The organism is Arthrobacter sp. Bi26 (genome assembly GCF_918697925.1).
In the GTDB taxonomy this organism is placed as follows: Bacteria; Actinomycetota; Actinomycetes; order Actinomycetales; family Micrococcaceae; genus Arthrobacter.
Genome location: NZ_CAKKMF010000015.1, coordinates 1 through 55204, shown reverse-complemented (window position 1 = coordinate 55204; position 55204 = coordinate 1). Strand labels below are relative to the sequence as shown.

The window sequence follows — 55204 nt, the reverse complement described above, 5'->3', positions numbered from 1 at the left end:
CGCGACTCGGTGTGGGACCACTACCGCCGCTACTACCGTCCCGACGAGCTCGTGGTCACCGCGGCCGGCGGGCTGGACCACGACGTCGTCTGCGGGCTCGTGGTGGATGCCCTCCACTCTGCCGGCTGGAACCTTGAGGCCGCTGCCGCGCCCGTGCAGCGCCGCTCCACCGAGCGCGCTGCGATCACCGGCACGGCCGGCCTGCATGTGGTCAAGCGCCCGGTGGAGCAGGCCAACATCATCATGGGTTGCCCCTCGCTTGTCGCCACGGACGACCGCCGCTTTGTCATGAGTGTGCTCAACGCCGTCCTCGGCGGCGGCATGTCCTCCCGGCTCTTCCAGGAGGTCCGGGAAAAGCGCGGCCTCGTCTACTCGACGTACTCGTTCGCGTCCTCCTACGCCGACGCCGGCTACTTCGGCATGTACGCCGGATGCACGCCGTCGAAGGTCCGGCAGGTCGTTGAGCTGCTCGGGGCCGAACTGGACAAGCTGGCTGCGGACGGCATCTCCGACGAGGAGCTCCGGAAGGCCGTGGGTCAGCTGTGCGGCGGAATCGTGCTGGCGCTGGAGGACACCGGTTCCCGGATGTCCCGGCTGGGCCGCGCGGAACTGGTCTCCGGCGAGTACCAGGACATCGATGAAACCCTCCGCCAGATCAAGGCCGTCACGGCAGCGGAGGTCCAGGAGCTCGCCCGTGAGCTCGCGGCCGCCCCGCGAACCGTCACGGTGGTCGGCCCGTTTGAGGAAACCGAGACGTTTGGGCTCTAGGTAATTCCGGGCCGATAGCTGCACTGTGGGCCCTGTATAGCGCGACTGGGCACGGCCGGTCGGGGCGCGGCCGGTCTTTACACCACAGCAGGCGCGGCGTCATGATGGTGGCGGGGTCACTCGGGAGGAACTCCATATGGGAGAAACTGTGGACCGGCCACTGCCAGGCAGTGCATGCGAGGCGCTTGAGGCGTTCCTGGGCCATTGGACGGGGACCACGCACTGGGAGGCAACCGCGTGGGGTCCGGCGCGCAGCGCGGACACCGAGATCATCTTTTCCCGGGCGGCTGCCGGGCTTGCCGTCACCCAGAGCTACCGGCATACGGATGCGGACGGGACCCGTTCCGAAGGCCACGGTGTCTTCACGTCGGATCCGGACCACCCCGACACCTTCTGGTACCACGTCAACAGCCTGGGGCTGCCGCCCGAGGCGCCGGCGCGCGCCAGCGTGGATGGCGGCACGTTGACTGTGGAACGGCGCAGTGACCGCGGCACCGCGCGGCACACCTTCCGGGTGGAGGACGGCGAACTGACGCACGCTGCCGGTCTCCGCCTGGGCAGGGCGAGCGACTTCACCCCCTTCATGACCACTGTGTGCCGCCGCGTCGCTGAGGGCGCGTCCATCCCGGCGTGAAGCCCCGGGCTCCGGCGCCGGGCTCGGCGCCGGATTTTAGGGTGGGTTATTCCGGGCCGGTTCGCGGCCGGGGGTTCTCCGGTCCGCGCCTTCAGGATGCGGCCTCGAGGATCCGGGTCTTGGGAGCCCCCTGAAGGGCCGGGGCGGCGTCGTCGGAGTTCCAGACCTTCGCCCGAAGATTGGCTAACAGGGCTTCTGCCTGACCGCGCTGCTCGAAATCCAGCTCGACCACCACATAGAGCGGGTCGTCCACCGGGCGGCTGATGCGGTAGGCAGTGACTCCGGATGCTGCGCGGTTCACCGGGTCGCGGTCGAAAGCCGCTTTCCACATCCCGAAATCCTTGACCTGATGCTCGATCTGCAAGGTAAACATGGCACTCTCCTGACTGGTGTTTGCCGCCCGCGGGGGATATGCCACACTCTAGGACCGGTCAGGCCCGCGCGACACCCCAGAAAAGCCTGGGCGTGCTGCGCCTACCCGCCGGCGAACGGCGGCAGCACGTCCACGACGTCGGCCGGCTTGAGCGCCGCGGCGTGGTCCCGCACGGCAACTTCGTTGAGCAGGAAGCTGGAGCGGGACAGGATGCGGGCCAGCGGCGGCGTACCGGCGGGCGGTTCGGGGCGCTCGACGGCGAGGATCGCCTCGAGCAGCGAAGCGAGGGTGTCGCCGTCGGCGAGGTCGTAGCGTTCCTCATCCACGCCGGCGGCAGCGCGCGCCGCAGCGAAGTAGCGTACGTTCACGAAAAAATCAGCCTCCGATGGCGCTCATGCTGCGGTCCGGCTGGACGAAGTCGGGGGAGCCGAGGCCCACGTGGTCCATGCCGTGGGCCTTGGGCTTGATCCACATGGCATCCTGCCAGCGTTCGGCGAGCTGTTCGTCGCTTGCGCCCTCGCGCAGCAGGCCAAGCAGGTCCACTTCCTCGCGTGAGAACAGGCAGCTCATGATCTTGCCCTCGGCGGTGATGCGCGTGCGGCGGCAGTCGGAACAGAACGGCTCCGTGACGGAGGCGATGATGCCCACGGTGCCGAGCACGGGGCCGGTGGCCTGGTCGGTGCCGGGAACACGGGCCCTGACCTCGAACCGTTCCGCCGGGGCGCCGTCGCGGTCCCGCGGGTCGGATCTGAGCACGTAGTCGGCGGAGAGAAGTTCGCGGATCTCCGCGGCGGTGATCATGTTCCGTCGGGTCCAGCCGTGGTCCGCGTCCAGCGGCATCTGCTCGATGAAGCGCAGTTCATAGCCGCGGTCCAGTGCCCAGGCCAGCAGGGCCGGGGACTCGGTGTCGTTGATCCCCCGCATGAGCACAGCGTTGAGCTTGACCGGGCCCAGGCCTGCAGCCCAGGCGGCGTCGACGCCGGCGAGGACCTTGTTCAGGAAGGGGCGGCGGGTCAGCTTCGCAAAAGTTTCCTCGTGCAGGGAATCCAGTGAGACGTTGATCCTGGAGAGTCCCGCAGCCTTGAGTCCGGCGGCCTTCTTGTCCAGGCCGACGCCGTTGGTGGTCATTGAGATCGGCAGCCCGGGGTGGGCCTGGCGGAGCGCGCCGATGATCTCCAGCAGGTCCGCGCGCACCAGGGGCTCGCCGCCGGTCAGCCGCAATTCACGTACGCCGAGCATGTCGACGCCGATCCGCACGATCCGGACGATTTCCTCCGCGGACATCACCGCCTGCTTGGACAACCACTCCAGGCCCTCGGCCGGCATGCAATAGGTGCAGCGCAGATTGCACTTGTCCGTCAGTGAGAGGCGCATGTCCGTGGCGCGGCGGCCGTAGCGATCCACCAGCCCGGCAGGCAGGCCCTCCGGGCGCCCGGACAGTGAGGTTGCAGGAGGCATCCCCGCTCCGGGACTGCCTGCCGCGCGGGGCTGGGGCATACCCAGTTGAACTGTCATAGAGTCAGGCTACGCCACCTCGCGGCCCACGTCACAGCCGCATGACGGCACGAATCTTACGTGTTCGGGAAGGATGTCCTGCGGGGATCCGGAGCCCTGCCCGCGGCGCGGCCGCGAACCTATGCTTGAAGCGTGAACAACACCCAGCCGGCCCCGGACGCAACGGAACACCGACGCATCCTCCTCGTCGAAGACGAGCCGACCATCGCCGGAGTGGTTCGCGACTACCTCGTCCAGGCGGGATTCCAGGTGGTCCTCGCCGCCGATGGGTTCACGGCCCTGGGCCTCGCAGCCGAACGCCGCCCGGACCTGGTGCTGCTGGACCGGATGCTGCCGGGCCTGGACGGCGTGGAAGTCTGCCGGCGGCTCCGTGCGGCACACAGTGTCCCGGTCATCATGCTCACGGCGCTGGGGACGGAGGATGACCGCATCCTTGGCCTGGAAGCCGGCGCGGACGACTACGTCACCAAGCCGTTCTCGCCCCGTGAGCTCGTGCTGCGGGTCCGCTCGGTCCTGCGCCGGAGCATTCCCGAATTCAGCCCGGAGCCCTCCGTCGAAGTGGGCGGCTTCGACCTCAGCCCGGCTGCGCGCACGGTTTCCCGCCATGGCAGGCCCTTGGCGCTGACGGCCCGGGAGTTCGATCTGCTGGCCTTCATGCTCCGCCGTCCCCGGCAGGTCTTCAGCCGAGAGGAACTCATGAAGGCCGTCTGGGGCTGGGACTACGGGGACCTGTCCACGGTGACGGTCCACGTGCGGAGGCTGCGGGAGAAGATCGAGGACGACCCCACCCGCCCCTCCGTGCTGAAAACGGTGTGGGGCGTGGGCTACCGGCTGGACCCCAGCGACGAGGAAGAGTCCGCCCGTGCAGACCTCTGAGCTCCTGATCATCATCGGCTGGGCCGTGGCATGGGGAGCCGTGATCGGGGCCGCCTCATTGCTCATCCTGAAATCGCTGCGCAGGGCATCCTTCGCGGTCCAGATCTGCGTGGTGGTGCTCGCCGCCGTGGCGGTCCTGACGGCCGGAATGGTCAGCGCCTTCAACGCCATGTTCATCTCGGCACGGGACCTCGAGGTCATGTGGTACGTCCTGGCCGTAGCCTCGGCGGTTGCCGTTTCGATCGCCCTCGTGCTGGGATCAAGGGTCTCCCGGAACGCCAAGGCGCTGGCCGACGCCGCCCGGAGCATCGGCCGCGGGGAGAGCCCCGGGATCCAATCCCCGGTGATGAGCCACGAACTTGCCGCCCTCGCCGCCGAGCTCGAATCCAGCAGCCGAATGCTGGAGGCATCCCGGCAGCGTGAGGCCGCCGTCGAGAACGCCCGCCGCGAGCTGGTCAGCTGGATTTCCCACGACCTGCGGACGCCGCTGGCGAGCATGCGGGCCATGACCGAGGCCCTGGAGGACGGCATGGCGGCGGACGTTCCCGCCTATTACCGCAAGATCATCGCCCAGACCGACGTCATGGCCGGCATGGTCAACGACCTCCTGGAGCTGTCGAAAATCCACGCCGGAACCATGCGGCTCAAGGCCGAGCCGTTGGACCTGTACGACCTCGCCAGCGACGCCATTGCCGATCTCGCCGCGCTGGCGCAGCAGCACGGCATAACGCTCGACGGCGGCGGCCGGCGGGAGAGCCTGGCCCTGGCCGACGGCCCGTCGATGGGGCGCGCCATCCGGAATGTGGTGCTTAACGCGATCGTCCACAGCGCCCCAGGTTCCCGCGTCACCGTGGAAGTCGGCCGGCAGGGGGACCGGGCCGTGGTCGCGGTCACCGACGGCTGCGGCGGGATCCCCGAGGAAGACCTGCCGCATGTGTTCGAGACCGGCTGGCAGAAGGATCCGGCCCGGAAGCGGCCCGGCCGTTGGGCCGCCGGGGACGACGGTGCTGTGGGGGACGGCGCTGTGGTGGATGGTGTTGTGGTGGACGGTGCTGTGGGGGACGGTGCCGCGATAGGCGGCGACCTGGTGCCCGGGCCGGCTGAGCCGGCAGGCGCCATGCGCTACAGCGGCGCCGGGCTTGGCCTGAGCATTGTCGCCGGAATAGTCAGTGCCCATCAGGGCACCGTCACCGTGGAAAACGTCGACGGCGGATGCCGGTTCTCGCTGCTGCTCCCGGGCCAGGGATCTGCCGGCCAAGAGTCAGCTGCGGCCGCACCAGCTGCCGGCGTGGCACCTGCACCGAGAGCCGCTACTGAGGGAGCAAAGGACGGGAGTCCGCGCGACGCGGCGGACGAACAACTCCGGGCGGGACGGGCACAGTGAGCAGCGGCGTTGGCTTTGACGGGCAGGGGCAGGAAATGGACGGAACAGTCGCCGGCAGGGAACAGCAACAAGGGGGAACGCAGGGGCAGCCAGGACCGACCGGGCAACCGCAAGCCCAACAGCCGCGCACCCGGGACCGGCGGGCGCGGGACCTGTGGGCCGCCGGGGCCGGACTGGTGGCCGTGGGGACCGCGGTGGTGCTCGGTGAGCTCGCGGCCAGCCTGGTGAGCCCCACGGTTTCTCCCGTGACGGCCGTGGGAGGTGCCGTAATCGATACCGTCCCGCCGGGCGTCAAAGAGTGGGTTATCTCCGTGTTCGGCACGGCGGACAAGGTGGCACTCCTGGTCGGCATGTCGCTGGTCATCGCCGCACTCGCGGCCCTGTCCGGCGTCCTTGAAGTGCGGCGCCGTTTCGCCGGAGTGATTCTCATCGCGGTGTTCGGCGCGGTGGGCCTCGTGGCCGTGGTGAGCCGGGCCGACCTGACCGCCAACGCCATCCCCGTCCCGGTGCTCGTGGCACTGGTGGGAATCGCACTGTTGCGGTGGCTCATCCGGAAACTGTTGGAGTGGAAACCCGACGGGGACGGAACCCCGGCGGCGGAGCCGGCCTCATTGGAAACCCCAGCCGCCTCGCAGCATGAGGACGCTGCAGCCAATGACGCCGGGCCCGCGCGGCGCCGTTTCCTGCTGGCCCTTGGCGGGACCGCCGGGGTTGCCGCCGTCGCCGGTGTGCTCGCCTCCACCCTCAGGGGAGCGGCCGCCGTCGTCAGTGATGTGCGCAGCAAGCTGGTCCTCCCGGGACCCGCCGCTCCCGCGCCGCCCGTACCGGCGGGAGCCGAGATCAGGCTCCGCGGCCTGAGCCCGCTCGTGACGCCGAACAGGGAGTTCTACAGGATCGACACTGCCCTGCGCGTCCCGCTGGTTGACCCGGAGGCATGGACCCTGAAGGTCACGGGCCTGGTGGAACGCGAAGTCGAGCTCGACTTCGCCACTCTCCTGGCCAAACCTATGACGGAACGCCACGTGACCATCGCCTGCGTCTCCAACCAGGTGGGCGGGGACCTGATCGGCAACGCCCGCTGGCTCGGCTGGCCCGTGCGCGAACTGCTTGCCATGGCCGGCCCCAAGGCCGGGGCGGACATGGTGCTCTCCCGCAGCACGGACGGCTGGACAGCCGGGACTCCGCTCGAGGCCCTCACGGACAGCCGCGACGCCCTGCTGGTGGTGGGAATGAACGGTGAACCGCTCCCGCTGGAACATGGATTCCCCGTCCGGCTGATCGTGCCCGGGCTGTACGGCTACGTCTCGGCCACGAAATGGGTCACCGAGCTGAAAGTGACCCGTTACGCTGACGACGTTGCCTACTGGACGCCCCGCGGCTGGAGCGCGCGCGGGCCCATCAAGACCTCGTCCCGGATTGACGTGCCGCGAGACGGGACCAGCGTGACGGCCGGGACGGTGGTGTTCGGGGGAGTCGCGTGGGCCCAGCACACGGGCATTGGGAAGGTGGAGCTGCGGGTCAACCGCGGCGACTGGCGCCAGGCCGAGCTGGCCCCGGGAATCTCCAAGGACACGTGGTACCAGTGGAAGCTGGGTCTGCCGCTGACGCCGGGACAATACGAGATCCAGGTCCGGGCCACCACCCTCGACGGCGTACCGCAAGTCGAGGAGTCGGCCCCCGTCGCGCCGAGCGGAGCCACCGGCTACCACACGGTTAGAGTGGATGTGAAGTCCTAGCGAGCCGAGTAAAGGTCAGGAAACGCATGCACCGCACCGAGACAAGGCACGTCAGCGTTCAAGCGCACCGGGACAAGGTGCGCGCACTGCTCGCCCCGCTCCGCACCGAGGAACGGGTGGAACGGCTCCCGCTGCTCGAGGCCTTGGGCCGGGGACTTGCCGCCGACATCCTGGCGCCGCTGGATCTTCCCCCCTTTGCCAACTCGCAGATGGACGGCTTCGCGATCCGCAGCGCCGACGTGCCCCACGGCGGCACCGAACTGCGCGTCGTCGCGCCCGTCCCGGCCGGTGCCGCACCGGCAGAACTGGCCGCCGGCACGGCCGCCCCAATCATGACCGGCGCGATGATGCCGGCCGGGGCCGACGCCGTCGTACCCATTGAGCAGGCCGTGCCCGATTCCTTCCCCGCGCCCGGGGAGCCCGCCACGGTCCACCTGCCCGCCGCGGCTGCCGGAACGTTTGTGCGCGGTGCCGGCAGCGACATCCGCTCCGGTGAGCTCGCCCTCGGGGCGGGGACCTTCCTTGGCCCCGGCCAGCTGGGACTGCTGGCGGCACTGGGCTACACGGATGTGCCCGTCCGTCCCTTCCTGCGGGTTCTCCTGGTCACCACCGGCGACGAAGTCGTGGAACCGGGCAATCCGCTGGGACCGGGCAAGATCTTTGACTCCAACGGCACCCTGCTCGAGTCCTCCATGCGCCAAGCCGGGCTTCAGGTCACACGGACCGGGGTTTCCACGGACCGACCGGATGAGCTCGCCGCGTTGCTGCGCCGGCATGTGCCCGCCGTGGACCTGATCGTCACAACAGGCGGCGTCAGCAAAGGTGCCTATGAGGTGGTCCGGCAGGCGATGGCCGGACACGACGTCGAGTTCGGCGCCGTGGCGATGCAGCCCGGCGGTCCGCAGGGGATCGGCACTTTCGACGGTGTCCCCGTGCTGGGGTTCCCCGGTAATCCGGTGAGCTGCCTCGTGTCCTTTGAAATGTTCCTGCGCCCGGTTCTCACGGAGCTTTTCGGCGCTCCGGCGCTCCGGCCCGCGGTCCGCGCGCGCCTCGCCGAACCGCTGACCTCCCCGCCGGGCAAGCACCAGGTCCGGCGCGGCACACTGGCCCCGGACGGCACCGTCCGGTTGGAGGGCGGTGCGGGCTCACACCTGGTCCACGCCCTGGCCCGTTCCAATGCCCTGGTCCATGTTCCCGAGGGGACAGCGGCGCTCGCAGCGGGCGACGAAGTGGAAGTATGGATCCTGTGAATGAAGCAGAAAACCCTGAAGCGGATGCCGCACCAGCGGACCACCCCACGTCGGATATCACCCGCCTGACCCACCTCCGCCACGACGGCACTGCCCAGATGGTGGATGTGTCCAACAAGGCAGAGTCCACGCGGGAGGCCACGGCCACCGCGACTGTCCGCAGCACGGCCGAGGTCCTTGCCCTCCTCGGCGGCGGCGAGCTCCCGAAGGGCGACGCCCTGGCCGTTGCCCGCATCGCCGGGATTATGGCGGCCAAGAAGACGCCGGACCTGATCCCGCTGTGCCACCCGCTGCCCATCGCCAAGGTCACCGTTGACTTTGAGCTCGACACCGACTCCGTGACGGTGTTTGCCACGGTCAAGACCCGCGGCGTCACCGGGGTCGAGATGGAAGCGCTGACCGCGGCGTCGGTCGCGGCACTGAGCGTGTACGACATGATCAAGGCCGTGGACAAGCACGCGGTCCTGACCGATATCAAAGTGCTCGCCAAAAGCGGCGGCAAGAGCGGGGACTGGACCCTATGAACATGCCCGAACCGCACCGCCACGGCGAAGCCACCGGCCGGAAGGCCGGCGTCGTGATCGCCTCCACCCGGGCGGCCGCCGGTGTCTATGAGGACCTCACGGGTCCTGTGATCATCGATTGGCTTACCGAACACGGCTTTGAGCCGTTTCCTGCCATGGTGGTGCCTGACGGGGCGCCGGTGGGGGCCGCGCTCCGCGCCCTGCTGAGCCAGCAGCCGGCCGTCATCATCACCAGCGGCGGCACAGGACTGAGCCCCACTGACGCAACACCTGAGCAGACCCTGCCCCTGCTGGACCGGGAAATCCCCGGCATCATGGAAGGCATCCGCAGCGCCGGGGCGGCCAAGACGCCGATGGCCATGCTCAGCCGGGGCCACGCGGGCGCGGCCGGACAGACGTTCATCGTGAACCTCCCCGGATCGCCGAAGGGCGTGATGGACGGCCTGGGCGTGCTCGATCCCATTCTTGGACATCTTTGCGACCAGCTGGAAGGCAGTCATGGGCACTGAAACTGGATTTGAAATCGTGCACGCCGTGCTGAGTGCCGAGCCGATTTCCGTGGAGCAGGCCATCGCGGCGGTCGAGTCGGACACCGCAGGGGCGGTGGTCAGCTTCAGCGGCGTCGTCCGCAACCACGACGGCGGCAAGCAGGTTTCCCGGCTCAGCTACAGCGCCCACCCGACGGCGCACCAAGTGATGGCTGACGTCGTCGCCGCGCTCGTGGCGGAGCACTCGGTCCCGGCCGGCAACCAGGCGCTCGACGGATCCCCGGCTGCCGGTGCCGCCGGCGCCGACGAACGGCGGCACCAGCCGGTGCGGATCTGGGCGGCCCACAGGATCGGCATGCTGGAGATCGGCGATCCGGCCCTGGTCTGCGCCGTCTCCGCAGCCCACCGCGGCCAGGCCTTCGAGGTCTGTGCCGAACTCGTGGACCGGATCAAGGCCCAAGTGCCGATCTGGAAAGAACAGTTTTTCGCCGACGGCACGGTGGAATGGGTCGGCGCGGGGGAGTAAGCGCGCGGTGGGGGTTCCCGCTCAGCCGAGGGTGGTGACCGGCAGCAAGTTAGCTCGCAATCAGGAGGAAAGGACCCTGCGCCGGGCCTCGGCCCGGCCCACCCCCAGTTCATTGAGGAGCGCAGCCGCAGGGTCATGTTCGTCGCGGTCCAGCAGCGACAGCAGAAGATTCGCGGTGGTGATCTGTCGTGACTTCTGGTCAATGGTGTACCGAAGCATGCCTTCCATCACGGACCGGGCACCGGAGCTGAAGGGCGGCTTTTTTCCCCGGCCGGGCATAGTGACGGGTTCAAAGCCTTGGGCATCTATTCCGATTGACGCGAGTGCCGTGCGGTCAAGCGCCGCTGCAGCTGCCCTTGCCTGATCGAGTGTGACCCCAAGAATGCCGGCCGGACCGGGATCGTGAAGCGCCCCCAGCAGCAGATGATCAGTGCCCAGCCGCTTGTCGCCGCTGTAGCGGGCCTCTTCCATGGCAAAGCCAACGATCTTTCGGGTGTCGCCGGCAAATCGTTCGAACATCGTTGATCTCACTCTCGGTATTTTGCGTGGACGGACTGCCGCGAGACGCCCAGCGCGTCCCCGATCTGCTCCCAGGTCCAACCCTGTTCTCGAGCAGCTCTTACCTGCGCTGCCTCGACCTGTTCTGCCAGGCGATGAAGGGCGCCGACCGCCCGTAGACCCACGGCGGGGTCAAGTGAATGAATATGCGCGGACAGGTCGTCAGTCTCCATGCCTGTCAGTTTAGATTGACACGTCGGGCACGTCAATCCAGCCTGACAAGTGTGGGGATGGTGTGAACCGTCAGGTCGGCGGGCTTGTAACCCAAGGCCGCCGGTTCCGGAACGCAGCGGCCCCGGCGGTAGGGTTGATGGCATGACCGAACAACTCTCAGTCGCCGTGCTGGGCGCCAACGGGCGCATGGGTGCAGAGGCCGTGAAGGCCATCGAGGCCGCCGCGGACCTGACCCTCGTCGCGGCCCTTGGCCGCAACGACTCCCTCGACACGCTTGTCAGCTCCGGCGCACAGATCGTGGTGGACCTGACTGTCCCCAATAGCACCGAGGCGAACGTCCGGTTCGCCGTCGAACACGGCATGCACGCCGTGGTGGGCACCACCGGCTGGGATGCCGACCGGCTCGCGGGGCTGGAGGAGCTCCTCGCCGCCCGGCCCGGCGTCGGCGTGCTCATCGCCCCCAACTTCGCCCTCGGCTCGGTCCTGGCCTCCGCCTTCGCCGCCAAGGCTTCCAAGTACTTCGAGTCCGTTGAAATCATTGAACTGCACCACCCTGACAAGGTGGATGCCCCCTCCGGCACGGCTGTGCGCACGGCGCAGCTGATCTCGGCCGAGCGCGCGGCCGCTGGCGTGCCTTCCAGCCCGGACGCCACCGCCACGGAGCTCGATGGCGCCCGCGGCAGCGACGTCGACGGTGTCCGCGTCCACAGTGTCCGGCTCAGCGGCCTGGTCGCGCATCAGGAGGTCCTGATGGGCGGGCCGGGGGAGCAGCTGACCATCCGCCACGACTCCTTCGACCGCGCCTCCTTCATGCCCGGAGTGCTGCTGGGGATCCGCAACGTCGCCGCACACCCCGGTCTCACGGTGGGACTCGACGGCTACCTGGACCTGGGACACTGAGTCCGATGTCCGCCGCCTTGACAGCCCTGAAAGCCAACCGCACCAAGATCTGGGTGGGGGCCGTCACCCTGCTGCTTGTGTTCTACCTGGTGGTGTCACTTCAGCGTTCCGTGCTCCTGATGTCGGACCCCAGCCTCGTAGCGAAGGCGATCGGCGTCGCTTACCTGGTGCTGCCGGTCATCGGCGCCTGGGCACTGATCCGGGAGCTGCTGTTTGGCGCCCGCACCGAGAGGTTGGCGAAGATCCTCGAAGCCGAGGGTGGCCTGCCGGAGGACACTCTGCCCCGCACGCCCGCCGGCCGGATCATCCGCGAAGCCGCCGACCTCGAATTTGAGAAGTACCGCGCCGAGGCCGAAGCCGCCCCCGAGGACTGGCGTTCCTGGTTCCGGCTCAGCTGTGCCTACGATGCCGCCGGAGACCGCAAGCGGGCCCGCGCTTCGATGCGCGACGCCGTACGGATGTTCCGCGCCGGAGTGCAGAAGCCCTAGCCGAATTTAGCGCAAGCGCGTCGGCTGGCGGGCCAGGGCCGGCCGGTAGCTGCCCACCTGGTTGGCCGCATGGGTCACCCACTCCAGCGGCCCGCGCCACGCCAGTGACGCGAAGACCGCGCCAGTCACCAGCACCCCCACGGCCTGCGCCCAGTACACACCCTCCACGGTCCAGCCGGGCAGCAGCGGCTGATCGTGCAGGGCCGCCATGATGCACAGATGAGCTGTGTAGAGGCTCAACGTCATGGCCCCGGCTCCGCGCAGCGGGAGCAGCAGATCGAGTTCCAGCCAGTTGCCCAGCCGGCCCAGCAGAAGACACACGCCGATCACGGCGGCAGCTGTCCCCGAGGTGTGCAACAAATCCAGTGTGGTGCCGGCGTGCGGTGCACTGGTGGCCAGCCACCACGCTGAGCCTGACTGTTCGACGCCGGCAAGGTTGACCTGCAGCAGGCTCTCCAGCGGGTAGGCGGGATCGCCAATCTGCGCCTCGAGCGCCTGCCTGCCGCCCCAGTCCTCCATCATGACTATCCCCAGCCACTTGGAAATGACGGCCACCGCGGTTCCGGCGGCCAGCAGCAGGAACGGCACGGCTGCTTTGGACAGCGCCATCCGGCCGATCACCAGCCCCACGAGGAGATAGGCGATCCACTGCAGGACAGGGTAGTAGCCCGTGAGGAAGAGGTCGCCAAGCAGTCTTGCCGGTGTGGGCAGGTCCTCCCAGCTGGGGTTATGCCCCAGCCGCAGGGGCGGATCGGCGGACAGCAGCCAGGGCCGCAGCAGGTAGGCCAGGACAGGGGGTGCCAGGATCCAGAGGGCCGCGAGTGCGATCAGGCGTCTCACCCCGAGCCCGATGAAGGGCAGTACGCACACGAACAGGAGGGCATAGTGCACCAAAATTATGGCGATGTTGACTTCCAGCCCGCCCAGGGAGAGCCCGACGGCGCCGATCACGAGCGCCCGTAGGGCGATGCCCCGGCGGGCCGCCCAAAGCTCGGGGCCCTGGAGCGGCTGCTGCTTCCCGGTGGACAAGGCGAGGCCGACTCCGGCCAGCACCGCGAACAGTGCGGCTGCCCGTCCGGAAAACGCAAGCCCGATCCAGGTGGGCGTGAGCTGCGGGTCCGACTCAAAGGTCGCCAGCACGTGCGTGGCCATCATGGCCAGCAACGCCAGCCCGCGTGCGGCGTCAATGCCGGCCAGCCGGGCGCCGGAGGAGGGGCCCTTGACTGTCCGGGAAGCAGTGGTCGTTCCGCGCGCGGTCATCATCTGATCGTCTCATGTTCGGCCGGACCACAGCTCCAGCCCTTCTACGAAAGGGTCTTGTATTCGAATATATGTTCGAATACGATGGGCGCATGAACAACGCCTCAGAGTCTGCCTTCCTGAACCCGGAATTTGGGGACCGAGAATTCACAGGCCCAGATTTCCTAGGCCGGGAAGTTACAGGCCGACAATTTCCGGGCCCCGGCCCTTCGGGCCCTCGCCCGTCAGGCCCTGATCGGGCCAGCACCCCGCCCGGCGGACGGACCTGCGGTGGTGAGTCGGGGGCCGGTGTCCTCAAAGCTATGAGCCCCGGCGTCGTGGACTTCCTCTTCCGGCGCTTGGTCGCCGGCGAGCCGGCCGAGGACGTTCAGTGGGGCAGGGAAGGCACGGCGTTGGCTGTGCAACCGCCGGGAGCGGAGCTTGCCCGCCGGCTGGCCGAGACCGACATCGACGCCCTCACTCCAACAGAGTTGTTCCACTACGTGCGGGCGGCCCAGCGCCTTGCCGCTTGGGCGGAGGAACTTCGGGAAACCGCCGTCGGGCGTTACTGCTCGGCATCATCGGCACCCTCCGGCGGCGCCGCCGCGTCCACCTTACTGCCATCCAGGCCGCCTGTATGACCTGCCGTCCTGGCCGCCGGCGGGACCTGAGGGGCAAGGGCTGATCATCGAAAGAGGAGGTGCTTAGGATGGCAGGGTGACCACTGGCTCGATTACTGCGCTGACGCTGTCCGCCGTCCAATACGAGGCCCTGGAGGGCGGCATTGCCGCCAACGTGCCCGAACACATCCGGCTGATCGAAGACGCCGAGTCGCACGGAGCCCGGCTGGTAATCTTTCCCGAGCTCTCACTGACGGGTTACCGGCTGGACCTGCTGGAGGGGCCGGGGGAGTGGCTGAGTGCTGCAGACGGGAGGCTGGACGGCATCCGGGAAATCTGCCGGCGCACCGGAATAACCGCCGTGGTCGGAGCCGCGTTCCAGGAGGAGGACGGCACGCCGCGGTTGGCTTCCCTCGCAGTCCACCCTGGAGGCACCATCGAGACCAGTTTTAAGACGCACCTGCACGGTCCGGAGCAAGGTCTCTTCGTGGCCGGCAGCCACCCCGCCGTCCTTGAGATCGACGGCTGGAAGGTCGCCTTGGCAATCTGTTTCGACGCCGACCGCCCCGGCCACGCGGAATGGGCCGCGGAAGCCGGTGCGGACATCTATGCCGTCTCGGCTCTCTATACTGCCGGAGAAGACCACAGGCTGGGGCTGCACCTTGGCGCCCGCGCCATGGACAACCGGATGTTCTCCGTCCTGGCGAACCTGGCAGGCGCCACGCCGCTCGGAGCCTCCTGCGGTCTGAGCGGCTTTTGGGGCCCTGACGGGCTTCCGTTCCGGCAGGCGGCCGGCACCGGCACCGAGGTGTTGACCGCGAGCCTCCAGTACAGCGTCCTGGCGCGGTTTCGGCGGCACTGACTCCGGCCGGAGGGCCTAAACGTGACGTGTGGGCCGGCGACTTTGACGTTCGTCACACCATCGCCATTGTCCTAACATGCCGCGGACAAGGTAACGTTTTTCATATGGCTGACTCTGATATTCGCTCTTACACGTTCGGGACCCTCGTGACTGCCATGGTCACGCCATTCACAACGGACGGTGAGGTCGACTACCGGCAGTCGGCGGAACTGGCGAGCAAGCTCGTCGACGACGGCAATGATGCCCTCGTTATCTCCGGCACCACGGGGGAGACCTCCACGCTGGAAGACGACGAAAAAGAGAAGCTCTTCCGCGTCATCGTCGAGGCCGTCGGCGACCGCGCCAAAGTCATCGCCGGAACTGGAACCAACCACACCTCGCACTCGATCGAGATGGCCAAGCGCGCCGCCAAGGCCGGAGCACACGGCCAGCTGATCGTCACGCCGTATTACAACAAGCCAAGCCAGGCCGGCATTCAGGCGCACGTCGAGGCCGTGGCCGACGCCGCCGACCTCCCCGTCATGGTCTACGACATCCCCGGCCGCGCCGGCGTGCCCATCCTGCCCGAGACCATGATCCGGCTCGCCGACCACCCCAAGATCGTTGCCCTCAAAGATGCGAAGGCAGATTTCGCCGCGGTCACGCGCGTTCTGGCCAACACCGATCTTGATGTCTACTCCGGCGATGACGGCCTCACGCTGCCGTGGATGGCCGCCGGCGCCGTCGGGCTGGTCAGCGTCTCCGCGCACGTCGCGACGCGGCAATTCCGTGCACTGATCGATGCCGCACTTGCAGGCGATTTTGCTACCGCCCGCACCATACATTTCGAACTGGACCCCGTGGTCCGCGCAGTGATGACCCACATTCAGGGTGCTGTCGCTGCCAAGCAGGTTCTTAAGTGGCAGGGAGTCCTGCCCAACTCGGTTGTCCGTTTGCCCCTCGTGGAGCCGGGCGAGGCCGAGATCGCAACCATCCGCGAGGATTTGGCGGAAGCGGGCATGGTCTTTTCCTGATCCGGAGCCACTCCTGATCGTTAAGAACCAGCCCGGCCTCCGCCTGGAAAGTAGTGCACTATGACCCAAACCGCCCTTCCCGGCCTGACCACGCCGCCCCGCCTCCCGAAGAACACCCTGCGGATCGTTCCGCTCGGCGGACTCGGGGAAATCGGTCGCAACATGACCGTCTTCGAGATCGATGGCAAGCTCCTCATCGTTGACTGCGGCGTACTCTTCCCCGAGGAGACCCAGCCCGGCGTCGACCTGATCCTGCCGGATTTCTCCTACATCGAGAACCGTCTCCAGGACATCGTCGCCGTCGTCCTGACCCACGGTCACGAAGACCACATCGGCGCCGTCCCCTACCTCCTGCGCCTGCGCGCCGACATTCCCATTGTCGGTTCACAGCTCACTTTGGCCCTCATCGAGGCCAAGCTGCAGGAACACCGGATCAAGCCCAACACGAAGATTGTCGTCGAGGGCCAGGTCGAGAAGTACGGGCCCTTCGAATGCGAGTTCGTCGCCGTCAACCACTCCATCCCGGACGCCCTGGCCGTGTTCCTGCGCACCTCGGGCGGCACCGTCCTGCACACCGGTGACTTCAAGATGGACCAGCTGCCGCTGGATGGCCGCATCACCGACCTCCGGCACTTCGCCAAGCTGGGCGAAGAGGGCGTGGACCTGTTCATGTCGGATTCGACCAACGCCGACGTCCCGGGCTTCACCACCGCCGAGAAGGAAATCGGACCCACCCTGGACCGGCTGTTCGGGCAGGCCTCCAAGCGCATCATCGTCGCCTCCTTCTCCTCCCATGTGCACCGCGTCCAGCAGGTCCTCGACGCCGCCGCCAACCACAACCGCAAGGTTGCTTTTGTGGGCCGCTCCATGGTCCGGAACATGGCCATCGCCGCGAAACTGGGCTACCTGGAGGTGCCGGCCGGAATCCTGGTCGACATCAAGAACATCGACAACCTGCCGGACAACCGGGTCGTGCTGATGTCCACCGGCTCCCAGGGTGAGCCGATGGCGGCCCTGTCCCGCATGGCCAACGGCGACCACCGCGTCGTCGTCGGCGAGGGCGACACCGTCATCCTTGCCTCGAGCCTGATTCCGGGCAACGAAAACGCCGTGTTCCGCATCATCAACGGCCTGCTGAAGCTCGGCGCCGACGTCATCCACAAGGGCAACGCCAAGGTGCACGTCTCCGGCCACGCCGCCGCCGGCGAGCTGCTGTACTGCTACAACATCCTTGAGCCGCTCAACGCCATGCCGGTGCACGGCGAAACCCGCCACCTCATCGCCAACGGCAAGATCGCCCTCGAATCCGGCGTGCCGGAGGAAAGCATCCTGCTCGCGGACAACGGCACCGTGATCGACCTTCGCGATCACCAGGCCGACATCGTGGGCCAGGTCGAGGTCGGATTCGTCTACGTCGACGGCTCCAGCGTCGGCGAAGTCACGGAAGCGGACCTCAAGGACCGCCAGACTCTGGGCGACGAGGGTTTCATCTCCATCATCACCGTCATCCACCGTGCCACCGGCAAGGTGGTGTCCGGGCCGGAGATCCACGCCCGCGGCGTGGCGGAGGACGACTCCGTCTTCGACGAGATCATCCCCAAGATCAACGAGGCCCTCGAAGAGGCCGTACTGAACCGCACGGACCACACGACGCACCAGCTGCAGCAGGTCGTCCGCCGGGTCGTAGGCACGTGGGTCAACCGCAAGCTGCGCCGCAAGCCCATGATCATCCCGGTGGTCCTTGAGGCGTAAGCCTCAGTTGGTTCACCGGGCGTAGATCCTTCACACCTACCGGGCGCATGCCTGGTGAACGGCCTTCCCGGCCAACCCGCAGCGTGAGCGCCGCGGGAGGCCGGGGAGGCCGTTTTTCCGTTGCGGCCGGCGGCAACATGATCCAGGATGCCCCGGAAATTCGGGGTTTTCGGCCCGGCATCCGGTACCGTGGCGGGTATGGCGACTCGTACTTCTTCCGCGCCTAGAGGAAACTCAAGCGGCAAATCAGGCAGTTCTCCCGGCCGGGGGTCCAGTCCCGCCGCATCCAAATCCGCCCGGCCGCGGGGCACCGCAGGTAGAACCGCAGCCACCGCGCGGACCCGGCAGTTGGCCGTAGTAGAGCCGCACCAGCCCTGGGTTGTCCGGGTGTTGGCCGGTGCATGGCTGGGCATCGCCCACGTGATCGGCGCCGGCATCAGGCGCGTCGGCCACGACGTCAGCGACCTCGCTCCCGAGGACCGCCGCGACGGTGCCGCCCTGTTCAACCTGGCCTTGGGAGTCTTCGTTGCCACCTTCGCGTGGTGGGGGTTCCAGGGCTGGTTGCCCGATGCCATCTTTGCGATCGTCAACGGCACTTTCGGCTGGATGTCCCTGCTGCTGCCGCTCATGCTGTTCGTGTGCGCCTTCCGCCTGTTCCGCCAGCCCGACGACGGCCGCGGCAACAACAGGATCGGCATCGGCTTCCTCATCATGACGTTCGCCGGATCCGGCCTGGCCCACATCATCGGCGGCCAGCCGACGGTCGCCGACGGCTTCGACGGCTTGCGCAGGGCCGGCGGCATGCTCGGTTACCTCGCCGCCGCCCCGCTCGCTGCCCTGCACACCGCAGTCCCGGTCGCGGTGTATGGCCTGCTGGCCTTCACTTCGCTGCTGATCGTCACCGCGACCCCCTTCGGCGCCATCCCCGGCCGCCTGCGGGACGCCTACGAGCACCTGATGGGCATCGACCTGCAGGACGACGACGCCGGCGACCGCCACGACCGCAGCTACCTGTACGAGAACGACGCCCCGGCACCGGCCAAGAAGAAGCGCAAGCGCCTCTTCGGCAAGGACCACGACGACGAGTCCGGCCTGGAAGGCTACGTCGGCGACGAAGCGTTCGAGCGGGCGGTCATCGCAGATGAGGAAGCAGCCGGCGAGGCGCCTTCTGCCAAGGGGGCGAAGGGCGCCAAGGCGGGCGCCGGTGTCGCGCCCGGTGTGCGCCGTCCCACCCAGGCCGAGATCGCCGTCGAAAAGATCAAGGCCGCCCAGGGCCTCGGCACCGCAGGGTCCATTGGCGAGAACGCCACCGAGGCCATCCCCCTGGTCACTCCGGGGATGGTGGCCGCAGGATCGCTCAATCCCACCGCCGCCGCGGCCGCCGCGAAGGTCCCCTCCAACCCGGTGGCGCCGGCACCGCTGCCCACCCCGATTCCGCAGCGCACCGAACAGCTCTCCCTGGCCGGCGACGTCACCTACACCCTGCCGGCGTCGGACGTGCTCACGCCCGGTTCCATCCCCAAGGAACGCACCGAGGCCAACGACGCGATTGTCGCCTCGCTCACCGAGACCCTCAACCAGTTCAACGTGGAAGCCCAGGTCACCGGCTTCAGCCGCGGCCCGACCGTGACCCGCTACGAAATCGAACTGTCCCCGGGCACCAAGGTGGAGCGGGTCACCGCCCTGTCCAAGAACATCTCCTATGCGGTCGCCAGCTCGGATGTGCGCATCCTCAGCCCCATCCCGGGCAAGTCCGCCATCGGCATCGAAATCCCCAACACAGACCGCGAAACCGTGTCCCTGGGCGACGTGCTCCGCAGCCAGAACGCCCGCCGCACCGACCACCCCATGGTCATGGGCGTCGGCAAGGACGTCGAGGGCGGGTACGTCGTGGCCAACCTGGCCAAGATGCCGCACTTGCTCGTCGCAGGTGCCACCGGAGCCGGCAAGTCCTCGTTCGTGAACTCGATGATCACCTCGATCCTGATGCGGGCCACCCCGGACGAGGTCCGCATGGTCATGGTGGACCCGAAGCGCGTGGAACTTACGGCCTACGAAGGGGTCCCGCACCTCATCACGCCGATCATCACCAACCCGAAAAAGGCCGCCGAGGCCCTGCAGTGGGTGGTCCGGGAAATGGACGCCCGCTATGACGACCTCGCCAACTACGGCTTCAAGCACATTGACGACTTCAACAAGGCCGTCCGGGCCGGCAAGGTCCACCCGCCGGTCGATTCCAAGCGCGTCATCAAGCCGTACCCGTACCTGCTGGTGATCGTGGACGAACTCGCTGACCTCATGATGGTGGCCCCGCGCGACGTCGAGGACTCGATTGTCCGCATCACCCAGCTGGCCCGCGCGGCCGGCATCCACCTGGTCCTGGCCACCCAGCGCCCGTCAGTGGACGTCGTGACCGGCCTGATCAAGGCGAACGTGCCCTCCCGCATGGCCTTCGCGACCTCCTCCGTCACCGACTCCCGGGTGGTCCTGGACCAGCCGGGCGCCGAAAAACTCATCGGCCAGGGCGATGCCCTCTTCCTGCCGATGGGAGCCTCGAAGGCGATGCGCGTCCAGGGCGCCTGGGTCACCGAGTCCGAGATCCACAAGGTGGTCGAGCACGTCAAGGGCCAGCTCAAGGCCGTCTACCGCGACGACGTCGCTCCCGAGGCGCAGAAGAAGCAGATCGACGACGACATCGGGGACGACCTCGAGGTCCTGCTCCAGGCCACCGAGCTCGTGGTCACCACCCAGTTCGGTTCCACATCGATGCTGCAGCGCAAGCTCCGGGTCGGCTTCGCGAAGGCCGGGCGCCTCATGGACCTGCTCGAGTCCAGGGGAGTGGTGGGACCCTCCGAGGGTTCCAAGGCGCGCGACGTGCTGGTCAAGCCGGACGACCTCGCCGCCGTGCTGGCCGCGATGAAGGGCCAGGACGGCCCGGTGGCCGCTGACTCGCAGACCGCGGCCCTGAGCGATAACGCCAACGCGAACATCGGCCAGGGTGGCTACGCGGAGGACCTCGTGGCGGCTGACCTGGAGAACCGCACCCAGGCGATCGACTACCACGACGGCGCCGACGGCGGCTCCAATGACGAGGACGGTTCAGAGGACGCCTGGTCGCTCACCGGCCGGTAGGGTGCAGAGACGGTAGCCTAGGAAGGTGAATAGCGCCGAAGCCAACGCCGGATCCGCCTCGCGGATCTGGAACCTGCCGAATATCCTCACGATGCTGCGGATTGTGCTGGTGCCGGTCTTCGTCTGGTTCCTCATCCTCGACGCCCCGGGACTGCAGGCGCAGAACGGCGTCTGGCGCTGGGCCGCCGCCTTCGTTTTCGCCGTGGCCATCTACACGGACAAGCTCGACGGCGACATCGCCCGCTCCCGCGGCCTCGTCACCGACTTTGGCAAGATTGCCGACCCGATCGCCGACAAGCTCCTGATCGGCTCCGCGCTGGTCATGCTCTCGCTGCTCCAGGAACTGCCGTGGTGGGTCACCATCCTGATCCTGGTCCGGGAGTGGGGCATCACCGCGCTCCGGTTCTTCGTTATCCGCTACGGCGTCATTCCGGCCTCGCGCGGCGGGAAGCTTAAGACGGTGGTGCAGACAGTGGCCATCTTCCTGTACGTCCTTCCGCTGGCATCCATGGCCCCGTGGCTGAGCGTTGTGGCGTTCGTCGTGATGATGGCTGCACTGGCCATCACACTGTGGACCGGGGGCGAATACGTCATTGAGGCCCTCAAGCTGCGGGCCGCCGGCATCAGGGCAGAGAAAGAACGGGTAAGGGAAAACGAGCAATGAACTATCCGGAGCCCAGTCATCCCAACCTGCACCCGAACCTGCACCGCCTGGCGGAACAGGCCGTCACCGGCGCCCTCGGCCGCGGCATGACTGCCGCCACCGCCGAATCCCTCACCGCCGGGATGGTCACCGCCGTGCTGGCCGACACGCCCGGCGCCTCCGGGATGCTGCAGGGCGGTGTGGTGTCCTATGCCAACAAGGTCAAGGCCGACGTCCTGGGCGTCCCCGGCGAACTGCTCGACGCCGTCGGCTCCGTGGACGGCCAAGTCGCCGCGGCCATGGCCGACGGTGCGCGCCGCATCTGCGGCGCCGATATCGGTGTGTCCACCACGGGCGTGGCCGGGCCCGAACCGCACGACGGCAAAGCGGTGGGCACGGTCTTCATCGGCATCGCCACAGCGGGGGGATCGACGTCGTACCCCTATTCGTTTGAAGGCAGTCGCGCCGAGATCCGCGCACTCGCTTGCGGTGCCGCCCTGGAACGTCTGCTGGAGGCCCTATCTTCCGAAGGCTACCGGGCGTAAAGTTGCCGGGAACAAAAGTTGATTCCGAATAGTTGTTACATTGTGTCGCTTCCAAATAAGGGAGGCGCCTAGGATGAAGTCATCAGCAGAGTCCGCCCCCACCGGCGGACTCGACAGTACGAGGAGCAAGGCGATACAGATGGTAAAGCAGCCCGTATCCGTTAACGGCGTTGTCCGCTGGAAGGATGTGGGCCTCGCCGATCAGGCCAAGAGCGAACAGAAGGAGCGCAAGATGGTTGTACTTCGTCACGAAATCGGTGATGTCCTGCGCGATGTCCGCCAGCGCCAAGGCCGCACGCTCCGCGAAGTCTCGCACAGCGCCCGTGTTTCCCTGGGCTACCTGAGCGAAGTGGAACGCGGCCAGAAGGAAGCCTCCTCGGAGTTGCTGTCCTCGATCTGCTCGGCCCTCGATGTTCCGCTTTCGAGCATGCTCCGCGAAGTCAGCGACCGTGTTGCGGTCGCCGAGGGCGTCGCGGTTCCGGACACCGTCCCCCAGGAGTTCGCGCAGCGCTACGGCCGCGACCTCGACCGAGAGCTCAACTCCGACCTCAACGACGAGCTGGCGAAGGGCCTCCTTTCCGGAGCCCGCTAAACGCCAACTCACCCAAGACGCAAGAAAAGGACCTCCGGCTCAGGCCGGGGGTCCTTTGATGTGTTCGTCCCGGGGGAACCCGTCGCGTTCGTAGGTGGCATTGAGTTTCGCCATATACATGGCAAGGGCCTGCAGGTCCTCGGCCGGCCACTCTGCCAGACGTTCCCGAAACACCTCACGGCGGGCGTCCTGGACCTGGTGCATCCTTTCCTCGCCTTCAGGCGTCAGACGGATGGACTGCGCCCGGCCGTCCAGGGGGTCCGCCTCCTTCGACACCAGGCCGAGGCCCTCGAGGAAGGCGATCTGCCGGCTCACCGAAGGCTTGCCGACGCCGATGCAGGATGCGAGGTCAGTCAGCCTGATGGGGCCCTGCTTGCGGATCACGCTGAGCAGCCCGTAGGCGGCCGGTTCCATGTCCGGGTGGACCTGGCGCGAGAGCTGGTGGGAAATCGACCGGCCCCGGCGCCAGAGCAGACTCAGCTGGTTCTCGACGGCGTCCAGTGCGGCGTCCGTGCCGGCGTTTCCGGGAGAGGAATCTCCCGCGGACTCAGTTGGGTTGCTCATGGCAACCATTCTAGAGTCCTGGGCCGTGAGAGACTTTACCCGTGCGAATCAGTGACTTTTGGCGGCTTATGGACGACGAGTTCGGGGCCGGGTACTCCCGTGTCCTGAGCAGCTCGCTGGTCCTGGCTGGGGTCGGCGGACGCACAGCGGACCAGGCCCTCAGTGCCGGCGTTCCTCCCCGCCAGGTGTGGCTTGCCCTGTGCGACGTCCAGGACGTCCCGCCGGAGCGCCGCCTGGGCCGGGACGTCAAACCCCGCGACACCACCGGACCGCGCTGACGGCCGACACGCCGCTGGCGTGGGCCGACGCCTGACACGCCGCCCGCTTGTTCGAATATCTGTTCGGATAGCGATATGCTTTTTTTCAGAGCGTTTTCCACATAAGTGGGTGCCTCGACAACTTTGTCGGAGGGTGCCAGTAGCGTCAGTGATGACAGACGAAGGGCCCACAGGGCCACTCCACAGCGAGAAAGTATTAGAGGTGTGAATCATGGCCGCAGCCCCGGATCGCCAGAAGGCGCTCGACGCAGCGCTTGCCCAGATTGACAAGCAGTTCGGCAAAGGCTCGGTCATGCGCCTCGGCGATGAAGTCCGTGCGCCCATCGAAGTCATCCCGACCGGCTCCATCGCATTGGACGTCGCCCTGGGAATTGGCGGCCTGCCCCGCGGCCGCGTCGTGGAAATTTACGGTCCGGAATCGTCCGGTAAGACCACGGTTGCGTTGCACGCGGTAGCCAACGCCCAGCGCCAGGGTGGCATCGCCGCCTTCATCGACGCCGAACACGCCCTCGATCCGGAATACGCCGCGAAGCTGGGCGTCGACACCGACGCGCTTCTGGTCTCCCAGCCGGACACCGGCGAGCAGGCACTGGAAATCATGGACATGCTCATCGGTTCCGGTTCCCTTGATGTCATCGTCATTGACTCGGTGGCCGCCCTCGTTCCCCGCGCGGAAATCGAAGGCGACATGGGAGACAGCCACGTGGGCCTGCAGGCCCGCCTGATGAGCCAGGCCCTCCGGAAAATCACCGGCCGCCTGAGCCAGACGAAAACCACGGCCATCTTCATCAACCAGCTGCGCGAAAAGATCGGTGTCTTCTTCGGCTCCCCGGAAACCACCACCGGTGGTAAGGCGCTGAAGTTCTACGCCTCCATCCGCATCGACGTCCGCCGGATCCAGACCCTGAAAGAGGGCGCGGATTCAGTCGGTAACCGCACCAAGGCCAAAATCGTCAAGAACAAGATGGCCCCGCCCTTCAAGATCGCCGAGTTCGACATCATTTACGGCCAGGGCATTTCCCGCGAGGGCGGCATTATCGACATGGGCGTTGAGCACGGCCTGATCAAGAAGTCGGGCTCCTGGTTCACCTACGACGGCGACCAGCTGGGCCAGGGCATGGAGAACTCCCGCCGCTTCCTGCGCGACAACCCGGAGCTGGCGGCCGAACTCGAACGCCTGATCAAGGAAAAGCTCGGCGTCGGCGTGAAGGCCCCGGCCGAAACCGAAGAGTCGCCGAAGCTGAAGGCCGTTGACGGCTTCTAACGCAGGAGCGAACCGTGGGTCAGGGTTCCGTCAGAGGAACCCTGACCCGGACGGCGCTGCCGACCCGCATGCCGATTCCCACGGTTCCCGTGGGTTCCGCAGGTCGTCCGGCTCAAATGCACCGTCTGCGGAACTGGATCCGGACGCGGACCCCGCAGCGGTCGCTCGCGCCATCGTGCTGCGGCAGCTGACGAATTCGCCCAAGAGCCGGCTGCAGCTCTCGCGCAAGCTGGCCGAGCGCAACGTTCCCGAGGACGTCGCCGAGGCCGTGCTGGACCGCTTCGAGGAAGTACGGCTGGTTGACGACGCCGAGTTTGCCGACATGTGGGTCCGCAGCAGGTCCCAAACGCGCAAGCTCGCCAAGGGGGCCTTGCGGCGCGAACTGGCGGACAAGGGCATCGACCCGGAGATTGCCGCCGGCGCGCTGGATCAGCTCAGCGACGCCGACGAAGAATCGGCGGCCCGTGAGCTCGTGGAGCGCAAACTGCGGGGATTCACCGGCGGTGAGGACCGTGCGGAGCGCGACAAGATCACGCGCCGCCTCGCGTCGATGCTCGCCCGCAAGGGATACCAGCCTTCGCTTGCCTTCCGGATTGTGGGCGAGGTGCTCGACGCCGTTACCGCCCGTGCCAGGGGCGGGGATTAGGGCCACCGGTCCGGGGTCTGCGCAGGCCTGGCCACCGCCCCTTACCCGTTACCCTTAACAAGTGAGTTTTACCATTCCTTCCCCAGCGGCCAGCACGACTTCTCCAACAACGCCTCCGGCAGTGCCGCCAGCGGCGCCTGCGACATTCGATGCAGACCCGGCTGCCGCAACGGAAAGTTCCGGACCGGCCCAGCCCCGCACTTACCAGGTGCGCACCTTCGGCTGCCAGATGAACGTGCACGATTCCGAGCGGATGGCCGGCATGCTCGAAGCCGCAGGCTACGTTCCGTCCGCCGGCGAGCTGGCCGACGTCGTGGTCTTCAACACCTGCGCGGTCCGGGAGAATGCCGACAACAAGCTGTACGGCAACCTCGGCATCCTCGCCCCGGTCAAGGCAGCCAACCCGGGAATGCAGATCGCCGTCGGCGGATGTCTCGCCCAGAAGGACCGGGAGACCATCCTCAAGAAGGCGCCATGGGTGGACGCCGTGTTCGGGACCCACAACGTCGGTGCCCTGCCGGCGCTGCTGGACCGGGCCCGCCACAACAACGAGGCCCAGCTGGAGATCCTCGAATCGCTGGATGTCTTTCCCTCGACTCTCCCCACCAAGCGGGACTCCGTCTATTCGGGCTGGGTATCGATCTCCGTAGGCTGCAACAACACGTGCACCTTCTGCATCGTCCCGGCGCTGCGGGGCAAGGAAAAGGACCGTCGCCCCGGTGAGATCCTGGCCGAAATCCAGGCGCTCGTGGACGACGGCGCCATCGAAGTGACACTGCTGGGCCAAAACGTGAATTCCTACGGCGTCGAATTCGGCGACCGGCAGGCCTTCTCCAAGCTCCTGCGCGCGTGCGGTGACATCCCGGGCCTGGAGCGCGTCCGTTTCACCAGTCCGCACCCGGCCGCCTTTACCGACGACGTAATCGACGCCATGGCCGAGACCCCCAACGTCATGCCGCAGCTGCACATGCCCCTGCAGTCCGGCTCGGACAAGGTCCTCAAGGATATGAAGCGGTCCTACCGCTCCACCAAGTTCCTCGGCATCCTGGACAAGGTCCGCGAGAAGATCCCGCACGCCGCCATCTCCACGGACATCATCGTCGGGTTCCCCGGCGAGACGGAGGAGGACTTCCAGGCCACGCTCGATGTCGTGGAGAAGTCCCGGTTCGCCACCGCCTTCACCTTCCAGTACTCCAAGCGGCCAGGCACACCTGCCGCGGACCTCCCGGACCAGCTGCCCAAGGCCGTGGTCCAGGAACGCTTTGAGCGCCTCACGGCCCTGCAGGACCGCATTGCCGCAGAGGAAAACGCCCGGCAGCTTGGCCGCCGCGTCGAGGTCATGGTGACAGCCCAGTCGGGCCGTAAGGCTCAGGAAACCCACCGGCTCTCCGGCCGGTCCCAGGACCAGCGGCTGGTGCACTTCTCCGTGCCCGACGGCGCCGAGGTGCCCCGGCCCGGCGACCTGGTGACGGTCACCATCACGGAGGCGGCGGCGTTCCACCTCATCTCCGATCCTGCCTCGGCGGAGGACTACAGCCTGCGCCGGTCCCGTGCCGGTGACGCCTGGGACCGTTCCCAAGCCGATTCCTGCGGCGCCCCGGCTCCGGCCAGCGCGAAGGGTACCTCCGGCGTGTCGCTGGGCATGCCCAGCCTCCCGGTCCGCGGCCGTTAGCGCCGTGCCGGGCCCGCAGGGCACCACCCAGGCCACCGCGGCGGCCACCGCGGAGGCCACGGCGCCGCAACAGGCTGCACGGCCGGCTGCGCCGCCGGTGATCGCCGTCGTCGGCCCCACGGGCTCCGGCAAATCAGACCTGGCCGTCGCCCTTGCCCTCGAGCTCGACGGGGAAGTCATCAACGCCGACTCGATGCAGTTCTACCGTGGCATGGATATCGGCACCGCCAAGATCACCGACGCCGAACGCCGGGGCGTGCCCCATCACCTCCTGGACATTCTGGACGTGACCGAGGAAGCGTCCGTCTCGGACTTCCAACAGCAGGCCCGTGCCTTAATCGACGACATCCACGGCCGGGGAAAACGGGCCATCCTGGCCGGCGGCTCGGGACTGTACGTCCGCGCCGCGCTCGATGTTCTGGAATTCCCCGGCACGGATCCGGACATCCGACGCCGGCTCGAGATGGAACTGGCCACGGCGGGACCCGCGCCGCTGCGGGAACGTCTGGAGGCCGTGGACCCCGTGTCTGCGGGCAGGCTGGGCGACGACCGCAGAATCATCCGCGCCCTGGAGGTCTTCGAACTCACCGGCCGCCCGTTCAGCTCCTTCATGCCGGACCGCGAGTACTTCCAGCCTGCCATCCAGATCGGCCTCGACGTTGACCGGGAACTGCTCCGGGAGCGCCTGGCCCGCCGCGTCCACGCGATGGTGGACCAGGGGCTGCTGGACGAAGTCCGCCGGCTGGACGCCGCAGGCCTGCGCAACGGCAAGACCGCGCCACGAGCCCTCGGCTATGCCCAGTTCCTCAGGGTCCTCGACGGTGACTCCAGCCTGGAGCGGGCCGTGGACGAAACAATCATCGCCACCCGGCAGTTCGCGCGCCGCCAGCTGACCTGGTTCCGCGCGGATCCCCGGGTCACCTGGCTGGGCTGGCACGATCCTGACCTGGTGGCCGAGGCCGCCGCACTGTGCCGGGCGACGCCCGTCCTGCCGCCGGCGTAGCGTTCGGGTCTCGGTGCCGGAGCGGTCAGGGCGGAACGGTAACCTTGGACCATGGACGAATCCCAAGCCGTAGCCGCTGACCGTACTGCCGGCGATACCGCACCCCTCAGCGGTCTGAAGTTTTCCAAAGGCCACGGAACGGGCAATGATTTTGTCCTGATCGCCGACCCCAACGGCACACTCTCGCTCAGCCCAGAGCACGTCGCGGCGCTCTGCGACCGGCACCGCGGCATCGGCGGCGACGGCCTGATCCGCGCCGTACCTTCCAGGCTCCTGCCCGAGGGGCAGGAACTGTTGACCGCGCACCCGGACGCCGAGTGGTTCATGGACTACCGCAACGGCGACGGTTCGCTGTCCGAGATGTGCGGCAACGGAGTCCGCGTCTTCGTGCACTTCCTCATCGCCGAAGGCCTCGTGGACCTTCCCGCCGGCGAGTCCCTCGTCATTGGAACCCGGGGCGGGGCCAAGACAATCGTCCGGACCGCTGCGGGCTACGCCGTGGACATGGGCCCCTGGGAGTTCATTTTCCCGGGCGAGGCGACCGCACGGGCCATGGATTCGCTCGTCAGCGCCGAGGGGCTCGAAGTCGCACGTCCGGCCCTTTCCGTCAGCATGGGCAACCCGCACACAGTGGTGGCCCTGGCCGAAACGGCCGAACTCGAGGCCACACAGTTGTTCACGGCCCCCCGGGTGGACCCGACTCCGCCGCACGGCACCAACGTCGAATTCGTTGTACCGTCCGAACCGCTGGTCCACGACGGCACCGGCACCATCACCATGCGTGTCCACGAGCGGGGAGTGGGGGAGACCCAGTCATGCGGCACCGGCGCCTGCGCCGCCGCCGTCGCGATTCGCCACTGGGCCGGCCAGGGCGCACCGGACGCGTGGAACGTCCACGTTCCCGGCGGCGTCGTCGGCGTGAAATTCTTCCTGGGCCCGGAGGGGCACGAACACGTCGAACTCAGCGGCCCGGCCGTGATCGTCGCTAGCGGGACGCTTTCCTGACCCGAAGGATCCGGAATGACTTCGACGTGCTCTCCCGGGTCACGTTGAAGCTGGAGTCGAGCTCAGCCGCCAGCCAGCGCTGCAGCGAGTCCGAACCGAGGTTCTTCTGGACCACGAGCCAGGCCGATCCACCGGGTGCCAGCCTGGGAATCCACAGGCGCAGGAGGGCATGAAGCTCATCCTTGCCGATCCGGATCGGCGGGTTGGACCAGATCGTGTCAAAGCGCACTTCGGGGTCCACGGCGTCCGGCGTGCTGGCGGTGACGTTGCTCAGCCCCAACAGCCCGGCGTTTTCGTTGGTGAGGGTCACGCAGCGTTCGTTCACGTCCACTGCGTAGACGTGTGCGTGCGGCGCCCGCAGGGCCATGGTCAGGGCGATCGGCCCCCAGCCGCAGCCGATATCCAGCAGGTTGCCCTGCGGCGCCGGAGCCGGGACGTCGGCGAGCAGCACGGCCGTTCCCTTGTCGATCCCGTCCGGGCTGAAGATCCCTGAGGACGTCTGCAGCCGGCGCGTCTCACCGGCAAGATCCACGGTGAGCGGTTTGCGGGTGAAGGGCCCGGCCGGCTGGGCGCTGAAATAGTGTGCAGACTCCATAATGGGCCAGATTAGTTGGCGGCCCGGCCCAATGGGAAACCGGGAGGGAGCGTTGGCGTCTGCTAGGCTAAAAAACATGATCTTGATCTCCAAGTAGCCGGCACGGGTCTTGTCCCGTCTTGTAGCGACTCTGTAGCGACGCAGGTAAACGCCTTCCGCTGAGTGCGCCATCGCAAGGGTGAGTCTTCTCACCCGCGGGCGCCCGCACCACCTGGAATCCAGCCGCTTTCCTGAGCACCTTGTTTTCCAGCACCGTGTTTTGCTGGCACCGTGCTGCTTGGCCCGCTCCCGGGCCCGGCTCGGCGGACGGCACCTACCTCACTGTGTTTCCACAGGCAGCGTTTCCCCCAGCCAGTGGTCCCCACAGCCAGGCGCATTTGCCGCCTCTACCTTCACCCAGCCACCGCTCCGGACGGAGCCAGCCCTGCCCCGGCACCGTTGCCGCGGGCATTCCAGGAGGCCTGCATGACCCCCCGCCGTCAGCCCAGCGCGAATACCGCCCCACAGAGTAACAATCGGCACTATTCTGAAAGTGCCGAACCCTTGAAGGAGACCATGACCAGCCACCCCAACACCGGACCCGATTCAGCAGCCCAGGACATGAGTCCTGAGGAGATCCAGGCTGTAATCGACCGGATCCTTTCCAAGGACACCCCCGCCCCGGGCGCAGGCCGTGGCGGCGGCTCCGGAGCCGGCACCAACGGAGGCGCCGGTGCGGCCGGCGGCCCGACGTCGGTGCTCGGCAAGGCACAGGCCATCTCCCGCCTGGACGAGGTGTACACCAACTTCGACGGCGACCAGCAGGATCTTGAGGAACGCCACGCGCTGCGCCGCAAGGCTGGCCTGTCCACCGAACTCGAAGACGTCACCGAGGTCGAATACCGGCAGCTGCGCCTTGAACGCGTCGTCCTGGCCGGCCTCTGGACCGAAGGCACCCTCGCGGATGCCGAGAACTCCCTGCGCGAACTTGCGGCCCTCGCTGAGACAGCAGGCTCCGAGGTCCTCGACGGGCTCGTCCAGCGGCGGGCCAAGCCGGATCCCGGAACCTTCCTCGGCTCCGGCAAGGCGCAGGAACTGAAAGCCATTGTGATGTCCACCGGCGCCGACACCGTAGTGGTCGACGCCGAACTGGCCCCGTCCCAGCGGCGCGGACTGGAGGACATCGTCAAGGTCAAGGTCATTGACCGCACGGCCCTGATCCTGGACATCTTCGCGCAGCACGCGAAGAGCCGTGAAGGCAAGGCGCAGGTGGAACTGGCCCAGCTGGAATACCTGCTGCCGCGCCTGCGTGGCTGGGGCGAGTCGATGTCCCGCCAGGCCGGTGGCCAGGTGGGCGGCGCCGGCGCCGGCATGGGCTCGCGTGGTCCCGGTGAAACCAAGATCGAACTGGACCGCCGCCGCATCCGCACCCGGATGGCCAAGCTGCGCCGCGAAATCGCCGCCATGAAGCCTGCCCGGGAAACGAAGCGGGCCAACCGCCGTCGTAATGCGGTGCCCTCGGTGGCGATCGCCGGATACACCAACGCCGGGAAGTCCTCGCTGCTGAACCGGCTCACCGACGCCGGGGTCCTGGTGGAAAACGCCCTGTTCGCCACCCTGGATCCGACCGTCCGCAAGGCCGAAACCGCTGACGGGCTGGGGTACACCCTGGCGGACACCGTGGGATTTGTCCGGTCCCTGCCCACCCAGCTCGTGGAAGCATTCCGCTCCACGCTGGAAGAGGTGGCCGACTCGGACCTGATCCTGCACGTCGTGGACGTCTCGCACCCGGACCCCGAAGGCCAGATCGCCGCTGTCCGTACGGTCTTCAGCGAAGTCGACGCGCGCAAGGTTCCGGAAATCATTGTCCTGAACAAGGCCGACGCCGCAGACCCGTTCGTGGTGGAGCGGCTCAAGCAGCGGGAGCCGCGGCACGTGGTGGTCTCGGCCCGCACCGGTGAAGGCATTCCGGAGCTGCTCAAGGCCATCAGCGACGGCATTCCTCGGCCGAGCGTGAAGCTGGAACTGCTGATCCCGTACAACCGCGGGGACCTGCTCAGCAAGCTCCACGAGACCGACGCCGAGATCCTCAGCCTTGACCATGAGGAAACCGGAACCCGTGCCGTGGTGATGGTGCGTGAAGGACTCGCCGCTGAACTGGATCCCTTCATCAGCAATGACTGAGGCAGCGGTGACCAGGGCTGAGGCCGAACCTTCGGACGTTGATCCTGCGGACGTTGAATTGGCCGACGCTGAACCCGCGGACGCGGGAACTGCAGACGCCGATTCGGTTGCCGGTGCGGCCGGCGAGGAGTTCGTGGTGAAACTTCTCGACCGTGCCGTGTCCGGCATGGGCGGCCAGAGCCGCGATGGCCAGCACGAAATGGCCCGGCAGGTGGCGCGCGCGATAGACAGCGGCGACCACCTGCTGGTCCAGGCCGGCACCGGCACCGGCAAATCGCTGGCTTACCTGATTCCGCTGATCGCCCATTCGCTGACCAGCAACAAGCCCACCCTGGTGTCCACCGCAACCTTGGCGCTGCAGACGCAGATCGTGGGCCGGGACCTGCCCAGGCTGCTCAAGACCATCACCCCTGCCTTGGAACGGCCCGTCAAGGTCGCCCTGGTGAAAGGCCGGTCCAACTACGTGTGCAGGCACAAACTCGAGGGCGGTTTCCCGTCCGAAGAACCTTCCGAGGGACAGCTGTTTTCCCTTGGCGAGGACACGAGCGTGCCGCATTTCGCTGCCGCGCTTGGCGGGCCGTCCTCCCAGCTGGGCAAGGAAGTCGTCCGCCTCCGCGAATGGGCCGAGGAGACCGCGACGGGGGACCGCGACGAGCTCATGCCCGGCGTCACGGACCGGGCCTGGCGCCAGGTCTCGGTTACCTCCATGGAGTGCCTCGGCGCGCAGAAGTGCCCGCTCGCGGCCGAATGTTTCAGCGAGCTGGCACGGCAGAACGCCGCCGACGCCGACGTCGTGGTCACCAACCACGCCATGCTCGCCGTCAGCGCCTTCGAGGGTCTGGCGGTGCTGCCCGAGTACGACGTCGTGGTGGTGGACGAGGCGCACGAACTTCAGGACCGCGTCACGGGCGCGGTCTCAGGTCAGCTCTCCGTGGCGATGGTGCACGCCGCCGCGTCCGGGGCCCGGAAACATACGGGCATCACCGTGGACGCGCTGAACAATGCCGCGGCCCACCTGGAGCTGGCCATCGACGGGGTCCCCAGCGGGCTGATGCCCAACGGCCTGAACAGCGGGCAGTTGGACTGCATCGACCAGCTGCGCGACGCGTGCCGCGCCGCCCTGTCCGATTCCAAGGGCGACAGCTCCACGACGGCCGACGGCGGACGCCAGCTGGCGCGCTCACGCCTGATGGTCATCCTGGAACTCTGTGAGCGCCTCCTGGCCGCGCGCGAAAACCGCGAAGTAGTGTGGTTCTCCCGCAACAGCAGCTTCGACCCGGTGCAGGGCTACTCCCAGCCAGACGAGAGCGCGCCGGCCCTGATCAATGTTGCCCCGTTGAGCGTCGCGGGGCGTTTGCGCGAGGGTTTGTTCGCGGACCACACCGTCATCCTGACCTCGGCCACACTGGCCATTGGCGCTGCCTTCGAGCCTGCAGCCGGAGGCCTCGGCCTCGTTGGCAATGGCGCCCCGAGCTGGACCGGAGTCGACGTCGGGTCCCCGTTCGACTATCCGAAGCAGGGTATCCTCTATGTCGCCCGGCACCTGCCCAAACCCGGCCGCGGGACTTCCCCCGAGGCCTTGGATGAGCTGGAGAAGCTGATCCGCGCTTCCCGTGGCGGTGCCTTGTGCCTGTTTTCCTCGCGGCGCGCGGCGGAGGAAGCCGCCGAGGCCATGCGGCCCCGGCTGGGCCTCAGCATCCTGTGCCAGGGGGAGTCGACCATGACGGCGCTCGTGCGGCAATTTGCCGACGAGCCGGACACCTGTTTGTTCGGCACAATGTCCCTCTGGCAGGGCGTCGACGTTCCTGGGGTGTCCTGCCGGCTGGTGGTTATAGACCGGATTCCCTTCCCGCGGCCGGACGACCCGCTGATGACGGCACGCTCGCGGGCCGTCGCCCAGGCGGGCGGCAATGGCTTCATGTCCGTCTCGGCCACGCACGCCGCCATTCGGCTCGCGCAGGGCGCCGGACGGCTGATCCGTTCGACGTCGGACAAGGGCGTGGTGGCAGTGCTGGATTCGCGGCTGTCCACGGAGCGCTACGGCGGATTCCTCCGCGCCGCGCTTCCGCCGTTCTGGCCCACCACCGATTCATCGATAGCCATGGCTGCCCTGGAGCGCCTGGCGAAGGACTCCGCGAACGGCTGAGTCCCACGTTGAAGCGGGAGCTGGCCGGGACTGAAGCCGGCGGCCTCGCCGGGGATGGTTAGAGGGAGCGGAGTACCGAGACGACCTTGCCCATGATGACGGCGTGGTCGCCGAGGATGGGTTCGTACTGGGTGTTTTGCGGCAGCAGCCAGGTGTGGCCGTCCCGCTGGCGGAATGTCTTGACCGTGGCTTCGTCGTCCAGCAGGGCGGCAACGATGTCGCCGTTCACGGCGTCACCCTGGCGGCGGACAACCACCCAGTCACCGTCGCAGATCGCGGCATCAATCATCGAGTCGCCAGCCACCTTGAGCATGAAGAGTTCGCCATGGCCCACGAGCTGGCGGGGCAGCGGCATGACGTCCTCCACTACCTGGTCCGCGAGGATGGGTCCGCCGGCGGCGATGCGTCCGACGAACGGCACCATTGCCGTGTCGGTGGCGCTGGCGAGCTCAGACACCGAGAGGCCGCCGACGGCCCGCAGGCCGCTGGACTTCCCGACACCCGAAATCGGTGTGGTCCCCTCGTCCAGGGTCAGCGGCATGAGCACTTCCATGGCCCGCGGGCGCTTCGGATCGCGCCGCAGGTAGCCGAGTTTTTCAAGCTGGGAGAGCTGATGGGTCACGCTCGACAGGCTGGCGAGGCCGACGGTGTCGCCGATCTCGCGCATTGAGGGCGGGTAGCCCTTGTCCGTGACGGACCGCTGGATGGTCTCCAGGATTTTCTTTTGCCGGACGGTGAGGCTCTTGGGGGCCCGGGCGGGTTGCGGGCTCCGTGAGGTGGCCCTGCCGCCGGTGGCTTGTGCTGCCATGTTCGCCAACGCCTTTCCGTTCCGCCCGTCTGCCGTGGCTGCTGTCACCGGGACCTTCCGGCCTGAAATGTCAGACCCTGCTGATCAACTACTAACGAATTCACACAGGGAGTTCGTTAGTGGTTGTCCTGTCCCTCAAAAATAGGCCAGCCGCAGGGCTTTTTCAAACATTTGTTCTAGCGAGTCTCGACATCGTTCGTTAGTAAGTGCTAAAACAGAACGAGCAAGGTTCGAATATGTGTTCGATTTCGAGGTTTCCACTTCGGATCCGCTGTTCGGTTCTATGTTCGAAGGTTCGGCCGGTTGGCGGCGAGTACGTGGAGTACGCCGGGCGGCACCGTATGGTCCAGGAGGGCTCAGTTCATGTCAGCTTCAAGCGCGTTTCAAGACACTTTTGTTCAGGGCGTCTTTGTTCAGGGCGTCACGAATCACCACCGCAGCGGGGCGGGGGCCGCGGTTTCCGGCCGCCGGCCGAAGCAGCCGCCGCTGCGGCTTACCCAGCGCGGACGCTTCGTCTTCTTCGGTGTCCCGCTGATCCTTCTGGCGGCGTTCATCCTGTCGCTCAGCGGATTCCTCAACGCTCCCGCGAAAGCAGCGGATTCCGCTGACCAGCTCTCGCTGACGCCGACTGTCACCGTGACGGTGCAGCCGGGGGAGTCCCTCTGGGCCATTGCAGGGTCGTTGGCTCCGGAGCGCGATCCCCGCGACGTCGTGGCCGATATCGTGCAGCTGAACAACCTGGACGCCGCCCGTGTGATGCCGGGCCAGCAGCTGTTCGTCCCGTCCAAGTAGTACCCGCCAAGCCAAGCGACATCCCCCAAGTGCAGTCGCGGACGTCACAGTTTCAGTGCCCGTCCCGCTACCACTTAAACTGGTCACGTGACTGACCAGCTTGAGCGCCTCAACCGACTGCCCCTCCGAACCAATCTGCGTGGCCTGCGTCCGTATGGTGCGCCGCAGCTGGACGTCCCCATCCTGCTCAACGTCAACGAGAACACCCATGGTGTCCCGGCCGATGTCCGCGCGGCGATCACCGAGGCCGTCAGCTCCGCCGCTGCCGGGCTGAACCGCTATCCGGACCGCGAGTTCACCGAATTGCGCGAGGCCCTCGCCGAATACCTTGGCCACGGCCTGGACGCGGAGAATATCTGGGCCGCGAACGGATCCAACGAAGTCCTTCAGCAAATTCTCCAGGCATTCGGCGGCCCCGGCCGGACGGCCCTCGGGTTCCCTCCGACGTATTCGATGTACCCGCTGCTGGCTTCCGGCACGGATACGGAGTACATCGTCGGTGCCCGCGCCGCGGACTATGGGCTCAGCGCGGAATCGGCGGCCCGGCAGGTGCGCGAGCTTCAGCCCAACATTGTTTTCCTGTGCTCCCCGAACAACCCGACCGGTACGGGGCTGGGGCTTGATGTCGTCGAGGCCGTTTATGACGCCGGCGAAGCCAGTCAAACCATCGTGATCGTTGACGAGGCCTACCACGAGTTCGCCCACGACGGCACGCCCAGCGCGCTCACCCTGCTGCCTGGCCGGGAGCGGCTCATCGTCTCGCGCACCATGAGCAAGGCCTTCGCCCTCGCCGGCGCAAGGCTTGGCTACATGGCCGCCGCACCGGAAGTCGCGGACGCCCTGCGCCTGGTCCGTCTCCCGTACCATCTCTCCGCCATCACCCAGGCCGCGGCCCTGGCCGCCCTGCGCCACCGGGGAGCGCTCATGGCCGACGTCGAGGACATCAAGCGCCAGCGCGACCGGATCGTGTCGGAACTGACGCGGCTGGGCCTGAGCCCGGCCGCCTCCGATTCCAACTACGTGTTCTTCGGCGGCCTGGAAAACCCCCACGCGGTCTGGCAGGACATGCTGGACGCCGGTGTCCTGATCCGCGACGTCGGCATCCCGGGGCACCTTCGCGTGACCGCCGGCACTGAGACAGAAACCACAGCCTTCCTTGAGGCGCTTGAACGCATCCTGAACGGCTCCGCAAAGCCGCAGGCCTAGACTTGGTGGGGAGCCCGAGCGCCCCGCCAGACTGCCCAACACCCTGCCTTCTTCCAAAGGACACATCTACATGAGCAACACGGGATCCACCGCCGCCGAGGGCCGGACCGCACGCATGGAACGGACCACCAGTGAGTCCTCGGTCCTGGTCGAGATCAACCTGGACGGCACCGGCGTTTCAGACATCAGCACGTCGGTCCCGTTCTACGACCACATGCTGACCGCCCTCAGCAAGCACTCCTTGATTGACATGACCGTCAAGGCCACCGGCGACACCCACATCGATGTCCACCACACAGTCGAGGACGTGGCCATCACCTTCGGCGAGGTTCTGCGGACCGCCCTGGGGAACAAAGCCGGGATCCGACGGTTCGGCGAGGCGACCGTGCCCCTGGACGAGGCCCTCGCACAGGCCGTCGTGGACGTCTCCGGCCGTCCGTACCTGGTCCACGCCGGTGAGCCGGCAGGCCAGGAATACCACCTGATCGGCGGCCACTTCACGGGTTCCCTGACCCGCCACGTCTTCGAGGCGATCACGCTGCACGCCGGGATCTGCCTGCACATGAACGTCACTGCCGGACGCGACCCCCACCACATCGTCGAGGCCCAGTTCAAAGCCTTTGCCCGGGCGCTGCGCGCAGCCGTCGAACCGGATCCCCGTGTCGAGGGCATTCCGTCCACAAAGGGTGCTTTGTGACCGGCCCGCTGCTCCGTGACGGGGCCATCATCGACCCCGCCGCCGCGACCAAGCCGGTGTCCCCGGAGGGCAAGCCCACCGTTACGGTGCTGGACTACGGCTCCGGGAACGTCCGGTCCGCCGTCCGCGCGCTCGAGCGGGCCGGCGCCGAGGTGATCCTCAGCGCCAAGCCCGAAGACGTCCTCAACGCCGACGGCCTCGTCGTCCCCGGTGTCGGCGCCTTCGAAACCGTCATGCGCGAACTCAAAGCCGTCGACGCCATCCGCATGATCGGCCGCCGTGTCGCCGGAGGCCGCCCCGTGCTGGCCATCTGCGTCGGACTGCAGGTGCTGTTCGAGGCCGGCGTCGAACACGGCACGGAAGCCGAGGGCATGGGGGAGTGGCCTGGCAAGGTGGAGCTGTTGCCGGCCGACGTCGTGCCCCACATGGGCTGGAACACCGTCTCCGTCCCGGAGGGGTCCAAGCTGTTCGCCGGGGTCGAGGGCGAGCGCTTCTACTTCGTGCACTCCTACGGTGTCCAGCACTGGGACTTCGACGTCATCCAGCCGAGGATGGCGGCGCCCCTGGTGACCTGGTCCGACCACGGTGCCCCGTTCATCGCGGCTGTGGAAAACGGCCCGCTGTGCGCCACCCAGTTCCACCCGGAGAAGTCCGGCGACGCCGGCGCCCGCTTGCTGCGCAACTGGGTCCAGGGCCTGCGACCCACGTCCCCGGAACAAACCGCAGCCCCGGAACGGACCGCCTAGATGTGGTCCCTGGTGCTCATGGGCGTCGCCGGCCTGCTGGTTGGCGGCGCGATCTCCTTCCGGCAGCAGAAAAGTCCGCTCTGGGTGCAGATCGTTTTCTACATTCTGGCCGGAATGTCGCTGCTGGCTGCCTACCTCCTGACCCTGCCGGCGTCCTGACGGCCCCGCTCCCAACTACCATCCCCAAGCTGAGGACTCCACGATGACCACCGAAACCCCGCTGCCCGTACTTGAGCTGCTGCCCGCCGTCGACGTCGTCAACGGCCAGGCCGTCCGGCTCGTGCAGGGCGAAGCCGGCAGCGAGACGAGCTACGGTACCCCGCTGGAGGCCGCCCTCAACTGGCAGCAGCAGGGAGCTGAGTGGGTGCATCTGGTCGACCTGGATGCCGCGTTCGGGCGCGGCTCCAACGCGGAGCTCCTGCGCGAGGTCGTCGGCCGGCTCGATATCAAGGTGGAGCTCTCCGGCGGCCTGCGCGACGACGAATCCCTCGAGAAAGCCCTCGACCTCGGCGTTGCCCGCGTGAACCTGGGCACGGCGGCACTGGAGAACCCGGAGTGGACGGCCCGGGTGATCGAACGCTTCGGCGACAAGATCGCCGTCGGCCTGGATGTCCGCGGCACCACCCTCGCCGGCCGGGGCTGGACCAAGGAAGGCGGGGACCTCTGGGAGGTGCTCGGCCGCCTCGAGGACGCCGGCTGCGCCCGGTACGTCGTCACCGACGTGACCAAGGACGGCACGCTCCAGGGCCCCAACGTCGAACTCCTGCGCCAGATGGTCGAGAAGACCGGCAAACCGGTGGTCGCTTCCGGCGGCATTTCCAGCCTTGAGGACCTCTTGGTCCTGCGTTCCCTGGTGCCGCTCGGCGTCGAAGGCGCCATCATCGGCAAGGCCCTCTACAACGGCAACTTCACCCTGCCTGAGGCCCTCGACGCAGCCGGCCGCCGCTAGGCGGTCAGTGCCCATGACGCACACCCACGATCCCCACGACTCCCATGACGCAGCGCAGCCGGGCACCGGGGCCGGTCCGGTCCGGCATCTGCCCGGACACATCGCGGCCGCCCTTGCCGGCGCCGGCGGGGCCACGGACTCCGCCGGCCAACCCTGGGCGGGCCGCAGTCTGTCCGGCGATGACGCAAAGATCCACAATTTCGAGGACGACGACGGCACTGCCGACGCCGGCTACCTGGCGGCATTGGCCGGCCTCGCCGCGGGCACGGGCGACGAGGCGGCCGTGGTGGCCGCGCTTGCCACCGCCCGGGTGTTCGTGCCAATCCTCGCCCAGCTCGCCGAAGAGGGCGAGGCCGCGGCCGGGCCCCACGGGGACCAGCTGCACTCGGACAAACAGGCCGACATGGCCCTCGTGACGCTCAAGGCTCCGGACGGGCGGACCGCCATGCCGGTGTTCACCTCGGCGGCGGCACTGAAGGCGTGGCACCCGGAAGCCAGGCCGGTCGCCGTGTACGCGGCCCGCGCCGCCCTGTCCGCGGTCGCGGAAGGCGCCGAGCTGCTGGTGCTCGATCCCGGCTCCGACCTGACGTTCGTGGTGCGCAGGCCGGCGGTTTGGGCCCTCGCCCAGCAGCAGACCTGGACACCGTCTTACGCCGATCCGGACCTCGCAGGGGCCCTCGGGGAGGGCGCAGTTAGCTTTCCGGCGGTCCGCCGTGTTGAAATTCATCCTGGGGGTGGAGTTGCCTCGGCCACGGCCGATGGCAGGCGGCTCCCCGGTGGGGGAGCCGGTCCGGAACTCCGTGTGGTCCTCTACCTTGAAGACGGGCTCGACGCCGCCGGCGTACAGTCCATCGTCGCTGGCCTCAACAACGCCTGGGCCCGGAATGAAATCTTTGCCGAGCGGGTTGATTCGATCGAGGTCAAGCTGCAGCGCGCAGCACCATAGCTGACGGCCCAACGGGGGGACTTCCCGGTGCTGCCGTGGCAGTACCAGAAGGAAGTAGTCCGTGAACTTCGCGCTTTACCGTCAGTTGCTGGCCGTCCGGCCCATCAGGCGGCTCCTGCTGGTCGGCATGATCGCCCGCATACCGCATTCGGCGGCCGGCGTCCTGCTGACCCTGCACATCGTCCTGACCCTCGGCCAGGGCTACGCGGCCGCCGGCGCAGCCGCCGCCGTGATGACGATCGGAATCGCTGTCGGCGCGCCCTGGCGCGGGCGCCGGGTTGACACCGCGGGGCTGCGTAAGGCGCTGATTCCGTCCGTCATCTCCGAGACCGTGATCTGGTCGATCGTGCCGCACGTGTCCTACGAGGCCTTGCTTCCCTTGGTGTTCGTCGGAGGCCTGCTGACCCTCCCCATCTTCAGCGTGGTGCGGCAGTCGCTGGGCGTGCTGGCCCCCGGTGAACAGCGCCGCACGGCCTTTACCCTGGACGCCATCGCCACCGAACTGGTCTTCATGATTGGCCCCGCTGTCGGAGCCGTCGTCGCCACCAGCGGGCACTCCGTCCTGGGCCTGACTGTAGTGGGAGTAGCCACGTCCGTCTCGGGACTCTTCCTCATGTGGTTCAACCCGCCCACCCGGAGCGCTTCCCCCGACGCCGCGCTCGAGGCGCAGGAACTGGAATGCGCGGAAGCCGCCGTCGTCGCCGCCGCGCCGGCCCATCTGCAGGAGGCCGCAGCCGAACTGGCACCCCTGGCAGCCGCCGCCGAGGAACGGCGCCAGCGGGGCTCCGGCCTGCGACACAGGGTCATCCACAACTTCAGCTGGTTCACCGCCGCCGTCGCCGCCGTATTTGCTGTCGCCGCCGGTGCCGGCATGGTCCTCAGCGGCACCGACGTCGGCATCGTTGCAGCCCTACAGACCGGCGGCCACGAGGCCGAAATCGGTATCGTGTTCCTCTTCTGGTGCGCGGCCTCGGTGGTGGGCGGCATCCTCTACGGCGCCATGCACCGGCCCATCTCCCCGATCCTCTTGCTGCTGGGGATGTCGGCGCTGACCATCCCGATGGCCTTCGCGACCGACGTCTGGACGCTCAGCCTGCTCGCGCTGCTGCCGGGCCTGCTGTGCGCGCCGGTGTTGTCGGCGGCCTCGGAAAAGGTGGCCGAACTGGTTGACGAAAGCCGGCGCGGCGAGGCGATGGGCTGGTACGGCTCATCGCTCACCGGGGGAGTGGCCCTGGGTGCGCCGCTCGCCGGGCTGTTCATCGACCTCATCGGCCCCTCGGCCGGCTTCGTGTCCGTGGGGCTGGCAGGCGTGGCCCTCTGCCTGGTGGGACTCGTCCTGCAGCGCGTGCGGCGCCGCCGCCTGGCCCACGCCTGACCGTCCGCTGACGCCGCGTGCGGCACCGCAAACGAAGGGCGTTAACGACGACGGCGGCGGGCGGACCTCAGTGGTCCGCCCGCCGCCGCTTCATAGTGACGAAAGTACTTAGTTGACCGGGCCGGTGTACTTCTCGCCCGGGCCCTTGCCCGGAGCATCCGGGATGATTGATTCCTCGCGGAAGGCCAGCTGGAGCGAGCGAAGTCCATCGCGCAACGGTCCCGCGTGCTGGGAGCCAATTTCCGGCGCCGCCGCGGTCACCAGGCCGGCGAGGGCGGTGATCAGTTTGCGGGCCTCGTCCAGGTCCTTGAGGTCCTGGGCATTTTCCTCGGCGGCCAGGCCGAGCTTTACCGCGGAGGCGCTCATCAGGTGCACGGCGGCCGTGGTGATGACCTCGATCGCGGGGACTTCCGAAATGTCGCGGATCTGCTGCGAGACGTCGGCCTGGGGGGCTGCGGGCTCGAAGACGTGGGAATTGCTGTCTGAAGTGCTCATGCTGGTAAGCTTGTCACAGACCGACTAAATGTCGTTATTTTGCAGTGATTCAGGTTGTGCTTCTGGCTGAAGTTCGAGCCCGAAGATGGCGCCCGGCGACGCACATGTGCGTTGAACGGGTATCTTTCTGTAGAGTTGACTTTAGTTTGCAAGCGGAGTTCTCTCCCACCCGCGTCAGCCGCGAAACTTCCTTAGGGAAGCCCCTCCCTCACAGGAGACAAGGTTGCCGGGTACCTGGTCGGGCACTACTTCGGACTCCGGTCCGCAGGAAGTGCATGTCGCCCCACTGAGGGCGGCACTCCGATCTCGAGGCCTTCGATTGCTCTGGCAATTGGGGGCCTTCTCTTTTTGCCGGTGGAATACCCCTCACGAACACAGGAGCTTTAACATTAGCGAGCCAAGAATCAATGAGCGTATCCGCGTCCCCGAGGTGCGGCTGGTCGGCCCTGCAGGCGAACAAGTAGGAATTGTCCGTATTGAGGATGCCCTGCGTTTGGCTGCCGAGTCCGATCTTGATCTCGTTGAAGTTGCACCGCAGGCGAAGCCTCCGGTGTGCAAGCTGATGGACTTCGGCAAGTACAAGTACGAAGCCGCTGTCAAGGCACGCGAGGCCCGGAAGAACCAGACCAACACGGTCCTGAAGGAAATCCGCTTCCGCCTGAAGATTGATACTCACGACTACGAGACCAAGCGCGGCCACGCTCTCCGCTTCCTCGGTGCCGGCGACAAGGTCAAGGCCATGATCCAGTTCCGTGGCCGTGAGCAGCAGCGCCCCGAGATGGGCATCCGCCTGCTCCAGCGTTTCGCCGACGACGTCGCCGAAGTTGGTGTGGTGGAGTCCAGCCCGCGGATCGATGGCCGCAACATGGTCATGGTGGTTGGCCCGCTGAAGAACAAGGCTGAAGCCAAGGCGGAGGCGCGCCGCGCAACGCAGCGCGCAGAAGCCAAGGCTGAGAACGAAGCCAAGGCTTCGGGACGCGTCGATGTCTCCGGTGGCAACGCCCCGCTGACCCAGACGCTCTCTGACCTCCTGCCGGAAGGTTATGTCGTATCGCCGGAGGCTCCCGCAGCGGAGGCTCCCGTCGAGGAAACCAAGGTCGAAGAGGCCCCGGTTGAAGAAGCCAAGGTCGAAGAGGCCCCGGTTGAAGAAGCCAAGGTCGAAGAGGCCCCGGTCGAAGCAGCCAAGGCCGAAGAGACCAAGGTCGAAGAGGCTCCTGCCCAGGAAGCACCGAAGACGCCTGCTCCCAAGGTGGCCGAGAAGCCGGCGGAAGCCAAGGCTCCCGCGGCTCCGAGGGCAGCCGAGAAGCCGGTGGAAGCCAAGGCTCCCGCGGCTCCGAAGGCTGCTCCGGCCAAGGCTCCTGAGGAAAAGGCAGCCGCTCCGGCCGCTCCGGCGGCGGCACCGAAGCCGGTTGCTGCTCCGAAGCCGGTGCCGAGGCCTTCAGCGCCGAAGCCCGCCGCACGGCCGGCCGCCCCCCGGGCTGCCGCCAAGCCTGGCAGCAAGAAGACCAACTAGTTCACGGCTGCCGGACAGAAATGTCCGGCAGCAGGCAACCAGCATGCCGCCCGCAGGGGCGGCTGCACGAAAGAGCTGCAGACTTTTCTGCGGATACGTAAGGAGATCGGTTCCCATGCCGAAGATGAAGACCCACAGCGGTGCTAAGAAGCGCTTCAAGCTGACCGGTAGCGGCAAGCTGCGCCGCCAGCAGGCCAACCGCCGCCACTACCTCGAGCACAAGTCCTCCCGGCTGACCCGTCGCCTTGCCGGCGACAAGATCGTCTTCAAGGGCGACGCCAAGGTCATCCGGAAGATGCTTGGCATCTAAGTTCCAAGTTCTCTGACTGTTCGCCACCTGGCAGCAGTCAACTACCAAAAAGGCTTCTCAGGCCAGCCGGACCGATCCGGCAGTAGACGCTTGGGATCAGAATTTTCTAAGGAGTACGCACGTGGCACGTGTGAAGAGGGCGGTTAACGCCCACAAGAAGCGCCGGGTTATCCTCGAACGCGCAAAGGGCTACCGTGGACAGCGTTCACGCCTGTACCGCAAGGCAAAAGAGCAGCTGCTGCACTCGTTTGTGTACAGCTACGGTGACCGCAAGAAGAAGAAGGGCGACTTCCGCCGTCTTTGGATCCAGCGCATCAACGCCGCATCGCGCGCCAACGGCCTGACCTACAACCGACTGATCCAGGGCCTGAAGGCCGCTGAGGTTGAGGTTGACCGCCGCATGCTGGCCGAGCTTGCCGTTTCCGACGCCAACGCCTTTGCTGCGCTGGTCAAGGTCGCCAAGGACTCGCTGCCCGCCGACACGTCCGCTCCGGCCGTCCAGGCTGAGGCCGCTCCGGCTCCGAAGGCTGCCAAGAAGGCTCCCGCGAAGAAGCCTGCTGCCAAGAAGGCTGACGCCGAGGCCGCAAAGTAGTTCCTGCCGCCGTTGAAAAACTGCGCCGTTCGAGAACCGGCTGCGAAAGCAACTAAGGTTCTTATATGAACGAAACCGGGCGCCCGCAAGACTTTCCACTTTCCAATCCTCGAGCTGATCGAGTGAGGAAGGTGGCACAACTTGCCGGGCGCCCGGCCCGTTTAAAGCGCAGCGAGTTCCTTGCGGAGGGGCCGCAGGCCGTGCGCGAGGCCCTGACGCTGCACCAGAAAAGGATTGCCGCGGGCGAGCCCGGCATTGTTTATGAGGTCTACGCGAGCGAGGCCTGCCTCGACCGGCACCCGGATCTGGAGGCCCTCGCGGAGGGCACCACCGCGTACCTCGCCACCGACGAAGTGCTCGCCGCGATGGCGGACACGGTCACCCCGCAGGGCATTCTCGCGGTCTGCGGTTTCCTGGACGTGAGCCTCGAGCGGGTGCTTGACGCCGCGCCGCGGCTCATCGCGGTCCTGTGCCAGGTCCGCGACCCCGGCAACGCCGGCACCGTCCTGCGCGCGGCCGACGCCGCCGGCGCCGACGCTGTCATCCTGACCGCATCCAGCGTCGACATCTACAACCCCAAGGCCGTGCGCTCGACGGCGGGATCCCTCTTCCATCTGCCCGTGGTGCTCGGCGCTGACGCGGCGGAACTGGTGGCCCGCTGCAAGGAACGCGGCATCGGAATCCTCGCGGCGGACGGCCAAGGCCAGCTGAACCTGGACCGTCTCCAGGACGAGAACGCGGCCCGCCGCCTGGGAGCCGCCGCCTCCGAGTCGGTCTACGCGCTGGAGAACCCCACGGCCTGGCTCTTCGGCAATGAGGCACAGGGTCTGTCCGAGGAAGAGATCGCGCTGGCGGACCACAGAGTGGCCGTGCCGGTCTACGGGGGAGCCGAAAGCCTGAACCTCGGCACTGCAGCCACCGTCTGCCTGTACGCCAGCGCCCGCTCCCAGCAGGCGCGCTAGGGGTCGGCCCAGGGTTCAGCAGGGAGCAAGCACGTCCGGCAGCCGGCAGGGCAACCAACGGCAGTGCAAGCAACGGCGGTGTGACTAACGGCGGTGTGACCAACGGTGGTGTAAACGACGGCGGGGCCCACCGAATGGTGGGCCCCGCCGTCGTGCTGTCACTGCCGCTCCACACACAGTGTGCAGTCAGTGCCTTGAAGAATTATGTGGTGGTCTTGTTGCGTCCTGTGATGGCGCCGTAGATGAGGGCAGCCGCTATGCCACCGACAATGGCCAGCAGCCAGGAACCGAGATTCCAGAATTCCATCGTGCCGCCGCCGAACAGCAGGTCCCCGATCCAGCCGCCGACAACTGCGCCGACGACGCCGAGCGCGAGGCTGGTAACCCAGCCGCCGCCGACCCTGCCGGGCACGACTGCCTTGACGATTGCACCTACTATGAGTCCGAGAATGATCCAGCCAAGAAAGCCCATGTCTCCTCCTACATATTCGTCGGCATCCAAATTGTGAATCCCGAATATGGCTTCAAGCTAACATAGGGCCGATTGCTTGTCAGCAGGGGACTACCCAATCGTTACGTGGCTGCGTTGGTCACTGTCGCGGTTCGGCGGCAGCCTGGAAACGGGTACGGTATTCCTTGTGGGCGCTGGGTTCTTCCGGTGTTCGCATACACCCCCGAAGAACCCCACAAGGAGAAGCTCACGTGGCTGCAAATGGCGGTACCAAGGCGATTCTCGCGGCACTCGCCGCAAACCTGACCATCGCCGTTTTGAAGTTCGTCGCCTACTTTCTGACGCTTTCCTCGTCAATGCTGGCCGAGGCGATTCACTCGCTCGCAGACTCCGGCAACCAGTTGCTGCTCTTGGTCGGCGGCAAGCGCGCGCAGCGGCAAGCCAGCCCCGAGCACCCCTTCGGCTACGGCCGCGAGCGTTACATCTACGCCTTCATCGTCTCGATTGTGCTTTTCAGCGTCGGCGGCCTGTTCGCACTCTATGAGGCCTGGGGAAAGATCCAGCACCCGCACGCCATTGAAGGGGACTTCTGGTGGGTGCCGCTTGCCGTCCTGATTGGCGCGATCATTGCCGAGTCCTTCTCGTTCCGGACAGCGATCATCGAATCCAACCACCTCAGGGGAAAGCAAGGCTGGATCAAGTTCATCCGCAATGCCAAGCAGCCGGAACTCCCGGTGATCCTGCTGGAGGATTTCGGCGCCCTCGTGGGCCTGGTGTTCGCGCTCTTCGGCGTGGGCCTGACGCTCCTGACCGGGAACGGCATCTGGGACGCCCTCGGCACCGCGATGATCGGTCTGCTGCTCGTGGCGATCGCTGTGGTGCTGGCCATGGAAACCAAGTCCCTGCTGCTGGGCGAGTCGGCCACCCGCGATGACGTCGCCAAGATCCGCAGCGCGATCGAAGCTGGCGGCACCACCATCATTCACCTCAAGACCATGCACCTTGGCCCTGAGGAGCTGCTGGTGGCGGCCAAGATCAGCATCGGCCGCTCGGACTCGGGCCAGGACATTGCGAAGGCGATTGATGACGCAGAGGTCCGGATCCGCGAAGCCGTCCCGATTGCCCGGGTTATCTACCTGGAACCGGACGTGCAGCGCGTCAGCGCCCCCTGAGCCGCACCGGCGGCCCAGCCCGGCCCCAAATAAGACAACGGCGCTAAAGGCAACGGCAGTCCCTAAAGAAAACGGCAGTCCTGTCCAGTTCACCACTGGACAGGACTGCCGCTCTCTTTGAGCATGTCCGCCTTTGCCCTGCCGTCGTGCCGGGGCCAAGGGGCCGGCTAGGAGGCCAGCGGCCGCCTGCGTTCCACGGCGCCGCTGATGGCAGCGACCCCGAGCCCCAGCACGGCAAGGACCGCACCTACGAGCGCGGGCGCGACGTAGCCCCAGCCCCAGGCGATCACAAGGCCGCCCAGGAAGGCGCCCAGGGCGTTAGCGACGTTGAGCGCCGCATGGTTGAGCGAGGAGGCCAGCGACGGCGCATCGGGGGAGGCATCCAGAAGCCTGGTCTGCAGGGCCGGCACCAGCATGGACCCGGCGGCGCCAACCACGAACACCATGACCAGCGCGGACCAGGCCCAATGGACGCCAACGGCATAGACCACGAGTGCCACCGCCGTGCCGGGCAGCACCCAGTAAATCGTGCCCATGACGGACTTGTCGGCGATCCGGCCGCCAACGATGTTGCCCACCACCATGCCCACGCCGTACAGTGCCACGACCAGCGGCAGCCAAGGCGCTGGGAGACCGGCCACGGAGGTCATGGTGTGCGCAATGTAGGTGTAGGTCGCGAAGAAACCGCCGAAGCCGACGATGCCGACCAGGATCGCAAGCCACACCTGGAGCCGCTTGAGCGCGCCGAGCTCACGGCGGAAGCTGGCGTCTGCGTGCGGTTTCTGGAACGGGACGAACTTCCACAGCATGGCGAGCGTACTGATGCCGATCAGGCCGACCAGCAGGAACAGGAGCCGCCATCCGTAGCTCTGGCCAAGCCAGGTTGCGAAGGGGACGCCGATGACGTTGGACACCGTCAGCCCCGCCATGACCATCGAAATGGCCCAACCACGCTTGGTCGGCGCCACCAGGGAGGCGGCAATCACGGCCGCGACCCCGAAGAAGGCGCCGTGGGGCAGACCCGCGGCGAACCGGGACACCAGCATGGAGCCGTAGTCCGGGGCGAGGAAGGAACTGAGGTTGGCGATGCTGAAGAAGAGCATGAGTCCCAGGGCCAGGTACTTCCGCGGGAGTTTGGCCCCGACGGCGGCCAGCACGGGCGCGCCGATCACGACGCCGAGGGCGTAGGCCGAAATAAGGTGACCGGCCTCGGGCGTGCTGATGTTCAGGCCCTGTTCGATCTCCTTGAGCAGGCCCATCATGGTGAATTCTGTGGTGCCGATGCCAAATCCGCCCATCGCCAGGGCAATAATGGCCAGGGCAACATGGCGGGTGCCGGTCTTGGACGGCGCCGGGGCGTATGTGGTGGTTGTCATTCGTCTTTTCGGGGAGATTTTCCGGGAAGGGTCCGGAGGGATCGGACAGATAAATATGCTTTAAAGAACGGGGAGGGGGCGCCGAATATTCCGCAACTGGTTCGGGCGGCCGCCTCCACCATTGTCCCCTACCCGGCCGCTCGCGGTCCCCGTCCCCGTTTCCCCGCTTCCGACGCGTTCCCCGTGCTCGCGACGCCGGACCCGGCGCCCGTCTTAGACTGGGGGGTGTGACTGGACTCATTGGCGTTGTTGGCGGCGCAGTAGTGGACTCCCTGGCCGAACCGGGCATGCTCCTGGTGGCCCGGCGCACGGCGCCGCCGCAGTTTGCCGGAATGTGGGAGTTCCCGGGCGGAAAGGTGGAGCCAGGCGAAGCAGCCGAAGACGCCCTGCACCGCGAGCTCCGGGAAGAACTGGGCGTGCTGGTGCGGCTCGGGTCCGAGCTGCCGGCGGAGACCGCCACGGGCTGGCCGCTCAACGAAAAGGCGGCGATGAGGGTTTGGTTCGCCGAACTCGCTGAGGGACAGCCCCGGCCGCTGGAAGACCACGACGAACTGCGCTGGCTCGATCTCCGCAACCCGGCGGAGGTCCTGGGCCTGCCGTGGATCCCGGCGGACTTCCCCATCGTAGAAGCCCTCCTGGCCGCAGTCCGGGCCACCGGGCCGCGCGGAGTGGGAGCCGGGATTAGCAGCTGACCCGGACGCGCCGACGGGTTTTGGATGCCCGCCTCTCGCCAAACCGTCAGGCATGTGCCTACTCTGAACGCAATCGAGAGGAGTGGCCGTGCAGGTCGGTGTCGGACGAGAGCAGCGAGCCGGGGAACGCCGCGTTGCGGCCACACCGGAGACGGTCCAGCAACTGACAGCCCTCGGGCTCCATCTCCTGGTGGAGAGCGGCGCCGGCACCGAAGCAGGGTTCGTGGACGCCGCCTTCAAAGAGGCTGGCGCCACGGTGATCTCCGACCTCCCGTTCGAGGCCCTCGACGTCCTCCTCCATGTGCGCCCGCTCACCCCGGAGACCGCGGCCCGGCTTCGGCCCGGCACGGTCACCATCGGCCTGGGGTCGCCGGCCTCGGAACTGCCGACTGTCCGCGCGCTGGCCGCCGCCGGGATCACCTCGTTCGCCCTGGAACTGCTTCCGCGGATTTCCCGGGCACAGTCCATGGATGCGCTCAGCTCGCAGTCCCTGGTGACCGGCTACCGCGCAGTGCTCGAAGCCGCCGTCCGGTACCCGCGGTTCTTCCCGCTCTATATGACCGCCGCGGGCACCATCCCGCCGGCGAGGGTGCTGGTCCTCGGGGCCGGTGTCGCCGGTCTGCAGGCGATCGGCACGGCGAAACGGCTCGGCGCCCGGGTGTCGGCCAACGACATCCGGGCCGCCTCCGCCGACGAGGTCGCCTCGATGGGGGGCACTTTCATCAACCTGGACGTCGATGCGGCAGCCGAAGGAACCGGAGGCTACGCCCGTGCCCTCGGCGAGGACCGGGCGCAACGCCAGCGCAGCCTCCTCGCCCCGCACGTCGCTGCATCGGACATCCTGATCACGACGGCGGCCATCCCGGGCCGGGCCGCTCCCTTGCTGGTGACCACCGCTATGGTGGCCAGCATGCGGGCCGGATCGGTCGTCGTCGACCTCGCCTCGGAGTCCGGAGGCAACGTCGAAGGCGTGATCGCCGGTCAGGACGTCCAGGTGCCGGTCTGCGGCGGGTCGGTCACGCTCGTGGGCCTGCAGGACGCTGCATCCGCCATGCCGTCCGACGCGTCCCGGCTTTTCGCCCGGAACGTCAGCAACTTCCTCGCCCTCATGACCGAAGGCGGTGCAGTGGCTCCGGACTTCGACGACGACGTGGTCGCCGGAACGTGCCTGACCCACGGCGGCGCCGTGCGGCATGCCCCCAGCGCTGCAGCACTGGAAACGGAGGCATGATGGGCCCGGTCGCGTTGCTGACAGTAGTGGTGCTCGCGGTGTTCGTCGGCTTCGAAGTCGTCTCCAAGGTCACCAGCAAGCTGCACACACCTCTCATGTCCGGCGCCAACGCCATCCACGGCATCATCCTGGTCGGCGCCATCATTGTGGCCGGACAGGCCAGCGACCCGTGGGTGCTTGGCATCGCGCTCCTGGCCGTGGTCCTGGCAACCGTCAATCTGGTGGGCGGCTTTGTAGTCACGGACCGGATGCTTGAGATGTTCAGCGGACACAAGCGGGCACGCACACCCGCCTCAACCGGCGCCGCCACAGCCGGCGGAACCGCGGGAACAGGACACCCCGGTGACGGGGGCTCCGGCGGCGGCGTGGCGGGGGAGGGCCGATGAGTCTCCTGACCCCCGAATGGACGGCCCTGCTCTACCTTGCGGCTGCCGTCTGCTTCATCCTGGCGCTCAAAGGCCTCAGCTCGCCGCGGACAGCCCGCCGCGGCAACGCCATCGGTGCCGCCGGGGCGCTCCTCGCCGTCGTCACCGTGTTCTTCTCGGCGCGGCTGGAAAATATTCCGCTCATCCTCGTGGCCATTGCCGTCGGCTCCGCGATCGCCGTCCCCGTGGCCCGGCGGGTGCAGATGACCCAGATGCCCCAACTGGTGGCGCTCTTCAACGGCGTCGGAGGCGGGGCCGCCGCACTCGTGGCCGTACTGGAACTTGGCCACAACGAGGATCCATGGGTCCGCCTGGCCGTGGTCTTCACCATGCTGGTGGGCGCGGTGTCCTTCGCCGGCTCCGCGGTGACTGTGGGCAAGCTGCAGGAACTCATCAGCACCCGCCCGCTGCTGTTTCCCGGTATGCCCTGGGTCATGGGGGCCGTCCTGCTGGGGGCAGTCATCTCGGGTGGGCTGGTGGTCCTGACCGGGTCGCTCGGCTTCTCGCTCGCGCTGCTGGGCCTGGGACTCGCCGCCGGGCTGCTCCTGGTGTTGCCCGTCGGCGGGGCGGACGTGCCGATCGTGATCTCCCTGCTGAACGCCTTCACGGGACTGGCGGTGGCAGCGTCCGGTGTGGTCCTGGGCAATGTCCTGCTGCTCGTCGCCGGGACGCTTGTTGGCGCCAGCGGCACAATTCTGACGAAGGTCATGGCCTCGGCCATGGGCCGCGGAGTCGCCGGCATCCTCTTCGGGGCGTTCAAGGGCGGCTCGACGGCGGGTTCCACCGCCCTGAGTGACCGGCCCGTGCGTTGCTCGTCGCCGGAGGACGTTGCCGTCCAGCTCGGCTACGCCCAGCGGGTGGTGATCGTTCCCGGCTACGGACTCGCCGTGGCGCAGGGCCAGCACACCGTGGCGGAACTCGCCACGGCGCTGGCTGCCCGCGGCGTGGAGGTGGTCTTCGCCATCCACCCCGTGGCCGGACGCATGCCGGGCCACATGAACGTGCTGCTGGCCGAGGCCAACGTGCCGTACGAGTCGCTGCGGGAGCTGGCTGAAGTCAATCCCGAGTTCGCGAACACGGATATCGCGCTGGTGGTCGGCGCTAATGACGTCGTCAACCCGGCGGCCAAGTCCTCTCCGGGTTCGCCGATTTACGGGATGCCGATCCTGGAAGTGGTGCAGGCCCAGCAGGTCGTGTTCCTGAAGCGGTCGATGCGCCCGGGATTTGCCGGCATCGAGAACGAGCTCCTGCATGATCCCAAGACCACGCTCCTGTTCGGGGATGCCAAGGATTCGCTCGCAAGGGTGCTGGGCGCGGTCAAAGCGCTCTAGGTTCACTGCGCTCTAGGTCAAGTGGCTTCAGGTTCACTGCGCTCGAGGCAAGACGCGCTGCGGTGGGGCGGGCTTCAAAACAATGTGGGCTGGGCTGTGTTGGCCTGGGCTGAGCTGGTGAGGCCAGCATGCCGGGCGCCTGCGTGCCCGGCCGTGTCCGGGATGCTTCCCGCCGGGTACTGGGCCTCTTCCTGGCGGGCGTCGTCGTCGGTGCCGCCGTCCAGATCCCTGTGGCTGAATCCCTGCGAGCCGGAAAAGCCGTGCAGGCCCTTGAAATAGCGGATGCGGCCGGCCAGCCAGGCCCGGTATTCCTTGGACGCATAGGACCCGCTGCCGTACAGCCGGCGGTACTTGCCGGCCAGTTGCGGATGTTCGCGGGCGATCCACTGCATGAACCATTCACGGGTGCCCGGTTTCAGATACAGTGCGCCGGCCGTGACACCGGTGGCGCCGGCCGCCGCCAGGGCGCCGAAGAGGGAGTCGAGGGCGTCGTCGCTGTCCGATAGCCACGGCAGGATGGGCATGGCCATGACCCCGCAGGGAAGGCCGGCCTCCCGCAGCCGGGAGATGAGCTTCAACCGTGCCCGCGGCCCGGGCGTGCCCGGTTCCACGGCCTCGGACAGTTCTTCGTTGGTCATGGCCAGCGAAATGCCCACCCCCACCGGCACCTGGGCCGCGGCATGCTTCAGCAGTGGAATGTCCCGGGCCAGGAGCGTGCCCTTGGTGAGTATGGACAGGGGAGTGCCGGAATCGGCGAGGGCACCGATGATGCCGGGCATGAGCTGATAGCGGCCCTCGGCGCGCTGGTACGGGTCCGTGTTGGTGCCGAGGGCCACATGCTCGTGCTGCCAGGAGGGCTTGGCCAGCTCCTTGCGCAGGATCTCGGCGGCGTTGATTTTGACCACAACCTGGCTGTCAAAGTCCAGGCCGGCGTCGAAGTCCAGATAGGTGTGGCTCTTGCGCGCGAAGCAGTAGACGCAGGCATGGCTGCAACCGCGGTACGGGTTGATGGTCCATTCGAAAGGCATCCGCGAACCGGCAACCACCTTGTTGAGCACCGATTTGGCGGTGACCTCATGGAAGGTGATCCCGGCAAACTCCGGGGTGGACACGGACCGCACCAGCCCGGCCAGCGGCAGCAGGGCCGGTGCGGCTGGCGAATCGGCGGAAAGGGCGGCCGGGGAATCGCCGCGCTCAAGTGCTTGTGCGTCCCATCTCATGCCTATATTCGAATGTATGTTCGACTAAATGTCAAGGATGCCGCCTGGTCGCCGCGCGCAGCCTTAGGGCGCGTTGCTAGGCTGGGGCGATGATTCTCCTGACCGGGTTCGAGCCGTTCGGCGGCGAGACGGCCAATCCGTCGTGGGCCGCAGCCGGTGCGGCGGCACGGCTGCTCCAGTCCGAAGGGCTGGATGTCCAGGCGGTGGAACTGCCTTGCGTCTTTGGCGCCTCGGCCAAGGTATTGACCGAGACCCTCGAGCGCTTCCGTGCGGAGCTTGTGCTGTGCGCCGGCCAGGCTGGCGGGAGGGCGCGCATCTCGCTGGAGCGGGTGGCCATCAACTGCGATGACGCCCGGATCCCGGATAACGCCGGCAACCGGCCCGTGGACGAACCCGTGGTGCGCGACGGGCCGGCGGCTTATTTCACGTCGCTGCCCGTCAAAGCGGCGCTCGCGGCGTTGACGGCCGACAGATCCCGGCGGAAGTGTCCCAGAGCGCCGGGACCTACGTCTGCAACCACGTCTTCTACGCGCTCATGCACGCCCTGCGGCTCCGTCCGGGGACCAGGGGAGGGTTTGTCCACGCTCCCTACGCGGACACCCAGCTTCCGGCCGGGAGCAGCACCCCGTCGCTGCCAGCGCACCAGATGGCGGCGGCGCTCGCCGTCGTCGTCCGCACCGCGCTTGCGACGACGGCGGATCTCAGGCTCGCCGCCGGCGCAACGCACTAGCGGCGTGCCATCCGAGGGATCAAGCGGGCAGCGGCCGCCGTCGGCGACACGAGCAGTTACTCAAACAATTACTCGAGCAGTTCCCAGACGACGCCGATCGTGGCGGTGACGCTCGACTCGCCGGCCTCAACGGTGAGCGAGTCGGACGCCACCGCCCGCTGCATCTTCGCCACCGGGACCGGCGCCTGGAAACCGGTGTGCTGGGTAAGGGAAAGGACCCTGCCCAGGCCAGCGCCGGAGAGTGCGGCGTAGTGGGCGGCGGTGTTGCGGGCGTCCTGCCAGGCGGCCTCCCGGGCACGCGCCTCGACGGCGGCGGAGTCCGCGAAGCCGAGGCTCAGCCCGTTCAGCCGGACGGAGTCGCCGCCGGCCGTAACGGCAGCGGCAAGGATCTGCGAGGACGCGGACAACGCTCGGATCCTGACGGTGAGCGTGCTGGAGGCCAGATAGCCGGTCACGGTCTGGCCCTGGCCATCCTGCCAGTTCAGCTCGGCCCGGACGTTCAGCCCGGAGGTAGACATGTCAGCGCTGTCCACCCCATGTTGCCGGAGCTCCGCCGTGATGGCGGCCGATCGTGTGCCGGCCTCGGCGTAGGCCTCGACCACGGTCTCGCGGCGGCATTCAACGCCGATCGACACGGTCAGGAGGTCCGGCACCGCCTCGGCACTGCCGGTTCCTGTGACCGAGATGGTTCTGGGGGTCTCTGTCATGTCAGGCCTCATAACGTTCGGGGGCAGAAACGCCGATACTGCGTTTTCTTCGTTGGATCCGTGGAGCGGTCCCGGGCATGCCGGGCCGGGGGTAGCCGCCTGCTTCCAGACCGGCGTGGCGCTCGAAGAAGTTGGCGCTGCCCGGATTGCCCGTCCGCCAGAGGGACCAGCCCGCGGCGATGAAGTACAGCGGAAGGAAGGGCCACCCAAGGCACCAGGCGTACTGGGTACTGTGGCGCTCCTCGTGACCCAACAGCGCCGGATTGGCGCGGGCGGATTCCGGGCCGGCGCGGAACACGATCACGTTGCCCACGGTGAAGGCCGCGGCAAACGGAAGCCGCCAGCGGTAGCGGCTCGCGATCAGCAGTCCGCGCGGACCGGAGCTGACGGGCGTCCGGGCGCCGGCTGCCAGCAGCAGGCCCAGAAGGGTGGACCCGTTCAGCAAGTTGGCGATCTGGCGCAGCCGTTGTCCGGACGTCATGAGGCCATGGTAGCCGGGGGTGTGCCCGACGGTCAGGGAGCCGCAGAGACTAAACGGCCAGGGACGCCA

59 protein-coding genes and 1 pseudogene (1 of these 60 cut by a window edge) are annotated in these 55204 nt (G+C 67.4%); 45 read left to right on the top strand and 15 right to left on the bottom strand.

Annotation, left to right across the window (positions count from 1 at the left end):
- Together LQV16_RS06040 and LQV16_RS06035 are read left to right on the top strand one after the other, a co-directional pair.
- Positions 1-768: the 3' portion of a pitrilysin family protein gene (locus tag LQV16_RS06040; protein WP_229992998.1), read on the top strand. 576 nt of this gene lie to the left of the window's left edge; only the last 768 of its 1344 coding nucleotides appear in the window; its start codon lies off the left edge, out of view; it ends in the stop codon at positions 766-768.
- Positions 769-904: 136 nt separating this feature from the next.
- On the top strand, positions 905-1402 hold the full coding sequence (locus LQV16_RS06035; RefSeq protein WP_229992997.1) for a DUF1579 domain-containing protein: 498 nt from the start codon (positions 905-907) through the stop codon (positions 1400-1402).
- A 91-nt stretch (positions 1403-1493) separates the two neighbouring features.
- Here the strand turns inward: LQV16_RS06035 and LQV16_RS06030 are convergent, their stop codons facing one another.
- The 3 genes from LQV16_RS06030 to moaA form a co-directional block, all read right to left on the bottom strand.
- Positions 1494-1775 (bottom strand): hypothetical protein, encoded by a 282-nt coding sequence (locus LQV16_RS06030; protein WP_229992996.1) that lies wholly within the window; start codon positions 1773-1775, stop codon positions 1494-1496.
- A 101-nt stretch (positions 1776-1876) separates the two neighbouring features.
- Complete coding sequence (locus LQV16_RS06025; protein ID WP_229992995.1) at positions 1877-2143, bottom strand: MoaD/ThiS family protein; 267 nt, start codon at positions 2141-2143, stop codon at positions 1877-1879.
- 7 nt (positions 2144-2150) lie between these two features.
- Complete coding sequence (gene moaA, locus LQV16_RS06020) at positions 2151-3290, bottom strand: GTP 3',8-cyclase MoaA (protein ID WP_229992994.1); 1140 nt, start codon at positions 3288-3290, stop codon at positions 2151-2153.
- Between the two features lie 132 nt (positions 3291-3422).
- Between moaA and LQV16_RS06015 the strand changes: the two genes are divergently transcribed.
- The 7 genes from LQV16_RS06015 to LQV16_RS05985 are packed head-to-tail and all read left to right on the top strand — an operon-like array spanning position 3423 to position 10074.
- Positions 3423-4166: a response regulator transcription factor gene (locus LQV16_RS06015; RefSeq protein WP_229992993.1), complete on the top strand. Its 744-nt coding sequence runs from the start codon at positions 3423-3425 to the stop codon at positions 4164-4166.
- Positions 4153-5550 (top strand): HAMP domain-containing sensor histidine kinase, encoded by a 1398-nt coding sequence (locus LQV16_RS06010; protein ID WP_229992992.1) that lies wholly within the window; start codon positions 4153-4155, stop codon positions 5548-5550. The genes LQV16_RS06015 and LQV16_RS06010 overlap by 14 nt, the downstream gene beginning before the upstream one ends.
- Before the next feature lie 35 nt (positions 5551-5585).
- Positions 5586-7286 (top strand): molybdopterin-dependent oxidoreductase, encoded by a 1701-nt coding sequence (locus LQV16_RS06005; RefSeq protein WP_229992991.1) that lies wholly within the window; start codon positions 5586-5588, stop codon positions 7284-7286.
- Positions 7287-7312: 26 nt separating this feature from the next.
- The gene (gene glp / locus LQV16_RS06000; protein ID WP_229992990.1) at positions 7313-8536 is read left to right on the top strand and encodes a gephyrin-like molybdotransferase Glp; all 1224 of its coding nucleotides are present in this window, start codon (positions 7313-7315) and stop codon (positions 8534-8536) included.
- Between the two features lie 56 nt (positions 8537-8592).
- Positions 8593-9060 (top strand): cyclic pyranopterin monophosphate synthase MoaC, encoded by a 468-nt coding sequence (gene moaC, locus LQV16_RS05995; RefSeq protein WP_290369339.1) that lies wholly within the window; start codon positions 8593-8595, stop codon positions 9058-9060.
- The gene (locus LQV16_RS05990) at positions 9057-9569 is read left to right on the top strand and encodes a MogA/MoaB family molybdenum cofactor biosynthesis protein (protein WP_229992989.1); all 513 of its coding nucleotides are present in this window, start codon (positions 9057-9059) and stop codon (positions 9567-9569) included. Before moaC ends, LQV16_RS05990 begins: the two co-directional genes overlap by 4 nt.
- A complete protein-coding gene (locus LQV16_RS05985; protein ID WP_229992988.1) occupies positions 9559-10074 on the top strand; it encodes a molybdenum cofactor biosynthesis protein MoaE in 516 nt (171 codons plus the stop codon). Before LQV16_RS05990 ends, LQV16_RS05985 begins: the two co-directional genes overlap by 11 nt.
- 60 nt (positions 10075-10134) lie before the next feature.
- Here LQV16_RS05985 and LQV16_RS05980 read toward each other — a convergent pair whose 3' ends face one another.
- Positions 10135-10593: a Clp protease N-terminal domain-containing protein gene (locus tag LQV16_RS05980; protein WP_229992987.1), complete on the bottom strand. Its 459-nt coding sequence runs from the start codon at positions 10591-10593 to the stop codon at positions 10135-10137.
- Positions 10594-10601: 8 nt separating this feature from the next.
- Positions 10602-10805, bottom strand: coding sequence for a helix-turn-helix domain-containing protein (locus LQV16_RS05975; RefSeq protein WP_090576318.1), 204 nt, complete (start codon positions 10803-10805; stop codon positions 10602-10604).
- Positions 10806-10947: 142 nt separating this feature from the next.
- Here LQV16_RS05975 and dapB point away from each other — a divergent pair, with 142 nt between their 5' ends.
- Entirely contained in the window at positions 10948-11706 is a 759-nt protein-coding gene (gene dapB, locus LQV16_RS05970) for a 4-hydroxy-tetrahydrodipicolinate reductase (protein WP_229992986.1), read from the top strand.
- Between the two features lie 5 nt (positions 11707-11711).
- Positions 11712-12194 (top strand): hypothetical protein, encoded by a 483-nt coding sequence (locus tag LQV16_RS05965; RefSeq protein ID WP_229992984.1) that lies wholly within the window; start codon positions 11712-11714, stop codon positions 12192-12194.
- Positions 12195-12200: 6 nt separating this feature from the next.
- On the opposite strand, the gene LQV16_RS05960 is transcribed toward LQV16_RS05965, so the two are convergent.
- The gene (locus LQV16_RS05960; RefSeq protein WP_229992982.1) at positions 12201-13454 is read right to left on the bottom strand and encodes a heparan-alpha-glucosaminide N-acetyltransferase domain-containing protein; all 1254 of its coding nucleotides are present in this window, start codon (positions 13452-13454) and stop codon (positions 12201-12203) included.
- A gap of 302 nt (positions 13455-13756) precedes the next feature.
- Between LQV16_RS05960 and LQV16_RS05955 the strand changes: the two genes are divergently transcribed.
- From LQV16_RS05955 to LQV16_RS05920, 8 genes are all read left to right on the top strand, one after another.
- On the top strand, positions 13757-14074 hold the full coding sequence (locus LQV16_RS05955) for a hypothetical protein (RefSeq protein ID WP_229992981.1): 318 nt from the start codon (positions 13757-13759) through the stop codon (positions 14072-14074).
- 76 nt (positions 14075-14150) lie between these two features.
- Positions 14151-14915, top strand: a complete 765-nt coding sequence (locus LQV16_RS05950; RefSeq protein WP_229992973.1) for a carbon-nitrogen hydrolase family protein — start codon at positions 14151-14153, stop codon at positions 14913-14915.
- Between the two features lie 104 nt (positions 14916-15019).
- Complete coding sequence (gene dapA, locus LQV16_RS05945) at positions 15020-15928, top strand: 4-hydroxy-tetrahydrodipicolinate synthase (protein ID WP_229992972.1); 909 nt, start codon at positions 15020-15022, stop codon at positions 15926-15928.
- A 60-nt stretch (positions 15929-15988) separates the two neighbouring features.
- Positions 15989-17680 carry a ribonuclease J gene (locus LQV16_RS05940; RefSeq protein ID WP_229992971.1) on the top strand — a complete coding sequence of 564 codons (1692 nt, stop codon included), beginning with the start codon at positions 15989-15991 and terminating at the stop codon, positions 17678-17680.
- Between the two features lie 198 nt (positions 17681-17878).
- Positions 17879-20812 (top strand): DNA translocase FtsK, encoded by a 2934-nt coding sequence (locus LQV16_RS05935; protein WP_229992969.1) that lies wholly within the window; start codon positions 17879-17881, stop codon positions 20810-20812.
- Between the two features lie 25 nt (positions 20813-20837).
- Positions 20838-21476, top strand: coding sequence for a CDP-diacylglycerol--glycerol-3-phosphate 3-phosphatidyltransferase (gene pgsA, locus LQV16_RS05930; protein WP_290369337.1), 639 nt, complete (start codon positions 20838-20840; stop codon positions 21474-21476).
- The gene (locus LQV16_RS05925; RefSeq protein ID WP_229992967.1) at positions 21473-22000 is read left to right on the top strand and encodes a CinA family protein; all 528 of its coding nucleotides are present in this window, start codon (positions 21473-21475) and stop codon (positions 21998-22000) included. The genes pgsA and LQV16_RS05925 overlap by 4 nt, the downstream gene beginning before the upstream one ends.
- 139 nt (positions 22001-22139) lie before the next feature.
- Positions 22140-22592: a helix-turn-helix transcriptional regulator gene (locus LQV16_RS05920; protein WP_066434909.1), complete on the top strand. Its 453-nt coding sequence runs from the start codon at positions 22140-22142 to the stop codon at positions 22590-22592.
- Positions 22593-22631: 39 nt separating this feature from the next.
- On the opposite strand, the gene LQV16_RS05915 is transcribed toward LQV16_RS05920, so the two are convergent.
- A complete protein-coding gene (locus tag LQV16_RS05915) occupies positions 22632-23156 on the bottom strand; it encodes a MarR family transcriptional regulator (RefSeq protein ID WP_229992966.1) in 525 nt (174 codons plus the stop codon).
- 41 nt (positions 23157-23197) lie between these two features.
- Here LQV16_RS05915 and LQV16_RS05910 point away from each other — a divergent pair, with 41 nt between their 5' ends.
- The 6 genes from LQV16_RS05910 (at position 23198) to dapF (ending at position 29024) form a co-directional block, all read left to right on the top strand.
- A complete protein-coding gene (locus LQV16_RS05910) occupies positions 23198-23434 on the top strand; it encodes a DUF3046 domain-containing protein (RefSeq protein WP_026266606.1) in 237 nt (78 codons plus the stop codon).
- A gap of 211 nt (positions 23435-23645) precedes the next feature.
- Entirely contained in the window at positions 23646-24698 is a 1053-nt protein-coding gene (gene recA, locus LQV16_RS05905; protein WP_018774457.1) for a recombinase RecA, read from the top strand.
- Between the two features lie 175 nt (positions 24699-24873).
- Positions 24874-25344: a regulatory protein RecX gene (locus LQV16_RS05900; RefSeq protein WP_356815698.1), complete on the top strand. Its 471-nt coding sequence runs from the start codon at positions 24874-24876 to the stop codon at positions 25342-25344.
- A gap of 208 nt (positions 25345-25552) precedes the next feature.
- Positions 25553-27016, top strand: coding sequence for a tRNA (N6-isopentenyl adenosine(37)-C2)-methylthiotransferase MiaB (gene miaB, locus LQV16_RS05895; protein WP_290369336.1), 1464 nt, complete (start codon positions 25553-25555; stop codon positions 27014-27016).
- 97 nt (positions 27017-27113) lie between these two features.
- Positions 27114-28019 (top strand): tRNA (adenosine(37)-N6)-dimethylallyltransferase MiaA, encoded by a 906-nt coding sequence (gene miaA / locus LQV16_RS05890; protein ID WP_229993022.1) that lies wholly within the window; start codon positions 27114-27116, stop codon positions 28017-28019.
- A 51-nt stretch (positions 28020-28070) separates the two neighbouring features.
- Positions 28071-29024 carry a diaminopimelate epimerase gene (dapF, locus tag LQV16_RS05885; protein ID WP_229992962.1) on the top strand — a complete coding sequence of 318 codons (954 nt, stop codon included), beginning with the start codon at positions 28071-28073 and terminating at the stop codon, positions 29022-29024.
- Here the strand turns inward: dapF and LQV16_RS05880 are convergent.
- Complete coding sequence (locus LQV16_RS05880; protein ID WP_229992961.1) at positions 29005-29619, bottom strand: methyltransferase; 615 nt, start codon at positions 29617-29619, stop codon at positions 29005-29007. The genes dapF and LQV16_RS05880 overlap by 20 nt on opposite strands.
- 555 nt (positions 29620-30174) lie before the next feature.
- Between LQV16_RS05880 and hflX the strand changes: the two genes are divergently transcribed.
- Both hflX and LQV16_RS05870 read left to right on the top strand, forming a co-directional pair.
- A complete protein-coding gene (gene hflX / locus LQV16_RS05875) occupies positions 30175-31782 on the top strand; it encodes a GTPase HflX (RefSeq protein WP_229992960.1) in 1608 nt (535 codons plus the stop codon).
- Positions 31775-33928, top strand: a complete 2154-nt coding sequence (locus tag LQV16_RS05870; protein WP_290369335.1) for an ATP-dependent DNA helicase — start codon at positions 31775-31777, stop codon at positions 33926-33928. Before hflX ends, LQV16_RS05870 begins: the two co-directional genes overlap by 8 nt.
- A 58-nt stretch (positions 33929-33986) precedes the next feature.
- On the opposite strand, the gene lexA is transcribed toward LQV16_RS05870, so the two are convergent.
- Positions 33987-34736: a transcriptional repressor LexA gene (gene lexA / locus LQV16_RS05865; RefSeq protein ID WP_229992959.1), complete on the bottom strand. Its 750-nt coding sequence runs from the start codon at positions 34734-34736 to the stop codon at positions 33987-33989.
- 363 nt (positions 34737-35099) lie between these two features.
- On the opposite strand from lexA, the gene LQV16_RS05860 reads away from it, so the two are divergent.
- From LQV16_RS05860 to LQV16_RS05825, 8 genes are all read left to right on the top strand, one after another.
- Positions 35100-35528: a LysM peptidoglycan-binding domain-containing protein gene (locus tag LQV16_RS05860; RefSeq protein ID WP_229992958.1), complete on the top strand. Its 429-nt coding sequence runs from the start codon at positions 35100-35102 to the stop codon at positions 35526-35528.
- 87 nt (positions 35529-35615) lie between these two features.
- Positions 35616-36734 (top strand): histidinol-phosphate transaminase, encoded by a 1119-nt coding sequence (locus LQV16_RS05855; RefSeq protein ID WP_229992957.1) that lies wholly within the window; start codon positions 35616-35618, stop codon positions 36732-36734.
- Between the two features lie 70 nt (positions 36735-36804).
- Complete coding sequence (hisB, locus tag LQV16_RS05850; protein ID WP_091557762.1) at positions 36805-37431, top strand: imidazoleglycerol-phosphate dehydratase HisB; 627 nt, start codon at positions 36805-36807, stop codon at positions 37429-37431.
- On the top strand, positions 37428-38177 hold the full coding sequence (gene hisH / locus LQV16_RS05845; protein ID WP_229992956.1) for an imidazole glycerol phosphate synthase subunit HisH: 750 nt from the start codon (positions 37428-37430) through the stop codon (positions 38175-38177). The genes hisB and hisH overlap by 4 nt, the downstream gene beginning before the upstream one ends.
- Complete coding sequence (locus LQV16_RS05840) at positions 38178-38336, top strand: hypothetical protein (RefSeq protein ID WP_197026145.1); 159 nt, start codon at positions 38178-38180, stop codon at positions 38334-38336. It abuts the gene before it with no gap.
- Between the two features lie 43 nt (positions 38337-38379).
- The gene (gene priA / locus LQV16_RS05835) at positions 38380-39126 is read left to right on the top strand and encodes a bifunctional 1-(5-phosphoribosyl)-5-((5-phosphoribosylamino)methylideneamino)imidazole-4-carboxamide isomerase/phosphoribosylanthranilate isomerase PriA (protein ID WP_229992955.1); all 747 of its coding nucleotides are present in this window, start codon (positions 38380-38382) and stop codon (positions 39124-39126) included.
- Positions 39127-39139: 13 nt separating this feature from the next.
- On the top strand, positions 39140-40072 hold the full coding sequence (locus LQV16_RS05830) for an SseB family protein (protein WP_229992954.1): 933 nt from the start codon (positions 39140-39142) through the stop codon (positions 40070-40072).
- Between the two features lie 61 nt (positions 40073-40133).
- On the top strand, positions 40134-41447 hold the full coding sequence (locus LQV16_RS05825; protein WP_229992953.1) for an MFS transporter: 1314 nt from the start codon (positions 40134-40136) through the stop codon (positions 41445-41447).
- Positions 41448-41555: 108 nt separating this feature from the next.
- Here LQV16_RS05825 and LQV16_RS05820 read toward each other — a convergent pair whose 3' ends face one another.
- The gene (locus LQV16_RS05820; protein WP_229992952.1) at positions 41556-41942 is read right to left on the bottom strand and encodes a DUF1844 domain-containing protein; all 387 of its coding nucleotides are present in this window, start codon (positions 41940-41942) and stop codon (positions 41556-41558) included.
- A gap of 319 nt (positions 41943-42261) precedes the next feature.
- Between LQV16_RS05820 and infC the strand changes: the two genes are divergently transcribed.
- The 4 genes from infC to LQV16_RS05800 all read left to right on the top strand — a co-directional run bounded on the left by infC (position 42262) and on the right by LQV16_RS05800 (position 45319).
- The gene (infC, locus tag LQV16_RS05815) at positions 42262-43455 is read left to right on the top strand and encodes a translation initiation factor IF-3 (RefSeq protein ID WP_356815696.1); all 1194 of its coding nucleotides are present in this window, start codon (positions 42262-42264) and stop codon (positions 43453-43455) included.
- A gap of 115 nt (positions 43456-43570) precedes the next feature.
- The gene (gene rpmI, locus LQV16_RS05810) at positions 43571-43765 is read left to right on the top strand and encodes a 50S ribosomal protein L35 (RefSeq protein WP_009358635.1); all 195 of its coding nucleotides are present in this window, start codon (positions 43571-43573) and stop codon (positions 43763-43765) included.
- A gap of 121 nt (positions 43766-43886) precedes the next feature.
- Entirely contained in the window at positions 43887-44357 is a 471-nt protein-coding gene (gene rplT, locus LQV16_RS05805; RefSeq protein ID WP_018774438.1) for a 50S ribosomal protein L20, read from the top strand.
- Positions 44358-44422: 65 nt separating this feature from the next.
- Entirely contained in the window at positions 44423-45319 is an 897-nt protein-coding gene (locus tag LQV16_RS05800; RefSeq protein WP_229992950.1) for an RNA methyltransferase, read from the top strand.
- Positions 45320-45521: 202 nt separating this feature from the next.
- Here the strand turns inward: LQV16_RS05800 and LQV16_RS05795 are convergent, their stop codons facing one another.
- On the bottom strand, positions 45522-45791 hold the full coding sequence (locus LQV16_RS05795) for a GlsB/YeaQ/YmgE family stress response membrane protein (RefSeq protein ID WP_229992949.1): 270 nt from the start codon (positions 45789-45791) through the stop codon (positions 45522-45524).
- Between the two features lie 230 nt (positions 45792-46021).
- On the opposite strand from LQV16_RS05795, the gene LQV16_RS05790 reads away from it, so the two are divergent.
- Positions 46022-46942, top strand: coding sequence for a cation diffusion facilitator family transporter (locus LQV16_RS05790; protein ID WP_229992948.1), 921 nt, complete (start codon positions 46022-46024; stop codon positions 46940-46942).
- Positions 46943-47109: 167 nt separating this feature from the next.
- Here the strand turns inward: LQV16_RS05790 and LQV16_RS05785 are convergent, their stop codons facing one another.
- Positions 47110-48318 carry an MFS transporter gene (locus tag LQV16_RS05785; RefSeq protein WP_229992947.1) on the bottom strand — a complete coding sequence of 403 codons (1209 nt, stop codon included), beginning with the start codon at positions 48316-48318 and terminating at the stop codon, positions 47110-47112.
- Positions 48319-48545: 227 nt separating this feature from the next.
- Between LQV16_RS05785 and LQV16_RS05780 the strand changes: the two genes are divergently transcribed.
- The 4 genes from LQV16_RS05780 to LQV16_RS05765 all read left to right on the top strand — a co-directional run bounded on the left by LQV16_RS05780 (position 48546) and on the right by LQV16_RS05765 (position 51997).
- Positions 48546-49010 carry a (deoxy)nucleoside triphosphate pyrophosphohydrolase gene (locus tag LQV16_RS05780; RefSeq protein WP_290369334.1) on the top strand — a complete coding sequence of 155 codons (465 nt, stop codon included), beginning with the start codon at positions 48546-48548 and terminating at the stop codon, positions 49008-49010.
- An 88-nt stretch (positions 49011-49098) separates the two neighbouring features.
- Positions 49099-50241, top strand: a complete 1143-nt coding sequence (locus tag LQV16_RS05775; protein ID WP_229992945.1) for a Re/Si-specific NAD(P)(+) transhydrogenase subunit alpha — start codon at positions 49099-49101, stop codon at positions 50239-50241.
- Positions 50241-50627, top strand: a complete 387-nt coding sequence (locus LQV16_RS05770; RefSeq protein WP_229993019.1) for an NAD(P) transhydrogenase subunit alpha — start codon at positions 50241-50243, stop codon at positions 50625-50627. Before LQV16_RS05775 ends, LQV16_RS05770 begins: the two co-directional genes overlap by 1 nt.
- Complete coding sequence (locus LQV16_RS05765) at positions 50624-51997, top strand: NAD(P)(+) transhydrogenase (Re/Si-specific) subunit beta (protein WP_229992943.1); 1374 nt, start codon at positions 50624-50626, stop codon at positions 51995-51997. Before LQV16_RS05770 ends, LQV16_RS05765 begins: the two co-directional genes overlap by 4 nt.
- Before the next feature lie 74 nt (positions 51998-52071).
- Here LQV16_RS05765 and LQV16_RS05760 read toward each other — a convergent pair whose 3' ends face one another.
- Positions 52072-53217: an Rv2578c family radical SAM protein gene (locus LQV16_RS05760; protein ID WP_229992942.1), complete on the bottom strand. Its 1146-nt coding sequence runs from the start codon at positions 53215-53217 to the stop codon at positions 52072-52074.
- 89 nt (positions 53218-53306) lie between these two features.
- On the opposite strand from LQV16_RS05760, the pseudogene pcp reads away from it, so the two are divergent.
- Positions 53307-53947 (top strand): annotated as a pseudogene (gene pcp / locus LQV16_RS05755) (pyroglutamyl-peptidase I).
- Positions 53948-54015: 68 nt separating this feature from the next.
- On the opposite strand, the gene LQV16_RS05750 reads toward pcp, so the two are convergent.
- On the bottom strand, positions 54016-54654 hold the full coding sequence (locus LQV16_RS05750) for an SIMPL domain-containing protein (protein ID WP_229992941.1): 639 nt from the start codon (positions 54652-54654) through the stop codon (positions 54016-54018).
- Between the two features lies 1 nt (position 54655).
- Entirely contained in the window at positions 54656-55135 is a 480-nt protein-coding gene (locus LQV16_RS05745; protein ID WP_229993018.1) for a DUF4157 domain-containing protein, read from the bottom strand.
- Positions 55136-55204: the final 69 nt, after the last annotated feature.

What these genes read in the sequence shown, in the direction of transcription:
- LQV16_RS06035 (WP_229992997.1), top strand. Translation starts at nt 905, where the DNA reads ATGGGAGAAACTGTGGACCGGCCACTGCCAGGCAGTGCATGCGAGGCG.
- LQV16_RS06030 (WP_229992996.1), bottom strand. Translation starts at nt 1,775, where the DNA reads ATGTTTACCTTGCAGATCGAGCATCAGGTCAAGGATTTCGGGATGTGG.
- moaA (WP_229992994.1), bottom strand. Translation starts at nt 3,290, where the DNA reads ATGACAGTTCAACTGGGTATGCCCCAGCCCCGCGCGGCAGGCAGTCCC.
- LQV16_RS06005 (WP_229992991.1), top strand. Translation starts at nt 5,586, where the DNA reads ATGGACGGAACAGTCGCCGGCAGGGAACAGCAACAAGGGGGAACGCAG.
- glp (WP_229992990.1), top strand. Translation starts at nt 7,313, where the DNA reads ATGCACCGCACCGAGACAAGGCACGTCAGCGTTCAAGCGCACCGGGAC.
- LQV16_RS05990 (WP_229992989.1), top strand. Translation starts at nt 9,057, where the DNA reads ATGAACATGCCCGAACCGCACCGCCACGGCGAAGCCACCGGCCGGAAG.
- LQV16_RS05985 (WP_229992988.1), top strand. Translation starts at nt 9,559, where the DNA reads ATGGGCACTGAAACTGGATTTGAAATCGTGCACGCCGTGCTGAGTGCC.
- LQV16_RS05980 (WP_229992987.1), bottom strand. Translation starts at nt 10,593, where the DNA reads ATGTTCGAACGATTTGCCGGCGACACCCGAAAGATCGTTGGCTTTGCC.
- LQV16_RS05975 (WP_090576318.1), bottom strand. Translation starts at nt 10,805, where the DNA reads ATGGAGACTGACGACCTGTCCGCGCATATTCATTCACTTGACCCCGCC.
- dapB (WP_229992986.1), top strand. Translation starts at nt 10,948, where the DNA reads ATGACCGAACAACTCTCAGTCGCCGTGCTGGGCGCCAACGGGCGCATG.
- LQV16_RS05965 (WP_229992984.1), top strand. Translation starts at nt 11,712, where the DNA reads ATGTCCGCCGCCTTGACAGCCCTGAAAGCCAACCGCACCAAGATCTGG.
- LQV16_RS05960 (WP_229992982.1), bottom strand. Translation starts at nt 13,454, where the DNA reads ATGACCGCGCGCGGAACGACCACTGCTTCCCGGACAGTCAAGGGCCCC.
- LQV16_RS05955 (WP_229992981.1), top strand. Translation starts at nt 13,757, where the DNA reads ATGAGCCCCGGCGTCGTGGACTTCCTCTTCCGGCGCTTGGTCGCCGGC.
- dapA (WP_229992972.1), top strand. Translation starts at nt 15,020, where the DNA reads ATGGCTGACTCTGATATTCGCTCTTACACGTTCGGGACCCTCGTGACT.
- LQV16_RS05940 (WP_229992971.1), top strand. Translation starts at nt 15,989, where the DNA reads ATGACCCAAACCGCCCTTCCCGGCCTGACCACGCCGCCCCGCCTCCCG.
- LQV16_RS05935 (WP_229992969.1), top strand. Translation starts at nt 17,879, where the DNA reads ATGGCGACTCGTACTTCTTCCGCGCCTAGAGGAAACTCAAGCGGCAAA.
- LQV16_RS05925 (WP_229992967.1), top strand. Translation starts at nt 21,473, where the DNA reads ATGAACTATCCGGAGCCCAGTCATCCCAACCTGCACCCGAACCTGCAC.
- LQV16_RS05920 (WP_066434909.1), top strand. Translation starts at nt 22,140, where the DNA reads ATGGTAAAGCAGCCCGTATCCGTTAACGGCGTTGTCCGCTGGAAGGAT.
- LQV16_RS05915 (WP_229992966.1), bottom strand. Translation starts at nt 23,156, where the DNA reads ATGAGCAACCCAACTGAGTCCGCGGGAGATTCCTCTCCCGGAAACGCC.
- recA (WP_018774457.1), top strand. Translation starts at nt 23,646, where the DNA reads ATGGCCGCAGCCCCGGATCGCCAGAAGGCGCTCGACGCAGCGCTTGCC.
- dapF (WP_229992962.1), top strand. Translation starts at nt 28,071, where the DNA reads ATGGACGAATCCCAAGCCGTAGCCGCTGACCGTACTGCCGGCGATACC.
- LQV16_RS05880 (WP_229992961.1), bottom strand. Translation starts at nt 29,619, where the DNA reads ATGGAGTCTGCACACTATTTCAGCGCCCAGCCGGCCGGGCCCTTCACC.
- hflX (WP_229992960.1), top strand. Translation starts at nt 30,175, where the DNA reads ATGACCAGCCACCCCAACACCGGACCCGATTCAGCAGCCCAGGACATG.
- LQV16_RS05870 (WP_290369335.1), top strand. Translation starts at nt 31,775, where the DNA reads ATGACTGAGGCAGCGGTGACCAGGGCTGAGGCCGAACCTTCGGACGTT.
- lexA (WP_229992959.1), bottom strand. Translation starts at nt 34,736, where the DNA reads ATGGCAGCACAAGCCACCGGCGGCAGGGCCACCTCACGGAGCCCGCAA.
- LQV16_RS05860 (WP_229992958.1), top strand. Translation starts at nt 35,100, where the DNA reads ATGTCAGCTTCAAGCGCGTTTCAAGACACTTTTGTTCAGGGCGTCTTT.
- hisB (WP_091557762.1), top strand. Translation starts at nt 36,805, where the DNA reads ATGAGCAACACGGGATCCACCGCCGCCGAGGGCCGGACCGCACGCATG.
- LQV16_RS05840 (WP_197026145.1), top strand. Translation starts at nt 38,178, where the DNA reads ATGTGGTCCCTGGTGCTCATGGGCGTCGCCGGCCTGCTGGTTGGCGGC.
- priA (WP_229992955.1), top strand. Translation starts at nt 38,380, where the DNA reads ATGACCACCGAAACCCCGCTGCCCGTACTTGAGCTGCTGCCCGCCGTC.
- LQV16_RS05830 (WP_229992954.1), top strand. Translation starts at nt 39,140, where the DNA reads ATGACGCACACCCACGATCCCCACGACTCCCATGACGCAGCGCAGCCG.
- LQV16_RS05820 (WP_229992952.1), bottom strand. Translation starts at nt 41,942, where the DNA reads ATGAGCACTTCAGACAGCAATTCCCACGTCTTCGAGCCCGCAGCCCCC.
- rpmI (WP_009358635.1), top strand. Translation starts at nt 43,571, where the DNA reads ATGCCGAAGATGAAGACCCACAGCGGTGCTAAGAAGCGCTTCAAGCTG.
- LQV16_RS05800 (WP_229992950.1), top strand. Translation starts at nt 44,423, where the DNA reads ATGAACGAAACCGGGCGCCCGCAAGACTTTCCACTTTCCAATCCTCGA.
- LQV16_RS05795 (WP_229992949.1), bottom strand. Translation starts at nt 45,791, where the DNA reads ATGGGCTTTCTTGGCTGGATCATTCTCGGACTCATAGTAGGTGCAATC.
- LQV16_RS05785 (WP_229992947.1), bottom strand. Translation starts at nt 48,318, where the DNA reads ATGACAACCACCACATACGCCCCGGCGCCGTCCAAGACCGGCACCCGC.
- LQV16_RS05770 (WP_229993019.1), top strand. Translation starts at nt 50,241, where the DNA reads ATGGGCCCGGTCGCGTTGCTGACAGTAGTGGTGCTCGCGGTGTTCGTC.
- LQV16_RS05765 (WP_229992943.1), top strand. Translation starts at nt 50,624, where the DNA reads ATGAGTCTCCTGACCCCCGAATGGACGGCCCTGCTCTACCTTGCGGCT.
- LQV16_RS05760 (WP_229992942.1), bottom strand. Translation starts at nt 53,217, where the DNA reads ATGAGATGGGACGCACAAGCACTTGAGCGCGGCGATTCCCCGGCCGCC.
- LQV16_RS05750 (WP_229992941.1), bottom strand. Translation starts at nt 54,654, where the DNA reads ATGACAGAGACCCCCAGAACCATCTCGGTCACAGGAACCGGCAGTGCC.
- LQV16_RS05745 (WP_229993018.1), bottom strand. Translation starts at nt 55,135, where the DNA reads ATGACGTCCGGACAACGGCTGCGCCAGATCGCCAACTTGCTGAACGGG.